The sequence below is a fragment of the Flavobacterium ardleyense genome (assembly GCF_042686085.1).
Classification (GTDB): Bacteria; Bacteroidota; Bacteroidia; order Flavobacteriales; family Flavobacteriaceae; genus Flavobacterium; species Flavobacterium ardleyense.
Map to the genome: position 1 here is coordinate 1 of NZ_JBHUOL010000011.1, position 57,671 is coordinate 57,671.

Sequence of the window (57,671 nt, forward strand, 5' to 3'; positions counted from 1 at the left end):
TTCATACTTTATTTTTAATCTTTTTTTAACCTTTGTCTTAACTCATTGATAACAAGAAGTTAATGTATGAAAGTTTTTTTGAAGTTTTTTTTAGCTTAACGAGTAAAGGCGGGATTATGATGTATTACTAGCGGTAGCATATGCGTCACCATAACGTCTCTCCTATTTAAATTTGTTGTTCAGATTTAAAAATAATTTGCTTTTTATTGAAATTAGCGCTTTTTTGATGGTTCTATCCCTTAAACAGACGCAAAGATTTTTGTTTATTTTATAAAATTAGGGTTTTAGATGGTGGAATTATTCTTTCAAAGTGGTTTGTAGGGTAATTTGCCACTTATATCATCTGGTGAATTCTACTATTTTTATAAAAGAAGGTTTTTTTATTTTTCACAACTAGTGGAAATTGGAATTAAATGTAAAACTTGGAACTGTTGACGCTTATCTGTCGGTGTAGTATTAAAATTTTTTTTTGAAGTATTGCTAAATCGATGGAATTGGTATTTAAATTGAGGGGTTTCAAAGTCGGGATATTTGCTCCTTGTATATAGGTGTATTAATTCAGATGCTGAAATGAATCCAGCATGACAAAGATTGTTATTAAGAATATAGGAAGTTTCTCCTTGTACATAGGTGTAAATAATGGAGATGCTAAAATGAGGACGTTTACTCCTTATATATAGGTGCGAAAATTATTGAGATGCTGAAACGAGTTCAACATGACAAATCTTGTGATTAGCAATCGAGAAAGTTTGCTCCTTATATTTATGTGTAATAATTTAGATGCTGAAACGAGTTCAGCATGACAAGACTGAGATAAAGATAAAGGAGAAGTCCGATGCAGCTCTCTCCCTATATAGGTGTAATAAATTCAGATGCTGAAACGAGTTCAGCATGACAAGAATCGTGATAAAGTTTGTGAGGAGGGATTTTGGAATCTGCTGCTTATATATAGGTGTACAAAATTGAGATGCTGAAACGAGTTCAACATGACAAATCTTGTGATTAGCAATCGAGAAAGTTTGCTCCTTATATTTATGTGTAATAATTTAGATGCTGAAACGAGTTTAGCATGACAAGAATCGTGAGAAAGTTTGTGAGAAGGGATTATTGATTCTGCTCCTTATATATAGGAGTAGAATATTGAGATGCTGAAACGAGTTCAGCATGATAAGACTGAGATAAAGATTAAGGAGAAGTCCGATGAAGTTCTCTCCCTATATAGGTGTAATAAATTCAGATGCTGAAACGAGTTCAGCATGACAAGAATCGTGATAAAGTTTGTGAGGAGGGATTTTGGAATCTGCTGCTTATATATAGGTGTACAAAATTGAGACGCTGAAACGAGTTCAGCATGACAAAGATTGAGAGAAAGTTTGCGAGAAGGGATTATGGAATCTGCACCTTATATATAGGTGTAGAAAATTGAGATGCCGAAACGAGTTCAGCATGACAAGAATAGTGAGAAAGTTTGATGAGAAGTATAAGGAAGTTCTCTACTTATATATAGGTATAGAAAATTGAGTTGCTGAAACGAGTTCGGCATGACAAATCTTACTTTCATTAATCCAGGAAGTTTACTCCTTATATATATGTGCGAAAATTATTGAGATGCTGAAACGAGTTCAGCATGACAAGATTGAGAGAAAGTTTGGAGGGAAAGTAAACTGGAAAGCTATACGTATTTTATAGCCCCGATGGGAGTGGCATCCTTTTTATAAACCCATCAGGTTTCATAAAACCTGGTGGGTTTGTAAAAAGATAGAACGGACAGCGGGACGAATAGTCTTATGAAATGATAAACGTGCGCTCCCAAAAAACTAATCGAAACGGATTGCTTTGACAGGCGAAATTTTTGTAATGATATACGAAGGAATCATTAGCACAAGCACACAAACGAAAATTGTACCTAAGTTCAATATAAGAATATGAAACAGGTTGATGCTTACTGGCGCTTGACTTACATAATAACTTTCGGGATTTAGTTGGATGACTCCCAAGGTTTGCTGAATTACCAATAAGGAAATGGCAATCAAGTTTCCCCAAAACAAACCTCGGGCAATTAAATGAAAGGCGTTGAACAAAAATATTTTTCTGATGTTCCAATTATTTGCACCCATTGCTTTTAGAATTCCAATCATTTGGGTACGTTCCAAAATTAAAACTAATAACGCCACGACCATATTGATGGTAGAAACGACAATCATTACGATTAAAATGACAAGGATATTAAAATCAAACAGTTTTAACCATTCGAAAATACTGTAATATTTCTCTTCAATGGTGATACTGTCATATGTAGACGGCACTTCCTTATAAACTTTAGCTCCTATTTCTTTAATTTTCGAGAAGTCATCTAAAAAAACCTCGAAGGAACCTACTTGATTCGGCTTCCACTTGTTGATTAATTGTACGTGACGAATATCACCGATAACATAAATGGCATCAAACTCTTGAAAACCTGAATTGTATATACCTGTGATCAGAAAGTTTCTTTTGTTTGGCATCTTCCCTTTTTCTTTCATAAAGAACGTAAGAAATTTATCACCTACTTTAAGCTCTAAGCGCTTTGCCAAATATTGTGAAATCAAAACTTCAGTATTTAGTTCTGATTTTAGATTTGGGATTTTGCCCTCTACTAAATATTCTTCGAGATTAGTGAAATCGTAATCTGTTCCAACACCTTTATATATAACACCTTCAAAGGCTTCTTCAGTACGAATGATTCCAGCTTTACTTGCGACAGCCTGAATGTGATTAATACCTTCAATGTTATTAAACTTGGGATAGAAATCTTGTTCCAGTGCAATAGGTTCAGTGGTTACTTGCGACTGATTGTCGTCAAAATTAGAAATAACAATATGTCCGTTGAAAGCAGATACTTTTTCCCTAATTTTATCTTGTAAACCTACACCTGTAGCAACGGCCATAATCATCATGACTATTCCGATAGCAATAGCAGTAATCGCAATTTTTATAATTGGCGAAGAAATACTACTTTTATAACTTTTAGCAGTAATTAGTCTTTTTGCTATGAAATATTCTAAATTCAAGTTTTTATGACGTCTAAATTATTTATCAAAAGTACATTTTTATTTTTTTCTTTGCTAATTGTTTATTGCGGAAGTAACAAAAAACAAAATCTGCAAACAACAGCTGAAAAAGACACGATTACCACAAAAGCTACTAGTGAGATTTTGGCGTTTAAAACCGGCGCTGAAAACTATGAAAGCTATTTGCCTTTATTGAAGAGCAAAAAAGTTGGTGTTGTGACGAATCAGACTGGTATTATATCGTTTCAAGAGTTTTTCGCAATAAAAAACAATACCAATACTGGAAGCGACAAAGGCGTTAGAGTTATACAAAAATCTATTGTTGACTTTTTTATAGAAAAAAATATTAATGTTCAGAAAATTTATGCTCCTGAGCATGGTTTTAGAGGAACAGCAGATGCAGGCGAATTAATCATTGACGGAAAAGACACAAAAACAGGTTTACCTATTATTTCACTGTACGGAAACAACAAAAAACCGAAAGTCGAACAATTGAAAGGTATTGAAGTTATGGTTTTTGATCTACAAGATGTGGGAGCACGTTTTTACACCTATATTTCTTCGTTGCATTACGTAATGGAAGCTTGTGCCGAAAACAATATTAAACTAATAGTTTTAGATAGACCAAATCCAAATGGTGAACTTGTTGATGGTCCTATTTTAGAAAAGGAACATAAAAGTTTTGTAGGAATGCACGAAATTCCGGTTTTACATGGAATGACAATTGGTGAATATGCAAAAATGATTAATGGTGAAAAATGGCTATCCAATGGAATCCAATGTGATTTGGCAGTGATTCCTTGCGGAAATTATACACACGAAATGAAGTATAACTTACCTGTAAAGCCTTCGCCAAACTTACCAAATGATCAATCGATTAATTTATATGCGAGTTTGTGCTTTTTTGAAGGAACAAATGTAAGTTTAGGAAGAGGAACTGAAAAGCAGTTTCAAATTTATGGTTCTCCTTTTTTATCGAAGACGGTATTTAATTTTAGTTTTACACCGCAACCTAATTTTGGTGCGAAAGATCCAGTTCATAATGGTAAATTTTGCTTTGGTGAAGATTTGACTAAAACTAAAAGAGTAAACCGTCTAGAATTGGAATGGCTGTTAAAAGCTTATCAAAATACTTCAGACAAAACAGTTTTCTTCAATGATTTCTTTACGAAATTAGCGGGAACTAAAAAATTACGCGAACAGATTGAGGCGGATTTAACCGAAGATGCCATTAGAAAAACTTGGACGATCGGTTTGGAAAAGTTTAAAGGTGTTAGAGCGAAGTATTTGATTTATGAGTAATTGGGACACAAATTTCACTAATTAGCACAAACCAATAAGTGAGATTCCTAACGGAATGACAAGATTACGGATAAGAACTGAACACTTACAACTGAACACTGAACACTTTCTAAAGAGGCATTTTCTCCTTCATTTTCTCCACTATATTAAAAGCAGCCGGACAAATAGCAACATTTTGCAATGTTAAATCTGTAATTTGGTTGAACTTTTTTCGATCAGTGTGTGGGAATTCTCTACACGCTTTTGGACGCACATCGTAAATAAAACATTTATTATCGTTGTCTAAAAACGTGCAAGGAACACTTTTTAATACGTAATCGTTGTCTTCATCGATTCGTAAATATTGCTCAACGAATTGTTGTGGTTTTTGGCGAAAGCTTTTTGAGATTCTTTCAATATCAGCGAAAGTAAATAATGGTCCGGTTGTTTTACAACAATTGGCACAATCTAAACAATCGGTCTTTTTAAATTCCGCGTTGTGCAAATCTTGCATTACATAATCCAAATTTTTAGGCGTCTTCTTTTTTAGCTTATCGAAATACTTTTTGGTTTCGATATGCGTATCTTTGGCAAGTTTCCCGAGTTCGTTTAAATTTGGCTTTAGCATTTTATTTAATTTCTGATGCAAAGTTAAACAACTTGAAACTTCAAACCTTAAAATTTTAAACAAAAAGTAATGAAAGACCTTTTCGGAAAAGCCATTTTTGACTATCAAACCAATAATTCACCTGAAGATATGGTGACTGAAACTTCTATTTCGGAAGCAGATGAGATGAGTGTTGCCTATTTGTTTCGCGATTTTAATGAAATGCCAGAATTGGAACAGAAAGCATTACAACTTTCGAAAGGAAAAATTTTAGATGTTGGTTGTGGTGCCGGAAGTCACGCTCTTTATTTGCAAGAAAATGGTTTTGATGTTACGGCGATCGATATTTCAGCAAACGCAATTAAAGCCTGTGAATTACGAGGTTTAAAAAATTGCAAAGTAGTTGATGTTTTGGAAATGGATACTTCTCAAAAGTTCGACACGATTCTATTGCTGATGAACGGAACGGGAATTTTTGGGAAATTAGATAAGATTTCAACATATCTTCAAAAACTGAAAGCTCTTTTAAATGAAGGCGGACAGATTTTAATCGATTCTTCTGACCTAATTTATATGTATGATCAAGATGAAGATGGTGCGTATGAAGTTCCAGCCGATGGCTATTACGGTGAATTAACTTTTACAGTTCAATATAAAAAGGAAACTGAAGACACTTTTGATTGGTTGTATTTGGATTACAATACCTTGCAAAACGCCAGCAATCACAGTGGATTAAATTGTGAATTAATTCTAGAAGGCGAACATTTCGATTATTTGGCAAGAATTACTAAGTAAATGTCAAAGGCATTTTAAAGTTAATACTAACCGTCTTTCCTCCTCTTTTTGCAGGTTGCCATTTCGGTGCTAATTTCAAAACACGAATCAATTCAAGGGCGGAATTAGTTCCCAAATCTCGCAGTATTTTAATATTTTTAACATCACCAAGTTCACTTACGCTGAATGTAAAGATAATCTGCCCTTTCTTTTCTACGGTTGACGTGTCAAAATTCTTTATGATAAAATCATAAAACTTCTCGACTCCTCCGCCTTGAAATTGGGCGTCAATTAAATCACCGCCTAAATAAACTTCATCTTCACCTCCTAGTTGGGAAAAGCCTAAAGTAGAAACGAAAATAAAAACCATCAAAAATAACTTTTTCATACTAAGGAATATTTAAATATTTATGAGTTTGCAAAGAAACTCTCCATTTTGGATTTTGCATAACATAATCTACAATTAAAGGCGTCATCTCAGCATTTTTACTCCATTCCGGTTGTAAAAACAAGATTGCGTTTGGATTTACTTTTGCTGCTTGTTCTTCTGCGAAAATAAAATCGTGCTTGTTGTAAATGATTACTTTTAATTCATTTGCAATATCATAAGCACTTTGAACAGGTAATTTATTTTTCTTTGGCGATAAGCAAAACCAATCCCAAGAACCCGTAACTTCATAAGCTCCCGAAGTTTCGATATGAACTTTCAGATTTTGTTCTTTTAATTTTGAAGTCAAAACGTGCATATCCCACATTAAAGGTTCCCCACCAGTTACTACAACTGTGTCTGCATATTTTTTTGCATTAGCAACAATAATGTCCGTTTCGGTTGGTGGATGCAAAGCAGCATTCCAACTTTCTTTAACGTCACACCAATGGCAACCCACATCACATCCACCAATTCGTATAAAATAAGCGGCAGTTCCCGTATGGAAACCTTCGCCTTGAATGGTATAAAACTCTTCCATTAAAGGTAACATATCACCTTTTTCAACCGCCAATTGTACTTCTTTGTTTAACATTTCAAATAAAAATAGTGTGCAAAGATACGACTTGGAAATTAGAATTCAGAAGTTAGAAGTTAGAAATTGTACTTCAATGGAATATTCAAATGTATTTTAGAAACGCAGATTTTAAAATTATTAAAATTGTACAAAATTCATTAGTATATGTTACTTTTTTTATTGCTATTGAAATTGGCATTGCAATTCACTTTTGTTACATTTGAAGTTCAAACTAAAATAATGAGTAAAACAGAAGAATTTAGCAAACATATAAACGAAGGTTATACTTGTAAAGGTGATTACATTACGCTTGGTGGTGGCATTTTTGAAGGAGAAGCCATTCCAAATACGCACGTAAATATTCCGTTGAAAACCTTAAACCGTCACGGATTAATTGCTGGAGCTACTGGAACTGGGAAAACAAAAACCATCCAAGTTTTATCTGAACAGCTATCGCTAAAGGGAATTCCTGTTTTAATGATGGATATTAAAGGTGACTTTTCGGGAATTGCAATGCCTGGAGAAGAAAAGTCGTTTATTTCGGAAAGACATCAGAAGATTTCGATTCCTTATGAAACGAAAGCTTTCCCGGTGGAACTAATGACGATTTCAGAGCAAAATGGTGTTCGATTGAGAGCTACTGTTTCTGAATTTGGACCCGTTTTGTTCTCTCGCATTTTAGATTTGAATGATACACAAAGTGGCGTTGTATCGGTAATTTTCAAATATTGTGATGACAACAGTTATCCTTTATTAGACCTAAAAGATTTTAAGAAGGTCTTAAATTACGCAACTAATGAAGGTAAACCCGAATTTGAGTCCGAATATGGAAGAATTTCAACCGCTTCCACGGGTTCGATCTTACGAAAGATCATCGAGCTAGAACAACAAGGAGCAACTTTTTTCTTTGGTGAAAAATCATTTGAGATTGAAGATTTAATGCGAATTGACGAAAACGGAAATGGTTACGTAAACATCATTCGATTAACCGATATTCAAGACCGACCGAAATTATTCTCTACTTTTATGTTGAGTTTATTGGCGGAGATTTATAATACAATGCCCGAACAAGGCGATTCTGGTCAGCCTGAATTAGTGATTTTTATTGATGAAGCCCATTTAATTTTTAAAGAAGCGAGTAAAACCTTATTAAATCAGATTGAAACGATTGTGAAATTAATTCGTTCAAAAGGAATTGGTGTTTTTTTCATCACCCAAAATCCGATGGATGTTCCTACAGGCGTTTTGGCACAATTGGGTTTGAAAATTCAGCACGCTTTAAGAGCTTTTACTGCTAACGATAGAAAAGCAATCAAAATGACGGCGGAGAATTATCCGGAAACTACTTTTTACAAAACGGCTGAAGCATTAACTTCCTTAGGAATCGGGGAAGCTTTAATAACTGCTTTGAGCGAAAAAGGAACACCAATGCCTTTAGTCGCCACAATGATGCGTGCACCAATGAGCCGAATGGATATTCTATCCGAAACTGAAATTGACACGGCTATTTCTAAATCGAAATTAGCTAAAAAATATAACGAAGTCATCGACAGAGAAAGTGCTTACGAATTACTAAACAAAAAAATTGCCGAAGCACAAGAAATGGTCGTTGCCAAAAAAGAAGTAAAACCAACAAGAAAAGCAAAAGAAGAACCTAGCACAACAGAAGTTTTAGGGAAATCTATTACTAAAGTAGTGACGAGTGCAAGTTTTATTCGTGGTGCTTTTGGCTTATTAACGAAAATGTTTAAGCGATAATGAAAAGAATAAAATTTACAGAATTAGGTTTTAAAAAGAATTTCAACACACTTATTGTTGTAATTGGAATTATATGTATGATAATAGGTTTGATTGCTGGATTTGGTTTTGGAAATGAAAGACTAATGAGTTTAGCAGGATTATCAGTAGTATTAACAACTTTTCCTCAGTTAAGAAATTCCTTTTACAAAAATTATTTCCTGTGGAACAAAAAAGGGGGAAACATCAAGATAAATTCAAAAAGTAAAAATATCGTGTTTTCTGAATTAGATTTTTATGAATTTAATGAAAATAAATTGTCAATTATAAAGAAAAATAAAACAAATCTTGAATTTTCTTTATTAGATATTCACCAAGAAGACATTTTAAAATTAAAAGAAATTTTAGAAAAACACATTAATAAACAATGAAAAACCATTTCATACAAAAAGCACCATTCTTTGTTCCTACAACTCATGGGAAACTAATTGAAGAACATCACGGATTAGCAACGACTAATAATAAAGATGTTTCAATTGCACATATGATTGCACCGCCGGGTTGGAGTGAACCTTTTCAAAAGCCAGAATTTGATGAATATACTTATATCATCAAAGGGAAAAAGCAATTTATTAACGAAAATGTTTAATCGATAATGAAAAGAATAAAATTTACGGAATTAGGTTTTAAAAAGAATTTCGATACGCTAATAGCTGTTTTAGGTTTTGTGCTTTTTATAATTGGAATGGTAGCCTCCTTAGGTTATAGTGATGAAAAATATGCAACTTTAGTGTCTTTGTCAGCAATATTTATCTTATTTCCACACATTAAAAACTTCTTTTACAAAAATTATTTTCTATGGAACAAAAAAGGTGGAAACATTAAGATAAATTCTAAAAGTAAAAACATCGTATTTTCTGAATTAGATTTTTATGAATTTAATGAAAATAAATTGTCAATGATAAAGAAAAATAAAACAAATCTTGAATTTTCTTTATTAGATATTCACCAAGAAGACATTTTAAAATTAAAAGAAATATTAGAAAAATACATTAAGAAACAATGAAAAACTATTTCATACAAAAAGCACGATTCGTAGTTCCTACAACTGATAGGAAACTAATTGAAGAACATCACGGATTAGCAACGACTAATAATAAAGATGTTTCAATTGCACATATGATAGCACGGCCGGGCTGGAGCGAATCATTTCAAACGCCAGAATTTGATGAATATACTTATATCATTAAAGGTAAAAAGCAGTTTATTAACGAAAATGTTTAAGCGATAATGAAGAGAATAAAATTTACAGAATTGGGTTTTAAAAAGAATTTAAATACCTTAATACCTGTTTTTGGTCTTGTGCTTTTTATACTTGGAATTATAGCCTTCTTAGGTTATATTGATGAAAAGTATTCAGCATTAGCGTATTTATCAATATTATTTACGTCGTTTCCACAAATGAGAACTAACTTTTACAAAAATTATTTCATCTGGAACAAAAGCGATGCACAAATTAAAGTCAATTCAAAAGCGAAACAAATACTATTCAAAGAAATTTCTTCTGTTCAATTTGAAAATAATAATTTAATACTACTGAAGAAAGACAATACCCAACTTGATTTTCCTTTAAAAAATATTAATCTAGAAGATATCAAAAAATTAGAAGAAATTTTAAAAGCACTAATTAAGAACTAATGAAAAAATATTTTATACAAAACGCACCGTTTATCGTTCCCACAACTGATGGGAAACTAATTGAAGAACATCACGGATTAGCTACGACTAATAATAAAGACATTTCTATAGCACATATGATTGCACCTCCGGGTTGGAGTGAACCTTTTCAAACGCCAGAATTTGATGAATATACTTATATCATTAAAGGTAAAAAACAATTTATTATTGCAGATGAAACCGTTATTTTAGAAACAGGCCAATCGATAAAAATTGAGAAAAATACAAGAGTGCAATATTCAAATCCCTTTGACGAACCTTGCCAATATATTGCAATTTGTACGCCTGCGTTTAGTATGGATTTAGTAAATAGAGAAGAATAAATTCGATTTATAAAAAAAGCTGAAAATAAATTCAGCTTTTTTATGTTTTAGTCTTGTAGTAATTCTAATATTTTATTCTCAACTTCTTTGGAATCCCAAAGCTGTTCTATATTTTCCATTTGCAAAACTTCTTGCATAATTTCGTTCTGGAAATCACCAATTGCCAATGCTTCCGAATAAGGTTGCAAGCTAAAAGTTACTCTACTATATAAAGGCATCCATTTTTCGGGATGTTTATCGGAGAACCATTTTTCGATTTTCTTTTGTAAGATGAAATTTGCATCGGCTGTTAAATCACTCATTTCGATGAAATTTCTCAACGATAATTCGGCAATTGCATCTGCGTTTGGTTTTCTTGAAATTTCGTATTCTTTAAAAATAGTCTTCCAATCGTCGCCATATTTTTGCATCATTTCGCTTAGGATCGTGATGTCTTCAAATCCTGCATTCATTCCTTGTCCATAAAACGGAACAATCGCGTGCGAAGAATCGCCAATTAAAGCAACTTTATCTTCATACGTCCACGGAAAACATTTCATTATTGCCAAATAACTAGTCGGATTTTTAAAGAAATCACGTACTAGATCCGGAATAACTTCTTTTGTATCTGGAAAATATTTATCGAAGAAAGTGACTAGAGAAGCTTCGTCTTTTATTTTTGCAAATGAATTCTCGCCTTCAATTGGCATAAATAAAGTACACGTAAATGAATTATCTAAATTCGCTAATCCCATCAACATAAAATTACCTCTTGGCCAAATATGTAAGGAGTTGATATCGATTTTAGCCGAACCATCCGCGTTAGCCGGAATATACAATTCCTTATAACCAATTTTCATAAATTCTTGCGAATAATCAAACATTGACTGGCGTTGCATTCTGTGTCTAATTCTGGAAAAAGCTCCATCGGCACCAAAAACTTTATCGTATTTTAATTCCGTCCAATTGCCTTGTTCCGAATCGCCTTCAAATAAAGTAGCTGTTGCTAAATTTACATCCCAAATTTTATGCTCAAAAAAGAAATTTACGCCTTCTTTTTCAGCTAAATCAACCATTTTACGATTTAAAATCCCTCTTGACAAAGAAAAAATAGCTTCACCTTCTTTTCCGTAGGCTTGATAATTCAGCGTTCCATCTTGCAAATGGATGCCTCTTTTGTCAACAGGAATTCCAATTTTTCGAATTTCTTCAGCTAAACCAACATCTTCTAAAGCTTTCCAACCTCTGTTTGACATGACTAAATTAATAGAACGACCCGAAAATTCGACTGTTCTAATATCAGGACTTCTGTCGTAAACATCAACGGTGTGTCCGGCTCTTTTTAAATAGATTGCTAATAATGTTCCAACTAATCCAGAACCTACAACAGCAATTTTATGGGGCGTTTGCATCAAGTTTGATTAAAAATTTGAAAAGCAAAAGTACTGAATTAATACGCTTTACCGCCCAAATTTCAAGATAATTTCAGTTGAAATTGTAATTTTGTTTAATTTATATTGATTTTAGTTAAACAAAATGTATCTTTGAAATAAAAAATAGCGATGCGGAAATTTACCAAAGACGAATTGTTTTATATGTCGAAAGTGCCTCGGTTAAATTTATTAAATTGTATTACCGGCTATAAATCGGCAAACTTAATAGCTACCACTTCAAAGGAAGGCGTTCTGAATGTGGCCGTTTTCAGTAGCGTTACGCATTTAGGTAGCGAACCGCCATTGATTGGTTTTATCCTAAGACCTAATACTGTGCCAAGAGATACTTATAAAAACATAAAAGAAACTGGATACTTTACGGTTAACCATATTACAAGTGACATGATTGCTGATGCTCATCATACTTCTTCAAGCTATGAAGACTCGGTTTCAGAATTTGATAAAACCAATTTAGAGCCTGAATTTATTGCAGAGCACCAAATCCCATTCGTAAAGGGAAGTCCGGTCAAATTATATTGTAAATATCTGAATGAATATAAAATTGAAGAAAATGGCTGTCTTCACATTATTGCTTCGGTTGAAGAATTATTTGTGGATGACAATTTATTGCACGAAGACAATTGGATTCAATTAGACCGTGGAAATGTAGTAGCAATAAATGGTTTAGATGGTTACGCTGTTCCGAAAATTAAAGACCGTTTTCATTACGCAAGACCCGATCAACCCACGAAATCAATGTTATAAATGGCACATAAAAAAGTGAACCTTCCCGAAAAAATTTGTAAAACTTGCAATCGACCTTTTGCTTGGCGAAAGAAATGGGAGAAAAATTGGGAGGAAGTTTTGTACTGCAGTGATAAATGTAGAATGAATAAAACGAAATAAGATGAACGGATTAGTATGGTTTCGAAATGATTTACGCATAACAGACAATCATTCTTTATATAATGCTTGTGCCCATAATGAGCGAGTAATTGGGATTTATTGTATTGACCCACGGCAGTTTGAAACTACAATTTATGGTTTCAAAAAGACTGAAAAATATAGAGCTACGTTTTTATTGGAAACTTTGACGGAATTGCAAGAGAATCTGGCCGAAAAAAACATTACGCTGTTAGTGTATTACGGTTATCCCGAAAAAATACTCCCAGCGGTTTGTGCGGAACATCAAATTGTTGCGATTTATTCTCAAAAAGAATGGACTACTGAAGAATTAGCAGTTGAAACCGATATTAAGCAAGTGATTCCAGCATTAAAGTGGAAAACCACCTACGACCAATTTTTATTTCATCCGGATGATGTTCCTTTTGAAAGTTGGGAGAAACTTCCGGAAGTATTTACAGAGTTTCGAAAGCTTTTGGAAAAGAAAGTTCGGGTGCGACCAACGGTTTTCATCAATGCAAAACCAATTGCTAATAAAATTGAAGAATTCACACCGATTCCAACTTTAGAAGATTTGGGATTTGAAGCTTTTGAGCAGCCTACCAAAACCGCTTTTCCATTTAAGGGTGGCGAAAATCAGGCGAGCAATCGAATTGATGAATATTTCTGGGAAACCAAGAAGCTTTCGGTTTATAAAAAGACAAGAAATGGTTTGCTCGGAAAAAATTACAGTTCGAAATTATCCGCTTGGCTTGCAAATGGTAGTATTTCCGCAAAGACGATTTATTGGGAAGTCCAACAATATGAGAAAAAAGTCGTGAAAAACGAAGACACTTATTGGTTGATTTTCGAATTGATATGGCGAGATTATTTCAAATACATTTCTTTAAAGCACGGTAATAAGATATTTCAACTTGGTGGTATTTTACAAAAAGAGTATAATTGGAATCAAACTCCAAAAGCTTTCGCGCAATGGACAAATGGCACAACGCCTGAACATTTTGTAAATGCGAATATGATTGAATTGCAAAAAACAGGCTGGATGAGCAATCGCGGTCGTCAAAATGTGGCGAGTTATTGGGCAAAAGAATGGGAACAAGATTGGCGAATTGGTGCTTCTTACTTTGAAAGTATACTAATTGATTACGATGTGCACAGCAATTATGGGAATTGGATTTACAATGCTGGTGTTGGAAATGATCCTCGCGATCGAAAATTCAATATCAAACGCCAAGCTGAAATGTATGATGCTGATGGGAAATTTCAAAAAACGTGGTTAACTCCTGAATTATTTTAAGATGAAAACTTTACGATTAATTCTTGGTGATCAATTAAACAGCGAACATTCTTGGTATGAAGAAGTTGATGAAAATATTATTTATTTAATGGCAGAAATGCGTCAAGAAACGGATTATGTGAAACATCACATTCAGAAAGTCGTGGCTTTTTTCTTTGCGATGCGAACTTTCGCTGACGAACTTACCGAAAAAGGATATCAGGTAATTTATTTTAAGATTTCAGACAACGAAAACCCACAAGAACTTGAAGAATTGATACTTCAAACAATTGCCAAATATAAAATAGACAGTTTTGAATATCAGCTTCCGGATGAATATCGATTGGATGAAAAATTGAAAGCTATTTGTTCCAACTTAGGAATTCCTTCAAAAAGTTATGATTCGGAACATTTTTATACGTCACGTTATGAATTAAAAGATTTTTTTGAAGGTAAAAAGCAATTGCTGATGGAAAGCTTTTACAGAATGATGCGAAAAAAGCATAACGTTTTAATGTTTGGTTCACAACCTCTAGATGGAAAATGGAATTTTGATCAGAGCAACCGCAATAAATATAAAAATGAAGTGCCGATTCCGTTTCCTTTGGAATTTCATAAAGATGTAAAGGAATTAGTTTCAGAAATTGAAAACCACGGTATTGAAACAATGGGTTCGATTGATGCTTCAAATTTCAACTGGCCGACTTCAAGAAGTGAAAGCTTGCAATTAATTGCTTATTTCTGTGAGAATCTCTTGCCTTATTTCGGAACTTACCAAGATTCATTATTTACCGGACACAAATTTCTATTTCATTCGCGTTTGTCTTTTGCGATGAACTCAAAAATCATAAGTCCGAAGGAAGTAATTGATTGTGTAATTAACTATTATTTCGAAAATCAGGACGAAATTGAATTGGCCCAAGTGGAAGGATTTGTCAGACAAATTATAGGTTGGCGTGAATATGTCCGAGGAATTTATTGGAAAGAAATGCCAAATTACTCCAAGATGAACGCTTTGGAAAACTACAACAAACTTCCAGAATTTTATTGGACCGGAAAAACGAAGATGAAATGCATGCAACATTCCATTTCACAAAGTTTAACCGAAGCTTATGCCCATCACATCCAACGTTTAATGGTAATTGGTAATTTTTCTTTGTTGGCACAATTGCATCCTGATGCTGTTGACCAATGGTATTTAGGTGTTTACATCGATGCAATTGAATGGGTAGAACTACCAAATACTCGTGGAATGAGTCAATATGCCGATGGCGGAATCGTAGCTACAAAACCATATGTTTCTTCTGGAAGTTACATCAATAAAATGAGTGATTATTGTGGGAATTGCCACTATAATGTAAAAGACAAATTTGGAGAAAAGGCTTGTCCTTTCAATAGTTTGTACTGGAATTTTTTAGATGAGAAAAAACAACATTTTGCCAAAAATCAGCGAATGAGTATGATGCTTGCTTTACTTAACAAAATCAAGCCCGAAGAAATTGTCAAGATTAAAGAAAAGGCCCAAAATATATTGGAAAATATAAATAGTTATTAAAAAACAAAAGGAGTTGAATATACTATTCAACTCCTTTTTTGCTAACCAAAATTAGCGCTATTTTTTATTCTTTTTATCGTCAATTATAGCTCCAGTTCCAGCACCTACAGCAGCGCCAGATAATCCACCGATAATTGCACCAGTTCCTTTTTTCTTGCTTACTACTGCACCTGTGGCTGCACCGACACCAGCGCCTATTAAAGCTCCTTTAGCCGTATTGCTCATTCCTTTGCGTTTCTCCACTACAGGTTGAGCAGTGTTATTATTTACATAGATAACTTCTTTTTCTACTTTTGTAACTGTAATAGCTTGCATAGAATCAATTACTCTTTGCTTTTCTTGAACAATTTGAATAGAATCTATCGTGTTTTGTTTTGCTACTTCCATTTCAGCAGCTTGATCTTTACAAGACGCTAACGACGCTAATACTGCAAAAATTAATATCTTTTTCATAATCAAATTATTTATAAAATTTATAGAACAAATATATTTTAGTATTACACTGCATGTATTATATAATTACATCATTTCATTATATAAATTCAACTTTTAGTGTTTAAACCTAACATTATTGTGGAATTACAAACTACACAACGATATGTCCCCAGTTTTCTCCCCATTTAATACGATAAATCTGCATTTCGGTTACATTAAATTCTTTGGCAGTTTTTCGCACATTGAATTTTTCGCCTAAACGCTTCATTTTTAACTTAATACGTATTACTTGGGTTGAAGTAAGTTTCAAACCGTCTCGTTTGATGTTGTATTCTTGTAATTTTTTAAAGGCTTCTTTCACTGCAGGACTTTTATGTCCGTGCGCACGCATTTCGGCGTAAGTGGCCCATTTTAAATTATATAGTTGGTTGTTTAATTTATCATAGTCTAGATGCAACACATATTCTTGATCTTCAGCATCTTTTGGAATAAAGAGTTCGGCAATCATTTTATGTACTGAGACATGATAATTTTTTGCTACGCCATTTGTAAAGCGTTTGTATCGCAAAAATAAAAAACCTTCGGTCAGCGCTCCTTTTAAGATGCGACCTGTTTTGATGTCGTCACCAAAACTTTTTAATCTTCCGTGGTTTGACACGGCATAACGAACTTTGCCTGGTATTTCAAGCGGATATTCTCTCCATTCTTCTACACTGAAATGAGTCATAGGTAATTTGTCTTAAATTGATATTGGGGTTTATGTCAATAGACAGCGGGGTATACTTAAAGCATAAAGTTACAAAATTATTTTGGAAATAAAAAAAATACTCCAAATCTTATTATGTAACTTTAACGTCTGACTGCTGCGGCAGACTTTTTAAAAATAATTGTGTTAGTTTTTCTTCATATTATTATTTTATTTTGATTAATAATTAAATCGCAAAATTTAAGCGATTACTTGATTTGATACTATATTTACTCTTAATTTAAAGTTTTATTTAGATATTCAATTGCCTTCTCTAGAACTTCATCTTTACCTTGACTAATACCTTCAATAGTAGGTTTTACTTCAATATCAATAGCGACTCCTTTTCGTTGCACTTCACGTCCATCTGGATAAAAGAAGCCTTTGCCGGTAAAAGTAGTATAAAAATGTGTAGAAACGACATCAATATGATTATTAACACCGTCTGCACCAGCAGTTTGGCTTCCTATAACAGTTACGTCATCCGCAAGCTGAGCTATCATTACTAATGTCTCAGCCCAACTCAAAGTTTCTGCATTTGCTAACACAACCACTTTCCCTTTGTAGTAATTGGGATTATCTTCTCCACATAAAGCAAGATCATTGTCCCAAATATAACGACCTGGATAGGTTAAATCTGGATAAGTTTGTCTCGCAAATTCTTTTTCTTTTGAAAGTAGAAATCTTTCTAAATAATTCCCATTTGGATAATTACGAATATCAACAATCAATGCTTTAGTTTTTTCAACTTGTGAATAAACAAACTCTTCTTCCTTTTTTAAAATATTTCCTATATTTAAATACCCAACATTTCCTTCAAGTATTTTAAATTTTTCTCTGTCTTTTGATTTTTCTAAACTTTCAAAGTGTTCTCTGATTGTATACAGTTCAATTTTCTTTGAACCTTTTACATTTCCTCTTTCATATTCAATTTTAATTTGTTCTGATTTTCCGCCTACATGCCATTTCACAACTTCATTTAAAAACCGATCTTCATTAGATGCACTTATTATGTTTCTATTTTCTACTAGGAAATCATTTACTGATTTATTATCCAATAAAGTAATAACATCTCCCACTTGAAGATCATTCTTAGAAGCTAAAGTTGCTTCCGCTATTTTCGCTACTACAAACTTATTATCAATTATAGTTAGAACTACAGGTAAATAGAAAAGAGTTGGCAACCGCTTTAAATGCCTATTATGACTTTCGATATGGTAACTTGCATGACTATCATTTAACTTAGTTACTAACTCTAAAAGTGCATTAAGATATGACCTCTCATCTTTAGGTTTAGTTATCTTGGGTAAGATATCATGTAAACATGTAGTCCAATTGGTTTCCGTCAAATACTTATTAGGCGCGAAATATTCAATTACATTCCAATATCTAAAAAGTGTTAACAAGCGATACTTTTTCTCGCTCCACGTAAAATCATCCGATTTGCGATTGTTTGAAAGCCCTATCCAACCAGATTTTCCTTCTTTTACTTCATCATCAGCATGACCTAATCGACCATTTGAAAGATAAGCGTAATATTGTTTTCCTTGGTGTCTGTTTTGTTCAATCCATTTCAATTTATCAGCTACTGCTTTTGAAAAAAAAGCTTTGTCCTGAGTCCAAGCTAGATCAAGGTTTTTATAGAAATATAGCTCTTCTGGTAATTTATTTATTATTTCAACTTTTGGGACATCTCCTAAGCGTGAAATCCAATTTTCTATAACTAATGAAAAATCCTCTTTTGTTTTTGCCTCGTCAACTTTCAGTAAAACTGCATATAATTCCTCATCCCAATCAAATTTTCCACTAGCAACTTCCGGATGATAATATTTTAGAAAACCCCAAACTTTACAGGTTGAGGCCAATTTATCGGTTTCCGACAACTTAACTTGTGAAAATGTAAATTGAGAAGTAACAAAGACAAATACAAAAAAGATTTTTTTCATATAAATTTATTTTGGAAATGAAATTTTTTCTCCTACTTCCAATTTTTGTGATTTGGCGAAAATTCCGCACATTTGGAACAACATTCTTGCTCCTACGTTTCCATCCCAGTCATCTTCACCTGGCGCAACTTCTACTAAATCAAATCCAATGATTTCTTTGCCAAATTCCGATAATCGGTTTAATAAGTATACAGCTTGCTCATAACTGAAACCACCTGGCACCGGAGTTCCAGTACTTGGACAATACAAAGCGTTCATTCCATCAATATCAAAAGAAATTGTTACTTTTTTAGGTAACGACATTACGATATTGTCGCAAATGTGTTGCCAAGTATTCCCTTCAAACAATTGCTTATTTAAATCTAAGTCGGTGTGTACTAAAACACGTCCCTTTTGTTCGTCTACAACGTCTACTTCTTGCTTGCAAAAATCGCGTATTCCTACTTGAACAATTTTAGAGATTTGTGGAATTTGCAGGGCGTTATACATAATAGATGCATGTGAATAGGTAAAGCCTTCATAAGCTTTTCTCAAATCCATGTGAGCGTCTAAATGCAGAATTCCGAAGTTCTCGTGTTTAGTTGCTAATGCTTGATAATAACCAAGTGGTGTAGAATGATCGCCACCAACAAGCGCTACTAATTTACCTTTATTCATCCAATCTAACACTCTGTTTTTCACTTCTTCATTTAGGTCCTTACAAGCTTTATTGATTTTATCTAAATCAGCTTGCAAAGCTGGAAAAGTCGCAACATCTTCTCCCGCTTCAAGCGCTTCGATAATTGGTTGCGCTAAACCCTTATATTTTTCTGAATTCTTTGCCCAATGTGCTGGCGCTTCGTCCATATAAATACCTCTTTTCCATAATTCCGGAAATTCCTGATGGTGTAAATCCACCTGAAAAGATGCGTCTAAAATAGCATCTGGTCCCTCTGAAGCACCTGCTCCGTAACTAACCGTAACTTCCCATGGCACCGGAACGATAATAATATCACTTTGTTCTGCCGAAAAAGGCAAACCAAATATAGTAGCATCAGCCAATCCTGGTTGTGATGGGTCGAAATTTTCTATGATTTGTTCTTTAGTCATTGTTTATTGGATTTTCGGATGTCTGATTTTTAGATTTTCGAATAGTCTTAATATAAAAAATCTGAACATCTTATTTTGTTATTCCTTGTTTTAATATTTGTCCGAATTCGTACATGTCTTCAAAAGAACAGTAGAATGGGGCTGGCGCCAAACGAATTACATTTGGTTCACGCCAATCTGTAATTACACCGTTTTGCATTAGATAATCAAATAATTCTCTTCCTTGTCCGTGTAAATAAACCGATAATTGACAAGCTCTTTCTGCAGGATCGGAAGGTGTGATGATTTCAAATTTAGTTCCTTCAATTGCTTCATCAATATCGTGCAATATAAATTCTAAATAAGAAGTAATCAAATCTCTTTTAGCAATTAACTTGTCCATTCCTACCTCAGCAAACATTTCAACTGAAGCTAAATAAGGTGCTAATGATAAAATAGGTAAGTTACTTATTTGCCATCCATCTGCTCCTCTAACGGGGTCAAACTTAGGCTCCATTTTAAAACGACGTTCTTTGTTATGTCCCCACCAACCTGCGAATCTCGGTAAATCCGTATCATTATGATGCATTTCATGTATAAAGCATCCCGAAGCATTTCCTGGTCCAGAATTCATATATTTATAACTGCACCAAGCTGCGAAATCTACTTTCCAATCGTTCAATTGCAATTTGATATTTCCGGCAGCGTGTGCTAAATCCCACCCCACATAAGCACCTTGTTTATGTCCGGCTTCTGTGATGGTTTTCATATCAAACACTTGTCCCGTATAATAATTTACACCGCCAATTAATACTAAAGCCAATTCCTCCCCTACTTCTTCAATCTTAGCCAACACATCTTCTAAACGAATATTGTGTTCACCTTCTCTGCGTTTGATTTCCACTAAAGCGTCCTTTGGGTCAAACCCAACGGTTTTAGAATGAAAATCTACTTGCGTTTGAAACATATATTGATCACTGGGAAAAGCTTTTTCTTCACAAATAATTTTATATTTTTTTACGGATGGACGATAAAATGAAACCATCAACAAATGTAAATTCACGGTAAGTGTATTCATTACAGTAACTTCTGTAGGCTTTGCGCCCACTACATCACTTAATGGACCAGCGAAACGTTCGTGGTAATCCCACCAAGGTTTATCTGCATAAAAATGGCCTTCTACTGCTAAGTTTGCCCAATCTGTCATTACCTCATCCACATAAGACTTGGCTCTTTTAGGTTGCAATCCTAAAGAATTTCCGGTAAAATAAATAACTTGTTTGCCGTTTACTGTAGGGAAAATAAATTCATCTCGGTATTTACTCAGTACATCTTGAGCATCTAAACTTTGTGCAAATTCGCGTGTGTTTTCAAATATCATTCGTAAGGTAATTATTTGGGGTGTAAAAGTAGGGAAAAGTTACTAACATTCAATATGTCAGCTAAATAAAAAATCTCACCATTGCTGATGAGATTTATTTATAGCAATTGCTTTTAACTAGATGATCAACATAGCATCTCCATAAGAATAGAAACGGTATTTTTCTTCGATTGCAATTTTGTAAGCTTTCATCATTAAATCATGACCACAGAACGCTGCTGCCATCATTAATAAAGTTGATTTTGGCGTATGAAAATTTGTAACCATAGCGTCCGCTAAATTAAATTCAAAAGGAGGAAAAATAAATTTATTTGTCCAACCTTCATAAGGATTCAATGTTCTTTTTGAAGAAACTGAACTTTCCATAGCGCGCATAGCTGTTGTTCCAATACAACACACTTTTTTCTTTTTCTCTCTTGCACCGTTAATGATATCACACGTTTCTTGAGTGATTTTCATTTCTTCCGAATCCATTTTATGTTTCGATAAATCTTCTACCTCAACTGGATTAAAAGTCCCTAAACCAACGTGCAAAGTTACTTCTGCAAAATTAATTCCTTTAATTTCTAAACGTTTTAATAAGTGTTTAGAAAAGTGCAAACCTGCCGTTGGCGCCGCTACAGCACCTTCTTCTTTTGCATAAATTGTTTGATAACGCTCAGCATCTTCTGGAGTTACTTCACGGTTTAAGAATTTAGGAATTGGTGTTTCTCCTAATTCTAATAATTTTTCTCTAAATTCTTCATACGAACCATCATATAGGAAACGTAAAGTTCTACCTCTAGAAGTTGTGTTATCAATCACTTCAGCTACCAGTGAATCGTCATCACCAAAGTAAAGTTTATTTCCAATACGAATTTTACGAGCAGGATCTACTAAAACATCCCACAAACGTTGCTCTGCATTTAATTCTCTCAATAAGAAAACTTCAATACGTGCGCCAGTTTTTTCTTTATTTCCATACAAACGAGCAGGAAATACTTTTGTGTTATTCAACACCATTACATCGCCATCATCGAAATAGTCAATAATATCTTTAAACAATTTGTGCTCGATGGTTCCTGTTTTTCTATTTACGACCATCAAACGAGATTCGTCACGGTTTTCTGTAGGAAACTCAGCCAATAATTCCTCTGGAAGAGTGAATTGAAAATGAGATAATTTCATTTAAAAATGTTTAAGTGATTAAGAATTTTAGTATTTGCGTATTGTATTACGTAACCTACTGAAATTCCGAGTGCAAATATACGATTATGAAGTAGGCGTTGTCAAGTAAAACGGGGTTTATTTTTTAAATCCCATTGTTTACTGAGCAATAACGAAGTCAAAACGCCAAATAAAAAAATATAATGCAACTTAAATCGTATTATTACTTGAAAACTCGAATCCAATCTGTTTCAAATCATCCCAAAAAGTAGGATATGATTTCGAAACTACCTCAGCATTTTCAATAATAATTGAAGTTTTCAAAGCTAAAGGCGCAAAAGCCATTGCCATCCTGTGATCTTGATATGTTGAGATGCTAACATTTTCAATGATTTCAGAAGAGGCTTTCAGATGCAACGAATCGTTTGTAACTAAAATTTCAGCTCCTAACTTAGTCAGTTCAATCTTCAAAGCTTCCAATCGATCGGTTTCTTTGATTTTCAAGGTATGCAAACCTGATAAATCACACGCGATTCCTAATCCAAAACAAGTAACAGCTATTGTTTGCGCAATGTCAGGACAGTTATTAAGTTTCAGGCTTAAAGTTTCAGGTTTAAAGTTTTCAGCTTTATGTAAAAATAACTCGCAATCCTTAAAAATCGTTTTTACTCCAAAATTTGAATAAATTTCTGCTAAAGCTGAATCGCCTTGTAAACTATTTTGTTTGTAGGATGAAAGTGTAATTTCTGTACCAATTTCTGACAAAGCAATGATCGAATACCAATAAGAAGCCGAACTCCAATCACTTTCGATTGTTATACTATTTGACAAAACGTTTTCAGCGGGATAAACAATGATTTTATTATCAGAGAAAGAAGTTTTCACTCCAATTTCGTTCAACAATGCTAATGTCATTTTAATGTAAGGAACAGAGGTAATTTCACCTTCCAATGTCAATTCTAAACCATTTTGTAATTTTGGTGCAATTAATAATAATGCTGAAATATATTGACTACTAACATCAGCTTTTAATATGACTTTGTTTTTTGTTATTTTTTGACCTTTAATTCTGATTGGAGGAAATCCTTCGTTTTCTTTATAAGTTATTTCAGCTCCCAATTGCTGCAAAGCTTCAACCAAAATTTTTATCGGACGTTCTTTCATTCTTGAAGAACCCGTTAAAACAACTTCTTTTCCTTCTTGCATCGAGAAAAAAGCGGTTAGAAATCGCATTGCGGTTCCAGCGTGATGAATATCTATAATTGTAGATTGGGACGTTTGAGATAATGCTTTTGTCATTGCCTCAGAATCATCTGAATTTGAATTGTTTTCTATTTTAATTTGAGGATATAAAGCTTTAAGCAATAACAATCTATTGGTTTCCGATTTAGAACCTGTTATTTTGATTGCTGAGCGCTTCTTACTGAATGCTGATTTTTGAAGTGAAATATTCATCTAATTAGATACGAATTTTAATCCTACAATTGATAAAATTAATGTGGTTAAGAAAAATACACGCCAAAAAGTTGCGGGTTCTTTGAATATTAAAATCCCGACGATTACACTTCCTACAGCACCAATTCCCGTCCAAACTGCGTAAGCCGTTCCAATTGGTAATTCTTTAGTGACTTTGACTAACAAAACCATACTGATTGTTAAGCAAACTAAAAACCCTGCATACCAAGAAAAGGCTATTTTACCAGAAGTTTCATTTGCTTTTCCTAAACACGTTGCAAAACCTACCTCAAACAATCCTGCTATAATTAATAAAATCCAATTCATTTTTTTATTGTATACTGTATTTTGTAAATTGTAAAATGTACTTTCAAAAATACATTATACAGATTACATTATACCTTTTATTTAAGTTTCTCGTTATTTTGATGACGGTCGTGATCACGATTGGTTTTTAAGTCCAATTTTTTATCGAAAGCTTCTTGTAAATTTATTCCGGTTTGATTCGCCAAACACAAAACCACAAAAACAACATCCGCTAATTCTTCGCCTAAGTCTTTATTTTTATCACTTTCTTTTTCAGATTGTTCGCCATAACGACGGGCAATAATTCGGGCAACTTCACCTACTTCTTCTGTAAGTTGTGCCATATTTGTTAACTCATTGAAATAACGAACGCCGTGTTCTTTAATCCAAGTATCAACTTCTTGCTGTGCGTTTTTTATATTCATTGTTGTTTCCTTTTTAAACTAATTATTCTTATTATATCGTCACATTAAAAAGCAGTAGAAGTAAAACATTTTACTTCCGTAAAAAAAATACTTTTTAATGCTTTTTTTTACAAACTTATTCTATTTTATTTTATTTAAAACTATTTTTTCATTTTGTTTATCAATCATCATTTTGTAAAATTGCTTTAAATTTTTATACTGAATAGAAGGAATTAGTGAGGCATTAATTGTATAAGTCGACGAAATTTGGATTGTATTTAAACTATTACTTATAACGAACGAATAATGACCATAATTACCATCCATAATCAAGTTCATATTTTCTGGTAAAGATTCAACTTCATATCCTTTTGGAATATTTATTACAATACTAAAGGAATCACTATAAGGAATTGTGATATCAACGGGGAATTTACGCTCCTCTTGTTTAAATGGATTTTCTTTTTTCTCAAAGAATAACATTGCTGATAAATACATTTTACCTCCGATTCTCTCAACTAGGTCATTATGTTCAAATGAATAATTTTCAATTATCGGACTCTCAAGATTTTTTACATTTTCTAAACTATAATTGCTAATTTCTATTCCCTGAAATTTCTTTTCTAATTTTACAACACACGCTTGGTTATTTAAATTATCATTATTTTCTCTAAACAAAAAAGCTGCATAATCATAGTACTGCTCTCGTAGTTTACCAGAAACACCGCCTGATTCATCAATAGAAGCTAAAACACTTACCTTATCTATAGAGACTTTTGTAGGCATTAAATCTATATCTTCGGAGCGACCATTATCTCTAATTAATCTGCCTGCCCAATTGAGCGTTCTTGTTGGCAAAATATTAAAAAAAGAATTATGATTTGTTGCGTCTAAAAGAATAAATTCTTGTTTATCTTCTACCGCAGCGACAACATAATTAAAAACTGTCCTATTTGGAAAAGATGGAATTCCATTAGATTTGGTACTTAATAAAACGGGATTTGCTTTAATACCTGCATATTTTAACATAGCGATTAACATTAAATTAATTTCAGCTACATTACCCGTTTTTTCCGTATAAGCTTTCTTCACTCCTTTGTCACAAAATATTCCAAATTTTCCATCCCAAGTCATTTTAGTTTTTACGAATTGCAATATTGCTTTAATTCTTTCGTCGGGAGAATTTTTATTACCTAATGCTTGTTTTAACTCTTCCTCAAAATAAGAACCTAATTTCATTTGTTTACCAAAATTATCATCGTCATAAATTTGCTTGGTAACACCGCTCCAGTCTTGTGATAAGTTTTCAATTAATCCATTTTGTTTAGAAACCGAAGCTAACTCATACTTTAAAATCGAAGTATAGTTTTTAATATTATTAACAAATGATTCTTCCCTAATTGCACCAATATTTGAACCTGAATAAGTAGTTTTCAATTCCGCATATTGCGCTCCATTTACAATATCGGTTTTTTTATCAATTGCTTCATATCCCGTAATAATTGTTCGATACTGAAAATATTGCGGTATTAACGCCGTATAAACAGCAGAATTAACAGGAATATCTCCCTGAAAATACCAATCATTAATCCTTGTGATATGGGGAGAAATCAATTCGTAGCTGAACTCAATTATTGAACCTTCTTTAACTGCAGGCAGTACAATTTTTTTTATTTTCCATTCGTCGTTTACATTTTCTATAAATTCTCCTTCTGTCTTTAGTTTTGTTTTTTCGATCTTACCGTCTACTAAATTATAGGTTACAGCATCCGAAAAAAAAGCTTTTTCAACAGTTCCACCTCCTACATAATAAGCAATCCCTTGATTAGCTTTTTCAAAACCGTTTTTATTATATATTTTAATTTTCACCTTAACGGTCGTTGTCACTAACCACTTATCTTTAGAATACACGAAAGAAGTATGACCTGTTTTAAAAACAAAAGCCGCGCCTGCTGAAGGGTCTAAACCATGCGATTTTTCCTTAAGTTCCTCGACTGTTACCTTACCTAACTGAAGTTTTTGGGAAACAGCAGTTTGTAGAAATAAAAGAAAAGCGACTACTAAAATTTTTCTCATAAACCTGTTATTTAATCATTGCACTTTACTATATCTTACAGAGACCTAATGAAAGTAGGAGAAAAGCTTATATATAATAGAATACAAAGTAGACTACTAAACACAGCTACTTTCAACGAACTATCCTATAAAATTAGTTCTTCTAAAATAATTTAGATGTTCGATATATTATTTCTTCTTCAAAATTATTTTATCTGATTGTTTTTCAACCTTTTTTTGAAAATATTCTTTCAAATTTTGATAATTATCCGCAGACAAAATAGACACATTTACTTCATCTTGAAGCATTAGCTTAACACTCTTACCGTCACTTTTAAAGATATATTTATGCGCAAGAAGATTGTCATTAAAGGAAAGACTCTCGGATTCGGGAATAAATTCAATTTCGTAACCATCTGGAATCGCAATAGCAACTGCATACCTGTCTGACGAAGGGAATGGAAACTCTATTGGGAATGCTCTATTTTCACTTTTAAAAGGATTAGATTCACTACCAAGAAATAACAAAGGTGAAAAGTAAATTTTATTACCAATGACTTCAATATGCTTATCATCCACAAAATCAAAACTCTCGATTACAGGCAAATTTAAAGCGTTCATATTTTCTGAAATGTAATTCTCGATCTCTATATTCTTAAAATGATTTTCTCTATTCTCTACGAGCGCTTCCTTCGTTGACTGCCCATACTTGTTTCTGTATGAATAGGCGTTATGGTCTGTCAATTGTCTTTTTAGACTTCCCAATGCTTTACCATCCGTAGTAATTGAATAACTTAAAATCACATTGTCCTTTGAGATAGTTGATGGCTCTAAATCTACTTCTTGTGAGCCACCATTTTGGTATATTATTCGACCAATCCAGTTGATTGCTCTTGCAGGCAAGACATTTGGCACAGCATATTTATCTGTTGCATCTAGCAAGATTGTTTTTCCGTTTAATTCAACTCCAGCTATAACATAATTAAAGGCGTTTATAGAAGGAAAAGTAGGTATACCGTTAGAAACAGAGCTAATTAGAACTGGATGTGCATTTAGACCAGCATGTCTCAAAAAAGCAACTAAGGATAAATTAATATCTGCTACGTTACCAGTTTTATTTTTATAAATGCTTCTTAAACCTTCATCAGACCAGATACCATAATAGCCATTCCATTTGTAAGTGTTTTTTACATAATCGTAAACAGCATTTAACTTATCCTCGCTTGAAGTTTTTCCTGATACAACAGTATTTATTTGCTCTTCATAATAACCTTTTTTATTTAATTCTCCACCAAAATCCGCAGAAGAATTAATGGTTTTAGCAACCTCTTCCCATGTAGATGAGAACAGTTTAATGGTTTCATTTGGATACTTAACCGCCACTAGCTCATGTGAAATACCCGTAACATAATTAGAAATATTTTTAACATAGAATTCTTCTTTTACAGACGGTACATTAAAGATTTCGTAATTAATTATCTGCTCATTATAGGTAAATTTAGATTCTGAAAAATTTGTTTCAACTCGATGACGACCAGTCTCTACACGTTCTTTGTTTAAACGCGTTACGGTCTTAGACTCACTTCGTTTTGTTGTTTTTACATTTAGCTCCCCTTTATAAAACGGATTATAACTGTAATACTCTGGGTACGAAAATTGATACTGAGAAAAGTTTACAGGTATAAGCTCTTGAAACTCCCATGCATTAGGCGCTGATAAAAAAGGTGATTTTAAAGTGTATTTATACTCTATAACTGAACCTACTTTTACATTTGGCATTGCTATTTTTTTCAAAGTATAAAATTTATTTACTTTTTCTATAAATTCGCCGTCAGATTTTAATTTTGTTTTTTCAATTTTATTATTTACTAAATTGTAAGTATTTGCTTCAGAAAAGGAGATGGTTTCCTTATCTGAATTTTGATTACGGATATTTACAGCAAAATCTGCATATTTTAAACCCTCAGTTTTATAAATTTTAATTTTATTCTCCACCTCAGTTACTAACTCAAATCCCTTCTCGTCATTATATACTATACTAGTCTTACTTTTACTGAAAATTTTGCAAGCAGTCGCTTCTTTTTCAATTTTATGTTCTGTTTCTTTTAACTCTTCAATAGTTACTTTACCTAACTTGTACTCTTGAGCAAAAGATGTATTGAACATTATAAACATTGTTAACAATAATATTTTTTTCATTTTACTTTTATATTAATTTGTTGCTTTTTTGGACGATTTTTAATTACCTCCTACTTTACTACTTGCTCACTTATCATTATATAAGAAGCATTGTTGCAAATTAAGAATAGAACGACTGGTAAATTACATATTGATTCAAGTTCAAATTATAGTTACATAGTTGAACTGGAAAAATTCAATTTTGTTTGTCATTATTTCTTCTTTAAAACAATTTTTTCTGATTGTTTATCAACCATCTTTTGAAAATATCCTTTAAGGTTTTGATAATTCTGAGGAACTAAAATGGTTGTATTGACTTCATATTGAAGCATCAACTTCAAATTCTTCCCCTCTTCTGTAAAGATAAACTTATGAACAAGTTCTTTGTCGCCAAACACTAGACTTTCATCTTTAGGGATAGATTCCACCTCATAACCTTCCGGAATAGCAATAGTAACAATATATCTATCCAAATACGGAAAAGGAAACTCTATGGGATACGCTCTTGTTTCTAATTTGAAAGGATTAGACTCTAAACCATAAAACAATAAGGGAGAAAAATAAATTTTATCGCCAATTATTTCAATATGTTTATCATCGACAAAATCAAAATTTTCAACTACAGCTAAATTCAAGTCATTAAGGTTTTCAGATGTATAATTGTCAATTTCTATATTATCAAAACTTTTTTCTCTTTTTTCTGTGGCTACTTCTTTTTTTAATTGACCATAGCTTAACCTGTAATTATAGGCATTATAATCTGTCGCTTGCCTTTTTACATTACCAGTTGCTTTTCCATCTTGTGTAATTGAATAATTTAAAATCATATTATCTTTAGATATAAGAGACGGGTTTAAATCAATTACTTTTGAACCTCCATTTTGAAAAATCATTCTTCCAAACCAGTTTAAGGCTCTTGCAGGAATTACATTTGGCACTGCAAATTTGTCTGTTGCATCTAATAGAACAGTTTTGCCATTTAATTCAACTCCTGCTATAACATAATTAAATCCTGTGCGCGATGGAAATAAAGGAACACCGTTAGATACAGAGCTTATTAAAATGGGATGCGCATCTAAGCCTGCATGCCTTAAAAACACAACTAATAATAAATTGAGGTCTGCAACATTTCCAGTTTTGTTTTTATAAATACTTTTTAAACCTTCCTCTGTATAAATTCCATAAAAACCATTCCACTTATAGTTATCTTTCACAAAAGTATAGATGGCATTTAACTTTTCATCATTGGTAGCTTTTCCTAAAATCACTTTATTAATTTGTTCTTCGAAATAACCTTTCTTATTTAATTCTCCTCCAAAATCAGGTGAAGCGCTAATAGTGTTCGAAACTTCTTCCCATGTTGTTGAAATCAATTTAAAAACCTCGTTAGGGAATTGTTTAGAGGCTAATTCATGTTTAACGGCAGTTACGTAGTTATTTATATTTTTAACAAATGCTTCTTCTTTAACAGAAGGAACATTATACAATTCGTAAAGAGAAGTATTTTCATTAAAAGAAATCTTATTCTGCTTAAATTCTGTAGAAACTCCACCCCAGCTTTGATCCCGTGAACGCTCTTTACTTGAAATAGTTATACCTGATATAATTGATTTTTTAGTCGTTTTCACATTTAAACTTCCTTTGAAAAAAGTATTGTAGGTGTAATATTCTGGAAATCTAACTTCAAACTGCGAATAATTAACTGGTATAAAATCTTGAAAATCCCAATCCCTAACCTGCGCGATAAAGGGTGATTTTATAATATATTTATACTCAATGATTGAACCCACCTTAACATTAGGCATAGTGATTTTTTTCATTTGATAGTATTTACTAGTCTTTTCTGTAAATTCTCCATCGCTTTTCAATTTCGTTTTTTCAATTTTACCATCTACTAAATTATAGGTTGTTGCATCTGAAAATGATACTGTTTCTCTATCTGAACCCCCTTGATAAATACTAATGGCAAAATCTGCATAACTAAATCCTTCTTTTTTATATATTTTTATCTTATTTTCCACCTCGGTAACTAATTCAAAACCTTTATCATCACTGTAAGCCATATAGGTTTTACCCTTGCTAAAAAGCCTGCAAGCAATAGCTTCTTTTTCAACGTTATGCTCTGTTTCTTTTAATTCTTCAATAGTTACTTTACCTAACTTGTACTCTTGAGCAAAAGATGTATTGAAGATTATAAATATTGTTAACAATAATAATTTTTTCATTTTACTTTTATATTAATTTGTTGCTTTTTTTATAATAATTTTCGAATTGTCTAGTCGATTAATTTGCTCTTTAAATTTTCTAAATTCTTCATATTCTTCTTTCCCGTAAACTCCGTCATTTAGCAAATAACTTCGTTTAAACTTAAGTAAAGTTGAACTAATTAAGGAAATTTCCATTTTATAAGTGCCGAATTTTGAACTGAACATAATATCATCTGGCTTGGAATCCACAACGAAGCCTCTAGGTATACTTATATCAACATCATCTTCATCATAAAATCCTCTAGAAATTTCGAAAGAATTTTCTCTGGTTCTGTAGCGTTGTGGTACGGATAAACTTCTAGTAAACACATTTATAGGAATTAATAACATCTCGCTACTAATTGACGCATAATTAATAGCATCAATTGACAGTTTTTCGGAAAACTCAATCTTCTCTCTATTATTGATAAGTTCTAAACTATTTATTTTCAAATTATTAATCCAACCAAAACGATCCTTGTAGTGACTCTCTTTTTCATCTGAAGATTTACTTTCGATCATATAAATATCGTCATACTGAACTCCTTCTGACCTAATTAAAACAGATCCTCTCAAATTACCTTTTTCACTAATTTCGTAATTACCTATTGTGAATTGCCCACTTTTTACTGTGTTATAATTAGCTGTTCTAATGATCTCTCCTCCTTCTGGCTTTACTATTAAAGCATATCTGTCGTCTGTAAAATCTCCATTAAACCCGAAAGGACTTGTTTGACTAGTACATTCTAAGAAAACATATTTATTATTTACCGGTATTGATAGTATTGCATGGTTTCCTTGCATCGAAACAAAGTCTTCATTCAAATCAGTCTTATCATTTCCTGCATAAATTATTGTATAAAAAGACTCAACGCCAACTTCTCTCAATAAAATTCTTGTATAATTTGACAGGGCTTTACAATCGCCGTAACCTAATTTATCTACATCAGAAACCAACATAGGTTTCCAGCCACCAATCCCTAATTGAATGCTAACATATCGCGATTTACCTTGCACATATTTATAGATAATTTGCGCTTTTTTAATCGGATCTTTTTCCTCTCCTACTAACACTTTAATTTTTTGAATAGTGCTTTGTGGAAGTTGCTCCGTATCTTTTAATAAATTAACATACATCCATTTACCAAATTCATCCCATGATTTAGCATTACCTTCAACTCCTTCTAAAGAAAACGAATCCAAACCAAATAATACAGAAGGATTAATTTTCCTAAATGACGGAGAAAATTCTTCAAATTTTGTTGCCTTCAAATTTATTGCTGTGAAACTAATTTCATTCGCGCTTTCTTGTTTTGAAATATTTTCTGTGTTAAAATTTAATTCTTTGTATTTAAAGCCTAAGTCAGAAGGGAATTTTATATGAACCGAAGATTTCTGAACACTTTCATAAAAGTCATCGATCGGATACCAAGCAGGGATAAAAGCAGTATTTGAAGTTTCCACTTCACTTGTATAAACGATTGTAAAAGGATATTGAGTAGGTGTGTACTTTAAAAATAATTTTCTAGCATCATTTTGAATTGAAAAGCCATCAAAAACACTTTGATCAATAAAATCACCACGCCTAATTTTCTTTATTTCTTTTCCAAAAGAGCTGTAAACAGTAGCTTCGATTGACTTGACTTTAGTTGACTTGTTGTAAAATTCATAAGCATCAATATTAGATAAGCCACTTTTATTAAATACGGTAATAATTTTACTTTTTTTAATATTCATTTGCTTTCGCGAACCAATATTTATATGAATTTTTTGATCTCGAATAATACTATTTGAATTTTCTACTAATTCTTTTGGTATTAATAATGATGATAAATTTGTTTCTTGCGAAAAGGTCAGAAAACTAATAAATAAGGAAAAGGCTAATAAAATTGTTCTCATTAGTGTTACTCTTTGTTTTTTGTGTCAATAATAATGGTTACAGGTCCGTCATTTATCAATGCGACTTTCATATCCGCACCAAATTGACCCGTTTGTACTTTTTTGCCTAATTCTACCTCCATTTGTTTTACGAAATTTCCATACAATGGAATAGCGGTTTCAGGCTTTGATGCTTTGATATAACTAGGGCGATTTCCTTTTTTGGTCGAAGCCTGAAGGGTAAACTGACTTACAATAATCATTTCACCACCGATTTCTTTTAAAGAGCGGTTCATAACTTGGTTTTCATCTTCAAAAATGCGAAGATTACCTATTTTTGATGTTAACCAACTGATATCATCTTGATTATCAGCATCTTCAATTCCAACTAAAACTAACAGCCCTACTTGAATTTCGGCTACGATTCTATTATCTATCATTACGGAAGATTGAGAAACTCTTTGAATAACTGCTTTCATAAACTAATTTGATTGGACAATTCTTTTATGAGATTCCTACGGAATGACAAACTGTGTGCAACTGAACACTAATTTTTCCTAGTGTCGTCACTTGCTTTTCTTTCGGCATCATAAATATCTGCTCGATATTGCTCGTCGTCCCCTTCTATCATTTGTGTGTAGCTTTTATATCTAGACCAAGATAATTCATCTTTTTCTAATGCTTCTTTAATCGCACATTTTGGCTCGTCAATATGCAAACAGTTATTGAATTTACACTGTTCTTTCATAGCAAAAAATTCAGGAAAATAGTCACCCATTTCCTGTTTTTCCATATCTACAATTCCAAAACCACGAATTCCAGGTGTGTCGATAATCTGCGCTCCAAAAGCCAAATCAAACATTTCTGCAAATGTTGTAGTATGTCTTCCTTGAGAATGTGATGCTGAAATTTGTTTTGTTTTTAGATTTAATGAAGGTTCTAACGTATTTACTAAAGTTGATTTTCCAACACCTGAATGTCCCGAAAACATAGAAACTCTGTCTTTCATTAATGCTTTTAATTCTTCAACTCCCGTTCCATCTTGAGCAGAAACGCGCAAACATTTATAGCCAATCGTCTCGTAAATGTGTTGCAGATATAATTGTTCATGCGAAGTATCTTCATCAAACGTATCAATTTTATTAAAAACGATTACTGCTTCAATTCCATAAGCCTCGGCAGTAACCAAAAATCTATCTATAAAACTAGTAGTGGTTGGTGGATTATTAATTGTCACCAATAAAAAAACAACATCAATATTAGATGCAATAATGTGCATGTGATGTGATAAATTTACTGATTTTCTTACAATGTAATTCTTACGCTCGTGAATGTCCGTGATTACACCCGTAGTTTTATCACTCGTGTTTTCAAGATTATAATCAACCAAATCGCCTACCGCAATTGGATTGGTACTTTTAATCCCTTGCATTCTAAACTTACCTTTTATACGGCATTCCAAAAAGTTACCATCTTCTGTTTTAATGGTATACCAACTTCCGGTAGATTTATAAACGATTCCTATCATTCAACTTTAGAATTTAGAAGTTATAAATTAAATGTGTAATAACTCCAATTAATAATAGCAAAGATAGTGTTTATAGTTAAAATTTATAAATAAAAAAGGCTACTTAAATAGTAGCCTTTAAAATATATTTAAACAAATATTAATATTTGTAAGCTATACCTTTTTTAATTGCTTGAGAACCTCCTAAACCATTAGAAGATGCTCCAACAGTAGACTTATCTGCAGTTTGCAAAATAAAAGGACATCCCATTTTTGCTGCTTCCATTTTAAGTTTTTTCTCTGCTTTTTTATCTCCTGTATTACCTGTATGGTAATTGATCATTCCTGTTTTTCCTCTTACTTCACCATCTTTTTTTAAACCTGCGATATATCCTTTATCTTCCAAGATAACAACTTTTTCCCAGTCAGCTTCTCCGCTGATAGTGATTTTTTCAGTTACATCTTCTACTCTTCCTGATTTTCCGTAAACAACTTTCTCAACAGCATATTTGCTTATAGTGTTTTCAGCGTCTTCACCATCATACTTGAAGATAATTGTGTACTCCTCTAATTTAATTACTTTTCCATCAACAATTTCTCCGTTGTGTTTGTAAATCTTGTCAACTTGAGCATTCATAGCCATTCCTACGAAGAAAATAGCTAATAGTAAAATTTTTTTCATTGTTAGTTTTTGTTTATTGTTTTTAACAGCGGCGAATTTATAAAATTTTTTATCTATTTCGCGTAAAAATGTTAAAATTTTCATCTATTTATTACCTTCTCTTGATGCGAGATACTTTCTTGATGAATAGCCTTAAATAAAAGCATGACAAAATCACTGCTCAACCCTTTTTCCTCTCCCTCCAAAATCATTTTACCTAAAATTTCATTCCAACGCTGATTTTGTAAAATAGCAACGTTCTTTTCTTTTTTCAACAAGCCTATTTTGTCTGCAACTTTCATTCGGTTGCCCAAAATTTCTAACAATTTACCATCAAACTCGTCAATTTGAATTCGCAATTTAGCCATGTTTTGATTGTATTCACTTTCATCATCACTCACTTTTCTCACTCTTAAATTAATAAACATTTGTTTCAAAGTTGCCGGCGTTACTTGTTGCGCAGCATCGCTCCAAGCATTATCTGGATCAATATGAGTTTCAATTATTAAACCATCATAGTTCAAATCTAAAGCTTGTTGCGAAACTTCTTGAATCATTTCACGCTTTCCTGTAATGTGAGAAGGGTCGCAAATCAAAGGTAAATCTGGAAAACGATTTTGTAAATCAATCGCAATTTGCCATTCTGGATTATTTCTATATTTTGTTTTTTCGTAAGTTGAAAATCCTCTATGAATAACGCCTAATTTCTTAATGTCGGCATTATACAACCGCTCTAAACCACCAATCCATAAAGACAAATCTGGATTTACAGGATTTTTTAATAATACTATTTTATCAGTTCCTTGCAGCGCATCCGCGATTTCTTGAACAGCAAACGGATTTGCCGTAGTTCGCGCACCAATCCACAACACATCAATATCGTGTGCTAATGCTAACTTAACGTGCGCAGCAGTTGCAACTTCTGTTGCAATTAATAATCCAGTTTCAGCTTTAGCTTTTTGCAACCATTTCAAACCAATTTCTCCCACACCCTCAAATCCTCCAGGACGCGTTCTTGGTTTCCAAATTCCTGCACGAAAAATTGTAACATCTGAATTTTTCAATTCGTGCGCTATTTTTAAAACTTGATCTTCCGTTTCAGCACTACAAGGTCCGGCAATAACCAAAGGATGATTTAATTTGAAATCATCTAACCAAGTGCGCAATATTGTATTATTTTCCATAACTTATTTAATAATGTAAAATTACTTTCTTTTATTCTATTCTTCTAATCGCTTCATTAATATTTTTTTCTGATACACATAATGAAAAACGGATGTATCCGTTCCCATTACTGCCAAAAATAGTGCCCGGGGTTATAAAAACGTCATTTTTATATAAAATATCATCTATGAATTTCTCAGCATCTTCACCATCATCAGGTAGTTTTGCCCATACAAACATCCCGACTGCTTTTCTGTCATAAGTGCATTTTAACAAATCAGCCAGTTGGTAAATTAAATCTCTTCTTTTGCTATAAATTGAATTTAAGTTATCGAACCATGCCTTATCACTTTTTAGTGCTGCTATTGCACCTTTTTGAATTCCATAAAACATACCACTATCCATATTGCTCTTTATTTTCAAAACCGCAGCTATATTTCTTGAATTACCTGTCAGCATGCCAACTCTCCATCCCGACATATTATAGGTTTTCGAAAGTGAATTTAATTCTAACGCAATTTCTCGTGCTCCATTTGCTTCAAAAATAGAAGTTGGACTTTCGTTTAGCACGAAGCTATACGGATTATCATTTATAATTAAAATAGCGTGTTTATTTCCAAAATCAACAATTTTCTGAAAAAGCGCTAAACTTCCCACAGCACCAGTTGGCATATGCGGATAATTTACCCACATTATTTTTACTGCCTTTAAATCTAAAGTTTCTAGATACTCGAAATCGGGTTCCCAGTTATTGGACGCCAACAGATCATAAAAAACAGATTTTGCTCCTACCAATTTTGTAACAGAATCATAAGTGGGATAACCCGGATTAGGAATTAAAACATGATCGCCTTCATTTAAAAAAGCCATCGAAACATGCATGATTCCTTCTTTTGATCCCATTAAAGGAAGCACTTCCGCATTCGAATCTAATTTGACATTAAAATTGCGTTGATAAAAATGAGCAATCTCTTCTCTTAGCTCAGTAATACCTTGATAACTTTGATATTGATGTGCTATATTATCCTGCATCGCATCTTGCATCGCCTGAATTACTTCAGGAGAAGGCTTTAGATCAGGACTACCTATTCCCATATTGATAATTGGCTTTCCTAATGAAATTAAATGGTTAACTTCTCTCAATTTGCTTGAAAAATAGTACTCTTTAATTGTATTTAATCTGTTTGCTGTTGTTATCATACATTGCCATTTTTATATACTCCTAATAACTTCAGCTCCCAAGTCATTGTCTCTAAAATTGATTTTACCTCGAGAAAACTGTCATACTCTTTAAAAATAAAATCAACAAAAAAAGCATACTCAAAAGGCTTTTGTATAATGGGAACCGATTGTATTTTTGTAACATTCAGCCCAAAATCATTTAAAACATTTAAAATTGAAGCTAAATTTCCAGGCGTATCCAATAAGCTAAACTTAACCGATGCTTTATTCACATTATCTAATGTTATTTCTGAATTCTTTTTCACAATCACAAATCTCGTTTTATTGGTTTTTATAGTGTGAATGTTTTTTTCTAAAATCTCTAAATCATACATTTCAGCCGCTACACTACTTGCTACTGCAGCAATTCCTTTCAAGTTATTATTCTTAATGCGCTGGGCTGTTTCAGCAGTATCAACACTTTCTATTATCTTGATGTGCGGATGTTTGTTGAAAAATACAGCACATTGTAACAGCGCTATTGGATGTGAATGCACTTCGCTAATATCTTCAATTTTCTGGTCCTTTAAAGCCATCAGATTCATATCAATATCTAAATAATGCTCGCCTATTATTTGCAAATCATTTTCATCTATCAAGTTGTAGTTTGGCAAAATCGAACCAGCAATCGAATTTTCTAGCGCCATAATTCCAATAGCAGCATCACCCCCTAAAATACTATTTACTAAGCTATTAAAAGTCATGCATTCTTGAATCGATACACTTTTAGGGTATAATTTTTCAGCCACCTGATGATGAAACGAACCTAGAATCCCCTGAATTGCAACTTTGATTTCCATAATTTTGAGCAAAAAAAAATCCTGATTTGCATCAGGATTGTATGTTTATAAAATAAATTTCTACGATTTATATAATAGCACAACAATCCCTCATCTGTCTCCAGAAGAAATAAAAAGAACTGTTATAAAAAAATGTGCTGTGTACTAACATTATATTTTTAGTTGTTATATTTGGCTAAAGTAATAAAAAAATGGAAACTAAAATAGTTTTTTAAATAAAATTAAGTTCCTGTAAAAAATGTTATTTTTGCTAAAATTCAAACGACATGTCAATAGAGGTTCAAAATATTTCAAAAAACTACGGAGAACAAAAAGCATTAGACAATATTAGTTTCTCTGTTAAAAGAGGAGAAATTGTAGGTTTTCTGGGTCCGAATGGTGCTGGAAAATCCACATTGATGAAAATATTGACAACCTATTTATCGGCAGATTCAGGAACTGCAATCGTAAACGAACACAATGTAACTTCAGATCAAAAAGCGGTGCAACAATCTGTTGGCTATTTACCAGAACACAATCCATTATATTTGGATTTATATGTTAGAGAATATTTAGCGTTTAATGCTGATTTACACAAAGCACCAAAATCTCGAATTGAAGAAGTAATTATACTAACTGGATTAACTCCTGAAAGTCATAAAAAAATTGGCGCACTTTCTAAAGGATATCGTCAACGTGTAGGATTAGCAACAGCATTATTACACAATCCAGATGTTTTGATTTTGGATGAACCAACTACAGGATTAGACCCTAATCAATTGGTTGAGATTCGTGATTTGATTAAAAACATCGGAAAAGATAAAACGGTTTTTCTTTCTACTCATATTATGCAAGAAGTTGAAGCGATTTGTGATCGAATAATCATCATCAATAAAGGAAAAATTGTAACTGATAAAAAATTGAACAATTTAGTTGCTGAAGAAACGGAACAGATAATCGAAGTAGAATTTGATAAAAAAGTTAGTGAAGCTGATTTCGTAACTTTAATTGATTTGAAATCGGCAAAAAACACACACGATTTCGTTTGGGAACTTACTTTCAACACGGCAACAGATATGCGTCCTGTTTTATTTGATTTTGCTCACGACAACGGATTGAAAACTTTACAAATCGCCTTAAAAAGTAAGAATTTAGAACAAATTTTCAGAGAAAAAACAGCTAAAAAATAAGCTAAATAATCATAAGAAAAATCTCCTCCATATATAATTTGGTAAGGAGATTTTTTATTAAAATTAGAAAATATCTCGAGCGATTGCTTTCACATTTTCTGCTTTTCCCATCGAATAATAATGCAATAATGGAATTCCGGCTTTTACCAATTCTTTACTTTGTTGCGTACACCATTCGATACCAATTTGCTTAACTGCATCATTATCTTTTGCTTTAACAACTTCCATAATTAGAGCATCGGGTAAATCTACTTTGAATCGGTGCGGAATTAAATTCAGTTGTTTTTTTGTCGCGATAGGTTTCAGTCCAGGAATAATTGGAACTGTAATTCCCGAAGCTCTGCATTTAGCTACAAAATCGAAGAATTTTTGATTATCAAAAAACATTTGCGTGATAATGTAATCGGCTCCATTTTTTATTTTTTGCTTCAAGAAATGAATATCGCTGTCCATGCTTGGGGCTTCCATATGTTTTTCAGGATAACCCGCAACTCCGATGCAAAAATTGGTTTTATTGGTGTTCTGTAAATCTTCATCCAAATAAATTCCTTTGTTTAAATTACTGATTTGTGTGACTAATTCGGAAGCGTAATTATGTCCTTCTTTTTCAGCCTTGAAATAGGTTTCACTTTTGACCGCATCACCTCGAAGTGCTACAAGATTATCGATTCCTAAAAAATCTAAATCGATTAATAAATTCTCAGTATCTTCTTTTGAAAAACCGCCACATAAAACGTGTGGAATGGCATCGACTTGGTATTTATTTTGAATTCCAGCACAAATACCAACCGTTCCTGGTCGCTTTTTTACGATTTTCTTCTGTAGTAATCCGTTGGCCAATTCTTTATATTCGTATTCTTCTCGATGATAAGTAACATCAATAAACGGTGGATTAAATTCCATCAACGGATCAATTCCATCAAAAATAGATTGAATGTTTTGTCCTTTTAACGGCGGTAAAATCTCGAAAGAAAACAAAGGCTTTCCGTTTGCTTTTTCTATATGTTGGGTTACTTTCATTTTTAAAAATTGTATAATGTATTGTCGTATATTGTATAATCTGATTTTAATTGAATTATCTTCAATATTCAGTATATAAAAAAACTACTCTGATATATTTGGCGAAAGCCATTTCGTAGCTTCTTCAGTGGTGATATTTCTTCTTTTAGCGTAATCGGCAACTTGGTCTGCTTTTATTTTTCCTAATCCGAAATATTTACTTTCAGGATTTGCGAAATAATAACCCGAAACCGATGAAGCTGGCCACATTGCCATACTTTCGGTTAGTTTTACTCCGATTTTTTCTTCTACTTGTAATAATTTCCAAATGGTAGGTTTTTCTAAATGATCGGGACAAGCTGGATATCCAGGAGCTGGACGAATTCCTCTATAACTTTCTTTAATTAAATCGGCATTTGAAAGCTCCTCATCTGCATCATAACACCAGATTTCTTTTCTCACTTTTAAGTGTAAATATTCCGCGAAAGCTTCCGCAAAACGATCACCTAATGCTTTTACCAAAATAGAATTGTAGTCGTCCAATTGTTCGGCATATTCGTTTGCTTTTTCTTCCACTCCAAAACCTGTTGAAACACAAAAACATCCCATATAATCTTGAATGTTGGTTTCTTTTGGTGCAATAAAATCTGATAAAGCTATGTTTGGAGCTCCAGCAGTTTTTGCACTCTGTTGTCTTAAAGTTAAAAAAAGCCCCCTAGCCCCCGAAGGGGGAACTTCCAAGATTGTGTTTAATTCTTTACGAATACTTTCAATCGTATTTAAGGAATCTAATAAAACTTGTTTATTTGTGAATCTCACAACTTTAAACCCTTTAGATTCCAACCATTCGGTTCTTAATTGGTCGTGTTCGATTTGTTCTTGAACATTATGAACAGAACCATCAACTTCAATTATTAATCTTTTTTCTAAACATACAAAATCGACAATATACTGACCAATAATATGTTGTCTTCGAAACTTATAACCTTCAAGCCCTTTATTAGCTAAAATATTCCAAAACATTTTTTCAGCTTCTGTTGGTTGATTCCTCATTTGTTTTGCTTTCTCTTTTAATAAATCATATAAAGCTGGATTTGCTGTTTCCCAAGTTTGCTTTTCCACAATATTGGCAACTCCCCTTTCGGGGGCTGGGGGGCTGATTTCAATATCATCATCATTTATTGTATTTGCTGGAAAAATTCCTAGAATTCCTTTTGCAGTGAACCAGTTTTCTGTGATTATTTTATCCAGCATTAATTGGGCATCTTTAAACAAATCAGTTGCTTGTTCGCCTACAACCTCATCTGTTAAAATCGCTGGATATTTTCCAAACAATTGCCAAGATTGAAAAAAAGGCGTCCAATCGATAAAAGGCACCAATTCAGAAAAGGATACGTCAATTGTTTTTGTTCCAATAAAATTTGGTTTGCTTGGCGAATAATTATCCCAGTCAATTTTGAATTTATTTTTACGAGCATCGGCAATTGACAAATAGTTTTTCTCTCTGCTTCTGCTTAAATATTGTTCACGAAGTGCATTATATTCTTCTTTGATATTTTTTGAATAAGTTTCTTTAGTTTCCTCTTTAAGCAAACTGCTCGCCACCGTTACGGCTCTTGAAGCATCATTTACGTGGACAATTGTTTCTTTATATTCGGGTGCAATTTTCACAGCAGTGTGAGCTCTCGAAGTTGTAGCACCACCAATCATCAATGGAATTTTGATGTTTAGCTTATCCATTTCCTTCGCTAAATAAACCATTTCATCTAGCGACGGCGTAATTAAACCACTTAATCCGATAATATCTACATTTTCTTTAATGGCAATTTCAATGATTTTTTCAGGCGGAACCATTACTCCTAAATCAATGATTTCGAAATTATTGCAAGCCAAAACAACGGCTACAATATTTTTACCAATATCGTGCACATCGCCTTTAACCGTTGCCATTAATACTTTTCCAGCCGAGGAAGATTTTCCGTCTTTTGAAGCTTCAATATAAGGTAAAAGATAAGCAACCGCTTTTTTCATAACTCGAGCTGATTTTACTACTTGAGGTAAAAACATCTTTCCGCTTCCGAATAAATCGCCGACAACATTCATTCCGGCCATTAGATTAATTTCGATGACTTCAATTGGTTTTTCAGCTAATTCACGAGCTTCTTCTACATCAATTTCTATAAATTCATCAATTCCTTTTACTAATGAATGTGTAATTCGTTCTTGAAATGAGCCATTTCGCCATTCTTGAATCGCTTTTTCATTGACTTTGAAATCACCTTTAAAACTCTCGGCTAAATCCAAAAGACGTTCGGTTGCATCATCACGACGGTTTAATAAAACATCTTCAACGTGTTCTAGTAAATTTTTATCAATTTCGTCATAAATCTCCAGCATTTCTGGATTTACAATTCCCATCGTCATTCCGTGTTGAATGGCATGATATAAAAACGCTGTATGCATTGCTTCACGTACTTTATCATTTCCACGAAAAGAAAACGACACATTACTTACTCCGCCCGAAACTCCAGCATAAGGTAAGTTTTCACGAATCCACTTTGTTGCTCTAAAGAAATCCAAAGCATTCAATTTGTGTTCGTCCATCCCTGTGGCAACTGGGAAAATATTAGGATCGAAAATAATATCTGCCGCAAGAAAACCAACTTCATCTACTAAAATATCATAACTTCTTTTGCAAATTTCAATACGACGTTCGAAAGAATCGGCTTGACCTTTTTCATCAAAAGCCATTACAATTACAGCACAACCATAGCGTTTTATTAATTTTGCGTGATGCTTAAAAGTAGTTTCTCCCTCTTTCAAAGAAATTGAATTTACGATTCCTTTTCCTTGAATTACTTTTAATCCGGCTTCGATAATTTCCCATTTCGAAGAATCTATCATAACCGGAACTCTAGCAATATCAGGTTCGGATGCAATTAGATTTAGGAATTTTGTCATTGCGTAAACGCCGTCTAACATTCCTTCGTCCATATTGATGTCGATGATTTGAGCTCCACCTTCTACTTGTTCTCTGGCTACAGAAAGTGCTTCGTTGTATTTTTCTTCTTTTATTAAACGAAGAAATTTTCGTGAACCCGTAACATTGGTTCGTTCGCCAACATTAATAAAGTTAGATTCTGGGGTAACAATCAAAGGTTCTAAACCCGAAAGTTTTAAATATTTATTTGAATTAGAACTCATCACTTATTCTTTTATTTCTGAAATTCTTGGTTGGAATTCTTGTGCTACTTCAGCGATTAATTTGATGTGTTCTGGCGTAGTTCCACAACAACCACCGATTATATTTACTAAATTATCTTGTAAATATTCTTTAATTAAATCACGCATTTCTTCTGGCGTTTGATCGTATTGTCCGAACGCATTTGGCAGACCAGCATTTGGATGTGCTGAAATATTTAATTGCGTATTGTGTGCCAAACGTTTTAAATAAGGTTTCAATTGATCTGCTCCTAAAGCACAATTAAAGCCAACACTCAACAAAGGAATGTGCGTAATTGAAATCAGAAATGCTTCAACGGTTTGACCAGAAAGCGTTCGGCCGGAAGCATCTGTTATTGTGCCGGAAACCATTACAGGAATATCGATATTGCGTTCTTCTTTTACTTCTTCAATGGCGAATAATGCTGATTTTGCATTTAAAGTATCGAAAATCGTTTCTACTAAAAGCAAATCACAACCGCCGTCAATTAATGCTTCAATTTGTTGTTTGTAAGCTGTTTTTAAATCGTCAAAAGTTACCGCACGAAAACCTGGATCATTCACATCTGGACTCATTGATGCTGTTCTGTTGGTTGGTCCGATGGAACCTGCTACAAAACGAGGTTTATCAGTAAACTCATCCGCGACTTCTCTTGCAATTTTAGCCGAGTGAAAGTTTAATTCGTAAACCAAATCTTCTAAATGGTAATCCGCCATTCCGATGGTTGTTCCTGAAAAGGTGTTGGTTTCAACGATATCTGCTCCGGCTTCGAAATAGGCTCGATGCACGGCTTTTACGGCTTCGGGTTGTGTTAGCGTTAATAAATCGTTGTTCCCTTTTAGTGGATGTGGAAAATCTTTGAAACGCTCGCCTCTGAAATCTTGTTCTTCAAATTTATAGCGTTGCAACATTGTTCCCATAGCTCCATCGAGTACGAGAATTCGTTTTTTTATTTCTTCTTGAATAAGACTTGTATTCCCAAAAACGGGAGCAACAACAGCACTTTTACTCTTATTTGACATCTTTCTTTTTACTTTTAATCTGATTGTAATTAGTACAAATCGGAATTTCTTATGAAATCTAAATTTTACAAAAATGGATTACTGACTAGCCCCGATTGAAGTGGAAATCCTTTTCTTTTTATTTAAAAAAAAGAAAAGATTACAACGCAAAGCGGGAAAATGGTTAGCCAAAAAACGCAAGCCATTCGCTCCAAAAAAAATTGATGTTATCAAGAAAGAGAAAGAAATTTCTCGGGGTTATCTTTTCCCAAAATTTTGAGATAGAATGTAGCACCTTCTACGAGTGTAGGGTTGCTAAGCTTTCGACGGGTCTATTCCCTCCAGCTTTCGTGATAACAGCAGTAATTGTAAGAACAGTGCAAATGTACTGCGAATTTTGCAGTAATGAAAATATATCTAAATTATGCTTTAAATTAGCTTTAAATCAGTTTTGCAATCTATTTATTACTAATTATTAAGAATTAAATTCTAATTTTTGTTAGTTAATCTTAAAATATCGCCAAAGACGCCACGAGCTGTAACCGAGGCTCCGGCTCCGGCTCCTTGAATTACGATGGGTTGTTCGCCATAAGATTCGGTGTAAATTTCGAAAATAGAGTCCGAACCACGCAAAGATCCTAGGGAAGAAGTGGCCGGAACGGAGATTAATTTTACCTCTAAATTTCCTTTTTCTTGTTGTAAATCGCCCGATAATTCTCCTATGTAACGCAAAACGTGATTGGGTTCTTGTTTGTCTTTTATGTTTTGATAAACTTCATCTAATTCGGCTAATTTCTGAATAAAATCAGAAGCATTTCCGTCTCTTAAATTGGTAGGAATTAAATTTTGGATTTGTACTTCTTCAAACTCATTTTGCAAATCTAATTCGCGTGCTAAGATTAATAATTTTCTTCCGACATCGTTGCCGTTTAAATCTTCTCTTGGATCGGGTTCGGTGAAACCTTTGTCGATGGCTTCTTGCAAAACTTCACTAAATTTTTTGTCTTGAGATGAAAATTGGTTGAATAAATAACTCAAAGTTCCTGAGAAAACGCCTTTGATTTTAGTGATGTTTTCGCCTGATAAATGCAATAATTTAATGGTATCGATTAATGGTAAACCCGCTCCAACATTGGTTTCATACAAATATTCTTTTTGATTTTGTTCTAATACATTTCGCAATTTCTTATAAGACTCAAAATCAATTGTATTGGCAACTTTATTAGACGAAATTAAATCGAATCCATTTTCTGCTAAGGGAATATAATTGCTTACAAAAACCTTGCTTGCGGTATTATCAATTGCAATTAAATTCTCCAAATGATGTTCTTTTGCATAAGAAATAACCTCATCAATGGAATAATTTTGAACTTCATTTTCTAAAGCAATTTTCCAATCGTGATTTATTCCGGACTTATTTAACAACACTTTTTTAGAATTTGCAATGGCGAAAATATTCAATCTGATGCCTTTTTTAGTCTCAATATTTTTTGCAGAAGCTAAAATTTGTTCGATTAATGTTCCACCTACAGTTCCGTGTCCGAAAATAGCAATATTTACTTTTTTTGCTACTCCGAAAATTTCTCCGTGAATTACATTTAAAGCTCTTTTAAACTCGTCTTGATGAATTACCAAACTGATATTTCTTCCGGTAATTGTATTATTGACAAGGATTGGCGTGATTTTATTTCGAATTAAAGCATTGTACGATTTGTGGAAATTCGTTAAATCTTGTCCAATAATTGAAATCACAGCGATTGTATCGTTAACCGAAATGTTATGCACGTCTTTCGTATAAAAATCAGTTTCAAATTCCTTTTTTAAACCGGCTAAAGCTTTTGCCGATTTATCAGAATTCACAACCAAACCGATTCCTCTTTCTGATGAACCTTGCGAAATAATACTCACACTAATATCGTTTTCGGCCAACACTCTAAAAATTCTTGCATCAACTCCCGTTTTACCTAGCAAACCTCTTCCTTCTAAATTTATCAGCGAAACATTTGTTAGCACTGAAAGCGACTTAATACCTTCATTAGTTTGTTCGGAAGTGATTAACGTTCCATTACTTTCAGTGTTGAACGTGTTTAGAATTCGCAAAGGGATATTTTTTTCCACCAACGGAATAATCGTTTTAGCGTGCAGAATCTGTGTTCCGAAAGTAGCTAATTCATTCGCTTCATTAAAAGATAGTCGCTCGATTTTTTTCGCATCGGCAACTAAATCTGGATTGGCGGTAAAAATTCCGTCAACGTTTGTGTAATTCTGAAATTCTTCGGCATCCAAATAATTCGCTAGTAATGAAGCCGTATAATTACTTCCATTTCTTCCTAAAGTCGTGGTTTCATTATGCAAATTTGAACCAATAAAACCAGTAACAATATTGATTTTATCTTGATTATTCTCAAAATATGTGATTACATTTTGTTTAGAAATTCCTTCGAGTGGTTGTGCATCTCCGAAATTATCATCGGTTTTGATTAATTGACGTGTATCGGTAAATTGAGCTTTTATGCTGTTTTCGTTTAAAAAGTGTGCGATGTATTTTGCAGATAGAATTTCACCAAAAGCAATTACTTGGTCACTTATTTTCTCGCTATAATCGCCTAAAAGCGAGACGCCTTCAAATAATTTATGTAAAATTAAAAATTCTTCTTCGAAAATATTAGCTTTCAAACCTTCCAACTGGTATGTTTTGAATTGTTCAAAATCTGATTTAAATTCGATATTTGCTTGTGCTTTTTTTAATAGAATCAATAATTCATCGGTTGCATTTCCTCTTGCCGAAACCACAACTGTAATGGCTTCGTTGTTAAAATATTTCTGAGCAATCGTTTGAATTACTTTTTGTAATCCTTCGCCGTTTGCTAGCGATTTTCCGCCAAATTTTAGTATTTTCATTTGTTGTAATTTTATTTTTTAGAGGTAAAAAATGGTATCGCTTTTTTATTGGATTTTGCTTCCGCAAATAGTCTCGTGAGCGATTTCATTTTTTTAGATTTTATTTTTTAATTAAATATTGGAGTAAGAATGGTGTTCAATTGTTCGTATTCCATTAGAAAAGCATCGTGTCCGTGAATGGATTTAATTTCGTGATAAAACACATTATTCTTTTCCGTTTTTATTTCAAGAAAAGCCGTTTTTATTTCGTTAGCCGTAAAAAAATAATCGCTATCAACGCTAACGAGATGAATGTTTGAAGTAAGACTTCGTAAAACGTCCGACTGATTTAATGGCTTGAAGCAATTCGTGGTTTTCAACAAATGATTCATCAATTTATAGCCTGAAAGTTGAAATCGATTTTGCAATTTTTCGCCGTGATGCAACAACCAACTTTCGACTTGAAACATTCCGTTTTCATTTTGTAATTTTGAATTGAATTTTTTTTGAAAAGATTCGGGCGTTCGGTATAAAAGCATTGCGTGGATTCGGGCATCGTGAATTGGGTTTTTGGAATTATTAAGGATTAAATCTTGAATTAATACATTTCCAATCAACCAATCGGAAGCTTTCCAACTTGTAGCAACCGGAATTAAATTCTCAATAGTATTTGGTCGGATGAATGCCATTTCCCAAGCTATTGATCCGCCTAAACTTCCGCCAATAACTGCGAAAACTTGAATAATTTTTAACGAATCGATTCCTTTCCAAAATAAATTTGCAATATCATACGTTGTGAAATCCTTGTAATTTTCAACTTGATTTTCTTCGTCTTGATACCCGTTTCCTGGAATATTAAAAGCTAAAATTGTACATTTATTGGTATCGATGGTTTTATTTTCGCCAATTAATGATTTCCACCAACCGTTTTCACCTGTCACTTGCGAATTTCCCGTTAAAGCGTGGTTTACCAAAACCAAAGGAGCAGTTCCAATCGGCTGACCAAACAATTGATAAGACAACATAATGTTGGATTGCACTACTCCATTTCGTAATGGAAAATCTTCGAATATTATTTTTTGAATCGCACTCATACTTCTTTTTTAAAAAACACTGCCTTTAGAAAAACTAACGGCAGTCTTCAAACCAAAAAACTAAACTATATTTTGAACCGCAATTTTTGCGAAAACTGCTTTTAAATCGGCTTTTAAATCTTCCACATCTTCCAATCCAACTGATAAACGAATTAAATCTTTAGAAACACCTGTTGAAATTTGTTGAGCTTCCGATAATTGTTGGTGCGTTGTACTTGCCGGATGAATAATCAAAGATTTGGTATCGCCAATATTAGCTACAAGAGCGAATAATTTTGTGCCATCTGCTACTTTTTTCGCACCTTCAAAACCACTTTTTAAACCAAATGTTACTACACCACTTTGTCCTTCTGGTAAATAGTGTTGGGCCAAATCATAATATTTCGAAGAAGTTAATCCGGGATAATTCACCCAAGCGACTTCACTTTGGTTTTGCAACCATTTTGCTAATTCCAACGCATTTTCACTGTGTTTTTTAATTCGAATGGCTAAAGTTTCTAAACCTTGGATAATTTGGAAAGCATTAAAAGGACTTAATGATGCTCCTAAATCGCGTAAACCTTCGATTCTAACTTTTGCAATGAAAGAAGAAGCTCCTAAAACTTCGTAATATTTTAAACCGTGATATCCTGCGGAAGGTTCTGTAAATTCAGGAAATTTTCCGTTACTCCAATCGAAATTTCCAGCATCGATAATAGCTCCTCCAAGCGAAGTTCCATTTCCACTAATATATTTTGTTAAGGAGTGAATTACGATATCTGCTCCGTGTTCAATTGGATTTAATAAATAAGGAGTCGCAACCGTATTATCTACAATAAATGGCACTTTATAAGTTTGTGCTATTTTTGAAATCGCTTTTAAATCCAATACATCTAATTTTGGATTTCCTAGACTTTCTGCAAAGAAGACTCTTGTGTTTTCTTTCGAAGCTTTTAAGAAATTTTCAGCGTCTGACGGATCAACGAATGTTGTAGTAATTCCTAATCTTGGTAACGTTACATTTAGTAAATTGTAAGTTCCGCCATATAAACTATTCGAAGCCACAATGTGATCGCCCGCTTTTAATAAGGTTAACAAAGTGGTTGCAATTGCCGAAGATCCTGAAGCGGTAACTACAGCTCCGATTCCACCTTCTAACTTGGCTAATCGTTGTTCAAGAACATCATTTGTTGGGTTATTTAATCTTGTATAAATATAACCCGGTTCTGAAAGGCTGAAAAGATTTGAAGCGTGATCTGAATTATTAAATACATACGATGACGTTTGATAAATTGGAACGGCTCTTGTTCCACCATTATTAGTAACATCGTGTCCTGCGTGTAATGCGTTTGTTGCAAATTTATTTGTGCTCATTTTATTTAATTTTTAAGATTTTTGTAATTTTTTTAATTTTTTTTGAATGTATTCTTACTGGCTACACATTCGACAACTTCGTCTTGGATTATAAATTGCTACTTTCATATTTTACATTTTTTAGAAATAAAAAAACCCCTGCTTTTGGCAGAGGTTAAAGTGTATGTTTATAATTAGAAATTACACAATAGGTTTCCTCTGCGGTTGCTTCCACATCATCATACACATATTGCACATTGTAAATTTCATAATCTCTTTGTTTTTATTTGATGGGTCAAAATTAGATTTATTTTCTGTTATAAAAAAATAAATAGATCAATTTTCTAAATTTTACTAATTTTAAACAAAAATATAGAGTAAAAAACTGAATTAAAGGATTTTAAATGAAAATAAAACATTGGTTTACAATTACTAATACAAACCCTCAACAGATAAATAACGTTCTCCTGTATCGTAGTTAAACGTCAGAATTACAGCATCATCCGGCAAAGATTGTACTTTTTTTGCCACAGCCGCTAATGAAGCTCCAGTAGAAACGCCAACAAAAATTCCTTCTTTTAAAGCGCTATTCTTAGCAAATGCATAAGAATCGTCTTTCGAAACCGTTATGACTTCGTCAATTAAACTAGAATGATAATTTTTTGGCACAAAACCAGCACCAATACCTTGTAATGGATGTGGTCCAGGCGCTCCACCACTCAAAACAGAAGATAATTCTGGCTCAACTGCAATTACTTTTAGGTTTGGAAATTTCTTTTTGACAATTTCTGCAACTCCTGTAATATGACCACCAGTTCCAACACCCGTGATTATATAATCTATCCCTTCCGGAAAATCTTCAATAATTTCGAGTGCAGTTGTTTTCTTATGCGCTTCAATATTTGCAGGATTATCAAACTGGGAAGGCGACCATGCATTTGGAATTTCGCTTACTAATTCAGCTGCTTTCTCAATAGCTCCTTTCATTCCTTTTTCACGAGGTGTTAGCTCAAACTTAGCTCCATAAACTTCCATTAATTTTCTTCGCTCAACGCTCATTGATTCCGGCATAACCAAAATTACTTTATACCCTTTTACAGCAGCAACTAAAGCCAGACCTATTCCAGTATTACCGGAAGTCGGCTCAATTATAACACTGTCTTTATTTAAAATCCCTCGTGCTTCGGCATCTTCAATCATCTCTAATGCGATACGATCTTTAATACTTCCTCCTGGATTTGTTTTTTCAAGCTTAATCCAAACATTTTTATTTGGACCAAACATTCGATTGATCTTAACGACTGGCGTTTTACCGATTGTTTCTAAAATATTATGTGCTTTCATATCAATTTATTTTTATCAATTATATACTAAAATTTATAGGTTCTGGAAAATTATTTTTTGATCTTACACTTATTTCACTCTTGTGATACACTAATGTTTGCGCGGGAATAGAATCCGTTAACCAAACGTTTCCACCAATTACCGAATCTCTTCCGATAACTGTATTTCCACCTAAAATAGTTGCATTCGCATAAATTATAACGTTGTTTTCTATTGTAGGATGTCTTTTTACTTCTGCTTTGTCTTTGCTTACACTTAATGCACCTAATGTTACTCCTTGATAAATTTTTACCTCATCACCGATTATTGCCGTTTCGCCAATCACGATTCCTGTTCCATGATCTATGAAAAATCGTTTCCCAATAGTTGCGCCAGGATGAATATCAACACCTGTTTTTCCATGTGCATATTCTGAAATAACTCGTGGTAAAATCGCTATTTTTTTATTCCAAAGATTATTAGCAATTCGATAAACTGTGATAGCAAAAAAACCAGGATAGGCCAACATAACTTCATCTTTTGATTTTGCCGCTGGATCAAACTCCAAAATAGCATCTAAATCTGCTAATAAATCATTGTAGATAGCTAACAAATCCTCAAAGAATGAGTTAGCTAATTCTAAGTCGTTTTCAATACCAACTTGAGTTATGAAAAACTGTAAATCTGAGTTCAGTTTTTGCTCTTTTTGTTCAAACAACTCAATTGATTCGCATTGTCCATGTCCATAAAACAACCAAGAAAACAAATCTTCTATCCAAATTTCAACTTTCGCTTTTATAAGTGGCGCTCCTTTATCTAACCTATTTCTATTAAACAAAACTTGACTTATAGCGTTTTTACTTTTCATAGTATTCATATTAATCTAAAACAAAAAAACCTCTACAAAAAGCAGAGGTTTCATTCATATTTTTTAAAATTTAAAAATTATGCAATAGAAGTCCTCCGTGGAAATTTCCACAGCTTACAACAAATATTACATACTATTAAATTCATGTCATTTCATTTTTAGTAAAACAAAGATAAAACCTAATCTTACTTAAAGTACTATTTTCTGGAATTTTAACTTAATTTTTTTAATTTCAGAAATTCGCTCATCGCTTGCACACTTAAAAAGATTTTATCCAATCTTACACTCTTGACGCCGCAAACAATAAATAAAAGTTAACAACTAATTGGAATTCAAATTCATTTCATACATTTGCAAAGAATTTAGAGGAAAAATTTGAACTGATTGCAACCTCGTTAAAAAAATGCTAAAGCAGGAACACTTCCTTTTAGTACTTTTTCGCGACTTTTATCTTTTTGACTTTTCCATATTTATAATTATTTAATTTTATAAAAAATGGCATACTTATTTACGTCTGAATCTGTAAGTGAAGGACATCCAGACAAAATAGCTGATCAAATCAGTGACGCATTAATTGACAACTTTTTAGCTTTCGACCCTGAATCAAAAGTAGCTTGTGAAACATTAGTTACGACAGGACAAGTGATTTTAGCAGGAGAAGTAAAATCAAAAACTTATTTAGATGTACAAACTATTGCTCGTGATGTAATCAAGAAAATTGGTTATACAAAGAGTGAATATATGTTTGAAGCAAATTCGTGTGGTGTTTTATCTGCAATCCACGAACAATCTGCAGACATCAATCAAGGTGTTGACAAAGTAAACAAAGAAGAACAAGGAGCGGGTGACCAAGGAATGATGTTTGGTTACGCTACGAATGAAACGGCAGAATTTATGCCTTTGGCTTTGAAACTTTCGCACCAATTATTACAAGATTTAGCAGATTTAAGAAGAGAAAATAAGGAAATCACTTATTTACGTCCGGATGCTAAATCGCAAGTGACTTTAGAATATTCGGATGATAACAAACCAGTTCGTATTGATGCTATTGTAGTTTCAACGCAACATGATGATTTTGCTGACGAACCAACGATGTTAGCTAAAATTAAAAAAGATATTATTTCTATTTTGATTCCAAGAGTAATTGCTAAAAATCCTCAGTATGCCCATTTGTTTAATGACGCTATTAAATACCACATTAATCCAACAGGGAAATTCGTGATTGGAGGACCTCATGGTGATACTGGTTTAACAGGAAGAAAGATTATCGTAGATACTTATGGCGGAAAAGGAGCTCATGGTGGCGGTGCTTTCTCAGGAAAAGACCCATCGAAAGTGGACCGTTCTGCAGCTTACGCAACACGTCATATTGCTAAAAACTTGGTAGCTGCTGGTGTAGCTGAAGAAATTTTAGTACAAGTTTCTTATGCAATTGGTGTAGCTGAACCAACATCAATCAACGTTAATACTTATGGAACTTCTAAAGTAAATATGACTGACGGCGAAATTAGTAAAGTAGTAGAAAGCATTTTTGATATGCGCCCTTACTTTATTGAACAACGTTTAAAGTTAAGAAATCCTATTTACAGCGAAACTGCTGCTTACGGACACATGGGAAGAACTCCAGAAACCGTGACAAAAACTTTTAGAACACCAAATGGTGAAGAAAAAACATTAACAGTTGAATTGTTTACTTGGGAAAAGCTAGATTATGTAGATCAAGTAAAAGCTGCTTTTAAAATCTAATACTTCGGGAATTATTTCTTGTATAAAGAAACTGAAATCGAATAAAAACAACTTTTTAGAAAACCGTAATTCATTTGGATTGAGGTTTTTTTTCAAATAGCAAATTGTTACAAACAAAAAAAGGAGTCATTTCAAGATAGAAATGACTCCTTTTTATATTAGATAAAATTAGAATTTATAAGTAATTCCTAGTTTTGCACCGCTAGTAACATTACCTCCACCTAATTGTAAGTTAATACCGAAATTATCAGTAAAGAAGTAACGACCTCCAATTTGTAATCCTAATCCGAAATCGTCAGAATCACTATAGTTAGTTACTTTAACACCATCATACTTTGTAGTCCAGCTGTAATAATTTATGTTAGCTCCTCCATAAACATCCCATTTACTTGGAATATTTAACAATTCGTTGAAATGGTAATTTCCGTTTACCTGAATTCCGTAAATTGTACTTTTATAATCATACGGACCGCCGTTTTGGTTGTAAGATTGATAAGACAACTCAGCACCAAGAGTAAAATTCTCCACTACACCAAAGTCAAGTCCCACATATACTGGAGTTCCCCAGTTTGAAGATCCGAATCCAGCATTTAATTGAATTCCTCCTGTTTCTAAAGGAGCTTGTGCGTTTGCAAAACTAAAAGCAAAAATTGCCAACCCAAGAATGATTTTTTTCATGATTAAATATTTAAAATAAGATTATATAATTCTCACTTATGTGAAAACTTTTGCAAAAGTACTACTTTCATTTAAAGCATTAAAACAGAAACGGAAATAAGTTTCTTTATAGACTATATTTTAAACCAATTATAATATATCTTGGTTGTACTATATAACTTGAGAAGTTACTTGTTCCTCCTAATTGACTAAAACTACTTGTATCTAACGATTTCGTATTCAACAAATTAGTCCCTGATAATTTCCATTCCCACTTACTACTCTTCTTTTTATACATTAAATTAGCCGTCAAGAAATCATACTCACTATTGATAGTTTTTGATTTGTTGTAATTGCGATAAAAATTATATTCCGAAGTAAACGAAAATGCTTCTAAAAAATAGTATTCTAAAGTTAACGCCGGACTATCAGTATATATTGTGTCTGAGAAATTATCGCTGATCGAATATGTATAAGATAATCCAAGATTTGGTATTGTTTTATAATTGGTAGAAAATCCAACATTATAACTTTGATTAAATGATTCTGTAGTTTGATTTTTTGTTGGATTGTTATTTGGATCTAAATCGCCGTCAGGATAAACTCGAATATTATTGTATTTATTCCAGTTAAAACTCGCTCTTACATTTGCTTTGTAATATTTTGCAAACGAACGACCATAATTTCCACTTCCAGAAAGCGATTCATCAGCAAAATTAGAATTCATATTCACCGCTGTCGAAACTTGATTTACACCTGTTAATAACGATTTATTTTTAATTCCATCGACTTGTTTTGAATACGAAATATTTGCAAATATATTTTCAAAATTAAACATATTATATTTGAAGAAACGTAATGAATGCACTTGAGAAGTTGAATTTTCTAAGTTACGATTCCCGCTAAATAAACTGTTGTAATTCGAAAATACGTAACCTTCAGCTAATTTATTAATATCTGTAAAATTATTTGTTAACGAATAATTATAAGTCAAGGTTTGTGATTTTTTAATTTGCCACAACGCATAAACATCTGGTAAAATTCGTGTAAACGATTTTTTGTTCGAAGTCCCCAGTTGTCCATCAATCATATTGTATTGATGCACACTAAATCCAGGATTGAAGGTGAATTTACCTTTCAAAAACTTATAATGAACTCCAAGGAATACATCATTAAAAGCATAATCTACATTATTTGAATTTTCGACCGAAGTTAAATCATTTTGTGTTCCGTTATCTAACATTTGAAAAATAGAAGAATCAAAATTTTGGTACGAATACGTATTTCCTAAAGTCAAATTAATGTTGCTTTTTGGCGTTACCATATAATAATAATCGATTTTAGCGTCTAATTTATTCGTTTTCACGAAACGTTGCTGATTCACATCATCACGCAATTGCGAACCATCATATCCCGATAAAACGAAAGGTTGAGTTTCTAAATTTGCATTATAAAACGGATCTTCTTCTTGATAAATATGTTGAAACTCCGCAGAAAAAACATTTTTATCATTTAAAGTATAATAGTAATTTAAGTTCTGATTAATCGAAAATGGATTTTGCTTTTTGTTCGTATAAATATCATCTAACAAAGTAGAATAAACGCTTGAATTTTCTTTTTGGTCAGATAACTTTATCAAAGCATCGTAGTCAAAATGGACTTTTGCAGAAGGAACATAACTTGAACTCAATTTCAACAAAGCCAATTTATTTTTTTGTCTTGTGAAATCTTCTCTTTTTTCTGTAATCGTTTGCGTAGTTCCATCAGGCAAATTATCCGTACGATTTGAAGTGTTAGTAGTTTCAATTTCTGTTTTGTTTCCTAGCAGAATTCCAAAACCACTCAATGTCCAAGCTTTTGAAGGATTAAAACTGAAGTTTGCCGCTCCAAAATCGGATTCAATATTAGCGGCTTGATTGTTACGAAGTCCTAAAATTCCAAGATCATTTGAAACAACATTAAAGGAAGAACCGCCTTTTCGCATCATGTTTTTAAAACCACCCGTAAATTTGAAATAATCTTGAGCCGTCAGAGGTAATTCGCCAATATTATTTTTATTTGCTATAATATTCAAACTGTATTTCGGGCTATAAAAGAACAATTTCGGATTGATAATGTAACGTTCTTCTTTGTGTCCAACACCAACTCCTGCTGTTAAGTCTCCAAACCAAAAGTTCTTTTTACCTTCTTTTAATTTGATATTTATTGCAATGTTTTCTTCGTTATTGTCCAATCCTTTTAGATTAGAAACTTCATTATAATTTCGTAAAATCTGAATTTTATCTAAAGCATCTGCTGGAATGTTTTTTGTAGCTAATTTGGTGTCCCCATCAAAAAAATCTTTTCCTTCAATCATTACTTTTTGAACTCGTTTCCCTTCAATTTCAATTTCACCATCTTTATTCACTTCAACACCTGGCAATTTTTTCAAAACATCTTCTAATTTTCGCTCTGTTCCATTTGTAAACGAATCCGAATTATAAATTATGGTATCACCTGAAATTGTAACCGGCATTTCATAAACCACTTCAACATTTTTCAATTGCGTTCCTTCCTTTAAAACAATCGGAAAATTCATATTTGAAGTCGTTGTAGTGACCGATTTCTCATACGATTGAAATCCGATGTAACTCGCTTTAATCGTATAAGCTGTATTTGCTTTTAAATTTAGTACGAATTTTCCCGCTTCATTTGTAATAGCATAAGCGTCCATAGCTTTGGTTTGTTGATTCACCGCCATTACGTTTGCCATATCTAACCCGGTACCCGTAGAATCTTTAATTGCTCCTTCAAAACGAATATTTTGAGAAAAGGCACTCGATGAAATTGCCAGTATCAATAGTAAAAGTATTTTCTTCATTATAATTTCAAAAATTAACGATTGAATCTAATAGAGCGTTGGCCATTTGGCCCTGAATTCATTTCCATCATCTCTTCCGTTTTCTTTTTCACAATCTCATCGTATTCTTTTTGAGTCACTTGTTTTCCTTTTCCAACAGGTTTAATCGCCACTTTTTCTTTCGAATTCATAACAACTTTTGTACACAACATCACTGTTTTACCATCGTTTACTTCTAAAATTAAACCCGGTAAACCCCAGTAATTTTCTGGCCCTTGATTAATT

At 32.9% G+C, this 57,671-nt stretch carries 48 protein-coding genes, 2 pseudogenes and 1 riboswitch (1 of these 51 running past the window's edge); of the genes and pseudogenes, 15 read left to right on the plus strand and 35 right to left on the minus strand.

Going from position 1 to position 57,671, the window contains the following annotated elements:
* Positions 1–1,817: 1,817 nt before the first annotated feature.
* On the minus strand, positions 1,818–3,050 hold the full coding sequence (locus ACFSX9_RS05380; protein ID WP_379805406.1) for an ABC transporter permease: 1,233 nt from the start codon (positions 3,048–3,050) through the stop codon (positions 1,818–1,820).
* A gap of 6 nt (positions 3,051–3,056) precedes the next feature.
* On the opposite strand from ACFSX9_RS05380, the gene ACFSX9_RS05385 reads away from it, so the two are divergent.
* Positions 3,057–4,352 (plus strand): exo-beta-N-acetylmuramidase NamZ family protein, encoded by a 1,296-nt coding sequence (locus ACFSX9_RS05385; protein WP_379805409.1) that lies wholly within the window; start codon positions 3,057–3,059, stop codon positions 4,350–4,352.
* 109 nt (positions 4,353–4,461) lie between these two features.
* Here ACFSX9_RS05385 and ACFSX9_RS05390 read toward each other — a convergent pair whose 3' ends face one another.
* Positions 4,462–4,959, minus strand: coding sequence for a YkgJ family cysteine cluster protein (locus tag ACFSX9_RS05390; RefSeq protein ID WP_379805411.1), 498 nt, complete (start codon positions 4,957–4,959; stop codon positions 4,462–4,464).
* A 69-nt stretch (positions 4,960–5,028) separates the two neighbouring features.
* On the opposite strand from ACFSX9_RS05390, the gene ACFSX9_RS05395 reads away from it, so the two are divergent.
* Entirely contained in the window at positions 5,029–5,733 is a 705-nt protein-coding gene (locus ACFSX9_RS05395; protein WP_379805413.1) for a class I SAM-dependent methyltransferase, read from the plus strand.
* Here ACFSX9_RS05395 and ACFSX9_RS05400 read toward each other — a convergent pair.
* Both ACFSX9_RS05400 and ACFSX9_RS05405 read right to left on the minus strand, forming a co-directional pair.
* Positions 5,726–6,100 carry an energy transducer TonB gene (locus ACFSX9_RS05400; RefSeq protein WP_379805416.1) on the minus strand — a complete coding sequence of 125 codons (375 nt, stop codon included), beginning with the start codon at positions 6,098–6,100 and terminating at the stop codon, positions 5,726–5,728. The two genes, ACFSX9_RS05395 and ACFSX9_RS05400, sit on opposite strands and share 8 nt — an antisense overlap.
* A gap of 1 nt (position 6,101) precedes the next feature.
* Positions 6,102–6,734, minus strand: a complete 633-nt coding sequence (locus ACFSX9_RS05405) for a 7-carboxy-7-deazaguanine synthase QueE (RefSeq protein ID WP_379805418.1) — start codon at positions 6,732–6,734, stop codon at positions 6,102–6,104.
* Positions 6,735–6,956: 222 nt separating this feature from the next.
* Here ACFSX9_RS05405 and ACFSX9_RS05410 point away from each other — a divergent pair, with 222 nt between their 5' ends.
* From ACFSX9_RS05410 to ACFSX9_RS05440, 7 genes and pseudogenes are all read left to right on the plus strand, one after another.
* Positions 6,957–8,474: a helicase HerA-like domain-containing protein gene (locus ACFSX9_RS05410; protein WP_379805421.1), complete on the plus strand. Its 1,518-nt coding sequence runs from the start codon at positions 6,957–6,959 to the stop codon at positions 8,472–8,474.
* A complete protein-coding gene (locus ACFSX9_RS05415; protein WP_379805423.1) occupies positions 8,474–8,884 on the plus strand; it encodes a hypothetical protein in 411 nt (136 codons plus the stop codon). Before ACFSX9_RS05410 ends, ACFSX9_RS05415 begins: the two co-directional genes overlap by 1 nt.
* Positions 8,881–9,093: pseudogene (locus tag ACFSX9_RS05420) on the plus strand (cupin domain-containing protein); the annotation flags it as partial. The gene ACFSX9_RS05415 and the pseudogene ACFSX9_RS05420, both read left to right, overlap by 4 nt.
* Before the next feature lie 15 nt (positions 9,094–9,108).
* Complete coding sequence (locus ACFSX9_RS05425) at positions 9,109–9,519, plus strand: hypothetical protein (RefSeq protein ID WP_379805426.1); 411 nt, start codon at positions 9,109–9,111, stop codon at positions 9,517–9,519.
* Positions 9,516–9,731: pseudogene (locus tag ACFSX9_RS05430) on the plus strand (cupin domain-containing protein); the annotation flags it as partial. The gene ACFSX9_RS05425 and the pseudogene ACFSX9_RS05430, both read left to right, overlap by 4 nt.
* Positions 9,732–9,743: 12 nt before the next feature.
* Entirely contained in the window at positions 9,744–10,151 is a 408-nt protein-coding gene (locus ACFSX9_RS05435) for a hypothetical protein (protein ID WP_379805428.1), read from the plus strand.
* The gene (locus ACFSX9_RS05440) at positions 10,151–10,513 is read left to right on the plus strand and encodes a cupin domain-containing protein (RefSeq protein WP_379805430.1); all 363 of its coding nucleotides are present in this window, start codon (positions 10,151–10,153) and stop codon (positions 10,511–10,513) included. Before ACFSX9_RS05435 ends, ACFSX9_RS05440 begins: the two co-directional genes overlap by 1 nt.
* A 47-nt stretch (positions 10,514–10,560) precedes the next feature.
* Here the strand turns inward: ACFSX9_RS05440 and ACFSX9_RS05445 are convergent, their stop codons facing one another.
* Positions 10,561–11,904, minus strand: coding sequence for an FAD-dependent oxidoreductase (locus tag ACFSX9_RS05445; protein ID WP_379805432.1), 1,344 nt, complete (start codon positions 11,902–11,904; stop codon positions 10,561–10,563).
* Between the two features lie 150 nt (positions 11,905–12,054).
* On the opposite strand from ACFSX9_RS05445, the gene ACFSX9_RS05450 reads away from it, so the two are divergent.
* The 4 genes from ACFSX9_RS05450 to ACFSX9_RS05465 are packed head-to-tail and all read left to right on the plus strand — an operon-like array spanning position 12,055 to position 15,659.
* Positions 12,055–12,690 (plus strand): flavin reductase family protein, encoded by a 636-nt coding sequence (locus ACFSX9_RS05450; RefSeq protein WP_379805434.1) that lies wholly within the window; start codon positions 12,055–12,057, stop codon positions 12,688–12,690.
* Positions 12,691–12,831, plus strand: coding sequence for a DUF2256 domain-containing protein (locus ACFSX9_RS05455; protein WP_379805436.1), 141 nt, complete (start codon positions 12,691–12,693; stop codon positions 12,829–12,831). It begins immediately after the preceding gene.
* 1 nt (position 12,832) lies between these two features.
* Positions 12,833–14,125, plus strand: a complete 1,293-nt coding sequence (locus ACFSX9_RS05460) for a DASH family cryptochrome (RefSeq protein ID WP_379805438.1) — start codon at positions 12,833–12,835, stop codon at positions 14,123–14,125.
* A 1-nt stretch (position 14,126) separates the two neighbouring features.
* The gene (locus tag ACFSX9_RS05465) at positions 14,127–15,659 is read left to right on the plus strand and encodes a cryptochrome/photolyase family protein (RefSeq protein WP_379805441.1); all 1,533 of its coding nucleotides are present in this window, start codon (positions 14,127–14,129) and stop codon (positions 15,657–15,659) included.
* 57 nt (positions 15,660–15,716) lie between these two features.
* Here the strand turns inward: ACFSX9_RS05465 and ACFSX9_RS05470 are convergent, their stop codons facing one another.
* From ACFSX9_RS05470 to ACFSX9_RS05560, 19 genes are all read right to left on the minus strand, one after another.
* Positions 15,717–16,112 carry a YMGG-like glycine zipper-containing protein gene (locus ACFSX9_RS05470; RefSeq protein WP_379805445.1) on the minus strand — a complete coding sequence of 132 codons (396 nt, stop codon included), beginning with the start codon at positions 16,110–16,112 and terminating at the stop codon, positions 15,717–15,719.
* A 133-nt stretch (positions 16,113–16,245) separates the two neighbouring features.
* Positions 16,246–16,821 (minus strand): hypothetical protein, encoded by a 576-nt coding sequence (locus tag ACFSX9_RS05475; RefSeq protein ID WP_379805451.1) that lies wholly within the window; start codon positions 16,819–16,821, stop codon positions 16,246–16,248.
* Positions 16,822–17,075: 254 nt separating this feature from the next.
* Entirely contained in the window at positions 17,076–18,785 is a 1,710-nt protein-coding gene (locus tag ACFSX9_RS05480; RefSeq protein ID WP_379805454.1) for a S41 family peptidase, read from the minus strand.
* Between the two features lie 6 nt (positions 18,786–18,791).
* Positions 18,792–19,874 carry an agmatinase family protein gene (locus ACFSX9_RS05485; RefSeq protein WP_379805456.1) on the minus strand — a complete coding sequence of 361 codons (1,083 nt, stop codon included), beginning with the start codon at positions 19,872–19,874 and terminating at the stop codon, positions 18,792–18,794.
* A 70-nt stretch (positions 19,875–19,944) separates the two neighbouring features.
* On the minus strand, positions 19,945–21,234 hold the full coding sequence (gene kynU / locus ACFSX9_RS05490) for a kynureninase (RefSeq protein WP_379805458.1): 1,290 nt from the start codon (positions 21,232–21,234) through the stop codon (positions 19,945–19,947).
* 117 nt (positions 21,235–21,351) lie between these two features.
* Positions 21,352–22,401: a tRNA preQ1(34) S-adenosylmethionine ribosyltransferase-isomerase QueA gene (gene queA / locus ACFSX9_RS05495; protein WP_379805460.1), complete on the minus strand. Its 1,050-nt coding sequence runs from the start codon at positions 22,399–22,401 to the stop codon at positions 21,352–21,354.
* Positions 22,402–22,590: 189 nt separating this feature from the next.
* A complete protein-coding gene (locus ACFSX9_RS05500; RefSeq protein WP_379805462.1) occupies positions 22,591–23,835 on the minus strand; it encodes a 3-phosphoshikimate 1-carboxyvinyltransferase in 1,245 nt (414 codons plus the stop codon).
* A complete protein-coding gene (locus ACFSX9_RS05505) occupies positions 23,836–24,162 on the minus strand; it encodes a DMT family transporter (protein WP_379805464.1) in 327 nt (108 codons plus the stop codon). It abuts the gene before it with no gap.
* Positions 24,163–24,239: 77 nt separating this feature from the next.
* Positions 24,240–24,566: a nucleotide pyrophosphohydrolase gene (locus ACFSX9_RS05510; RefSeq protein WP_322550810.1), complete on the minus strand. Its 327-nt coding sequence runs from the start codon at positions 24,564–24,566 to the stop codon at positions 24,240–24,242.
* Between the two features lie 120 nt (positions 24,567–24,686).
* Complete coding sequence (locus ACFSX9_RS05515) at positions 24,687–26,621, minus strand: DUF3857 domain-containing protein (RefSeq protein WP_379805467.1); 1,935 nt, start codon at positions 26,619–26,621, stop codon at positions 24,687–24,689.
* 168 nt (positions 26,622–26,789) lie between these two features.
* Positions 26,790–28,799: a DUF3857 domain-containing protein gene (locus ACFSX9_RS05520; RefSeq protein ID WP_379805470.1), complete on the minus strand. Its 2,010-nt coding sequence runs from the start codon at positions 28,797–28,799 to the stop codon at positions 26,790–26,792.
* A gap of 191 nt (positions 28,800–28,990) precedes the next feature.
* Complete coding sequence (locus ACFSX9_RS05525) at positions 28,991–31,003, minus strand: DUF3857 domain-containing protein (RefSeq protein WP_379805472.1); 2,013 nt, start codon at positions 31,001–31,003, stop codon at positions 28,991–28,993.
* 12 nt (positions 31,004–31,015) lie between these two features.
* Positions 31,016–32,923: a DUF3857 domain-containing protein gene (locus tag ACFSX9_RS05530; protein WP_379805474.1), complete on the minus strand. Its 1,908-nt coding sequence runs from the start codon at positions 32,921–32,923 to the stop codon at positions 31,016–31,018.
* 5 nt (positions 32,924–32,928) lie between these two features.
* Positions 32,929–33,381: a D-aminoacyl-tRNA deacylase gene (gene dtd, locus ACFSX9_RS05535; RefSeq protein WP_379805477.1), complete on the minus strand. Its 453-nt coding sequence runs from the start codon at positions 33,379–33,381 to the stop codon at positions 32,929–32,931.
* A 68-nt stretch (positions 33,382–33,449) separates the two neighbouring features.
* The gene (gene rsgA / locus ACFSX9_RS05540) at positions 33,450–34,430 is read right to left on the minus strand and encodes a ribosome small subunit-dependent GTPase A (RefSeq protein ID WP_379805480.1); all 981 of its coding nucleotides are present in this window, start codon (positions 34,428–34,430) and stop codon (positions 33,450–33,452) included.
* 139 nt (positions 34,431–34,569) lie between these two features.
* Positions 34,570–35,091, minus strand: coding sequence for a hypothetical protein (locus ACFSX9_RS05545; RefSeq protein WP_379805482.1), 522 nt, complete (start codon positions 35,089–35,091; stop codon positions 34,570–34,572).
* A gap of 80 nt (positions 35,092–35,171) precedes the next feature.
* On the minus strand, positions 35,172–36,254 hold the full coding sequence (locus ACFSX9_RS05550; RefSeq protein WP_379805485.1) for a chorismate mutase: 1,083 nt from the start codon (positions 36,252–36,254) through the stop codon (positions 35,172–35,174).
* 31 nt (positions 36,255–36,285) lie between these two features.
* A complete protein-coding gene (locus ACFSX9_RS05555) occupies positions 36,286–37,434 on the minus strand; it encodes a pyridoxal phosphate-dependent aminotransferase (protein ID WP_379805487.1) in 1,149 nt (382 codons plus the stop codon).
* The gene (locus tag ACFSX9_RS05560; protein WP_379805490.1) at positions 37,431–38,255 is read right to left on the minus strand and encodes a prephenate dehydratase; all 825 of its coding nucleotides are present in this window, start codon (positions 38,253–38,255) and stop codon (positions 37,431–37,433) included. Before ACFSX9_RS05560 ends, ACFSX9_RS05555 begins: the two co-directional genes overlap by 4 nt.
* A gap of 266 nt (positions 38,256–38,521) precedes the next feature.
* On the opposite strand from ACFSX9_RS05560, the gene gldA reads away from it, so the two are divergent.
* Positions 38,522–39,424 (plus strand): gliding motility-associated ABC transporter ATP-binding subunit GldA, encoded by a 903-nt coding sequence (gldA, locus tag ACFSX9_RS05565; RefSeq protein ID WP_379805492.1) that lies wholly within the window; start codon positions 38,522–38,524, stop codon positions 39,422–39,424.
* Between the two features lie 63 nt (positions 39,425–39,487).
* Here the strand turns inward: gldA and metF are convergent, their stop codons facing one another.
* The 8 genes from metF to epsC all read right to left on the minus strand — a co-directional run bounded on the left by metF (position 39,488) and on the right by epsC (position 52,153).
* Positions 39,488–40,444, minus strand: coding sequence for a methylenetetrahydrofolate reductase [NAD(P)H] (gene metF, locus ACFSX9_RS05570; protein WP_379805494.1), 957 nt, complete (start codon positions 40,442–40,444; stop codon positions 39,488–39,490).
* A gap of 84 nt (positions 40,445–40,528) precedes the next feature.
* Positions 40,529–43,627 (minus strand): vitamin B12 dependent-methionine synthase activation domain-containing protein, encoded by a 3,099-nt coding sequence (locus ACFSX9_RS05575; protein WP_379805496.1) that lies wholly within the window; start codon positions 43,625–43,627, stop codon positions 40,529–40,531.
* 3 nt (positions 43,628–43,630) lie between these two features.
* Entirely contained in the window at positions 43,631–44,668 is a 1,038-nt protein-coding gene (locus ACFSX9_RS05580; protein ID WP_379805499.1) for a homocysteine S-methyltransferase family protein, read from the minus strand.
* A gap of 234 nt (positions 44,669–44,902) precedes the next feature.
* A riboswitch (SAM riboswitch) is annotated at positions 44,903–45,007 on the minus strand.
* Between the two features lie 129 nt (positions 45,008–45,136).
* On the minus strand, positions 45,137–47,548 hold the full coding sequence (gene thrA / locus ACFSX9_RS05585; protein WP_379805502.1) for a bifunctional aspartate kinase/homoserine dehydrogenase I: 2,412 nt from the start codon (positions 47,546–47,548) through the stop codon (positions 45,137–45,139).
* A 107-nt stretch (positions 47,549–47,655) separates the two neighbouring features.
* A complete protein-coding gene (locus ACFSX9_RS05590) occupies positions 47,656–48,621 on the minus strand; it encodes an alpha/beta fold hydrolase (RefSeq protein WP_379805504.1) in 966 nt (321 codons plus the stop codon).
* Between the two features lie 60 nt (positions 48,622–48,681).
* Complete coding sequence (locus tag ACFSX9_RS05595) at positions 48,682–49,974, minus strand: O-acetylhomoserine aminocarboxypropyltransferase/cysteine synthase family protein (RefSeq protein ID WP_379805506.1); 1,293 nt, start codon at positions 49,972–49,974, stop codon at positions 48,682–48,684.
* Positions 49,975–50,385: 411 nt separating this feature from the next.
* Positions 50,386–51,297, minus strand: coding sequence for a cysteine synthase A (cysK, locus tag ACFSX9_RS05600; protein ID WP_379805508.1), 912 nt, complete (start codon positions 51,295–51,297; stop codon positions 50,386–50,388).
* A 19-nt stretch (positions 51,298–51,316) separates the two neighbouring features.
* A complete protein-coding gene (epsC, locus tag ACFSX9_RS05605; protein ID WP_379805510.1) occupies positions 51,317–52,153 on the minus strand; it encodes a serine O-acetyltransferase EpsC in 837 nt (278 codons plus the stop codon).
* Between the two features lie 486 nt (positions 52,154–52,639).
* Between epsC and metK the strand changes: the two genes are divergently transcribed.
* Positions 52,640–53,890 (plus strand): methionine adenosyltransferase, encoded by a 1,251-nt coding sequence (gene metK, locus ACFSX9_RS05610; protein WP_379805512.1) that lies wholly within the window; start codon positions 52,640–52,642, stop codon positions 53,888–53,890.
* A gap of 168 nt (positions 53,891–54,058) precedes the next feature.
* Here metK and ACFSX9_RS05615 read toward each other — a convergent pair whose 3' ends face one another.
* From ACFSX9_RS05615 to ACFSX9_RS05625, 3 genes are all read right to left on the minus strand, one after another.
* On the minus strand, positions 54,059–54,568 hold the full coding sequence (locus ACFSX9_RS05615; RefSeq protein WP_379805514.1) for an outer membrane beta-barrel protein: 510 nt from the start codon (positions 54,566–54,568) through the stop codon (positions 54,059–54,061).
* Between the two features lie 106 nt (positions 54,569–54,674).
* Positions 54,675–57,407 carry a carboxypeptidase regulatory-like domain-containing protein gene (locus ACFSX9_RS05620; protein WP_379805516.1) on the minus strand — a complete coding sequence of 911 codons (2,733 nt, stop codon included), beginning with the start codon at positions 57,405–57,407 and terminating at the stop codon, positions 54,675–54,677.
* Positions 57,408–57,421: 14 nt separating this feature from the next.
* Positions 57,422–57,671, minus strand: the 3' portion of a protein-coding gene (locus ACFSX9_RS05625) for a GLPGLI family protein (RefSeq protein WP_379805518.1). 647 nt of this gene lie beyond the right edge of the window; the window shows 250 of its 897 coding nt (coding positions 648–897); its start codon lies off the right edge, out of view — the gene reads right to left on this strand; the stop codon is at positions 57,422–57,424.

Excerpts from the sequence above, each read along its gene's own strand:
- ACFSX9_RS05385 (WP_379805409.1), top strand. The coding sequence starts at position 3,057 with ATGACGTCTAAATTATTTATCAAAAGTACATTTTTATTTTTTTCTTTG.
- ACFSX9_RS05390 (WP_379805411.1), bottom strand. The coding sequence starts at position 4,959 with ATGCTAAAGCCAAATTTAAACGAACTCGGGAAACTTGCCAAAGATACG.
- ACFSX9_RS05395 (WP_379805413.1), top strand. The coding sequence starts at position 5,029 with ATGAAAGACCTTTTCGGAAAAGCCATTTTTGACTATCAAACCAATAAT.
- ACFSX9_RS05400 (WP_379805416.1), bottom strand. The coding sequence starts at position 6,100 with ATGAAAAAGTTATTTTTGATGGTTTTTATTTTCGTTTCTACTTTAGGC.
- ACFSX9_RS05405 (WP_379805418.1), bottom strand. The coding sequence starts at position 6,734 with ATGTTAAACAAAGAAGTACAATTGGCGGTTGAAAAAGGTGATATGTTA.
- ACFSX9_RS05410 (WP_379805421.1), top strand. The coding sequence starts at position 6,957 with ATGAGTAAAACAGAAGAATTTAGCAAACATATAAACGAAGGTTATACT.
- ACFSX9_RS05415 (WP_379805423.1), top strand. The coding sequence starts at position 8,474 with ATGAAAAGAATAAAATTTACAGAATTAGGTTTTAAAAAGAATTTCAAC.
- ACFSX9_RS05425 (WP_379805426.1), top strand. The coding sequence starts at position 9,109 with ATGAAAAGAATAAAATTTACGGAATTAGGTTTTAAAAAGAATTTCGAT.
- ACFSX9_RS05435 (WP_379805428.1), top strand. The coding sequence starts at position 9,744 with ATGAAGAGAATAAAATTTACAGAATTGGGTTTTAAAAAGAATTTAAAT.
- ACFSX9_RS05440 (WP_379805430.1), top strand. The coding sequence starts at position 10,151 with ATGAAAAAATATTTTATACAAAACGCACCGTTTATCGTTCCCACAACT.
- ACFSX9_RS05445 (WP_379805432.1), bottom strand. The coding sequence starts at position 11,904 with ATGCAAACGCCCCATAAAATTGCTGTTGTAGGTTCTGGATTAGTTGGA.
- ACFSX9_RS05450 (WP_379805434.1), top strand. The coding sequence starts at position 12,055 with ATGCGGAAATTTACCAAAGACGAATTGTTTTATATGTCGAAAGTGCCT.
- ACFSX9_RS05455 (WP_379805436.1), top strand. The coding sequence starts at position 12,691 with ATGGCACATAAAAAAGTGAACCTTCCCGAAAAAATTTGTAAAACTTGC.
- ACFSX9_RS05460 (WP_379805438.1), top strand. The coding sequence starts at position 12,833 with ATGAACGGATTAGTATGGTTTCGAAATGATTTACGCATAACAGACAAT.
- ACFSX9_RS05465 (WP_379805441.1), top strand. The coding sequence starts at position 14,127 with ATGAAAACTTTACGATTAATTCTTGGTGATCAATTAAACAGCGAACAT.
- ACFSX9_RS05470 (WP_379805445.1), bottom strand. The coding sequence starts at position 16,112 with ATGAAAAAGATATTAATTTTTGCAGTATTAGCGTCGTTAGCGTCTTGT.
- ACFSX9_RS05475 (WP_379805451.1), bottom strand. The coding sequence starts at position 16,821 with ATGACTCATTTCAGTGTAGAAGAATGGAGAGAATATCCGCTTGAAATA.
- ACFSX9_RS05480 (WP_379805454.1), bottom strand. The coding sequence starts at position 18,785 with ATGAAAAAAATCTTTTTTGTATTTGTCTTTGTTACTTCTCAATTTACA.
- ACFSX9_RS05485 (WP_379805456.1), bottom strand. The coding sequence starts at position 19,874 with ATGACTAAAGAACAAATCATAGAAAATTTCGACCCATCACAACCAGGA.
- kynU (WP_379805458.1), bottom strand. The coding sequence starts at position 21,234 with ATGATATTTGAAAACACACGCGAATTTGCACAAAGTTTAGATGCTCAA.
- queA (WP_379805460.1), bottom strand. The coding sequence starts at position 22,401 with ATGAAATTATCTCATTTTCAATTCACTCTTCCAGAGGAATTATTGGCT.
- ACFSX9_RS05500 (WP_379805462.1), bottom strand. The coding sequence starts at position 23,835 with ATGAATATTTCACTTCAAAAATCAGCATTCAGTAAGAAGCGCTCAGCA.
- ACFSX9_RS05505 (WP_379805464.1), bottom strand. The coding sequence starts at position 24,162 with ATGAATTGGATTTTATTAATTATAGCAGGATTGTTTGAGGTAGGTTTT.
- ACFSX9_RS05510 (WP_322550810.1), bottom strand. The coding sequence starts at position 24,566 with ATGAATATAAAAAACGCACAGCAAGAAGTTGATACTTGGATTAAAGAA.
- ACFSX9_RS05515 (WP_379805467.1), bottom strand. The coding sequence starts at position 26,621 with ATGAGAAAAATTTTAGTAGTCGCTTTTCTTTTATTTCTACAAACTGCT.
- ACFSX9_RS05520 (WP_379805470.1), bottom strand. The coding sequence starts at position 28,799 with ATGAAAAAAATATTATTGTTAACAATGTTTATAATGTTCAATACATCT.
- ACFSX9_RS05525 (WP_379805472.1), bottom strand. The coding sequence starts at position 31,003 with ATGAAAAAATTATTATTGTTAACAATATTTATAATCTTCAATACATCT.
- ACFSX9_RS05530 (WP_379805474.1), bottom strand. The coding sequence starts at position 32,923 with ATGAGAACAATTTTATTAGCCTTTTCCTTATTTATTAGTTTTCTGACC.
- dtd (WP_379805477.1), bottom strand. The coding sequence starts at position 33,381 with ATGAAAGCAGTTATTCAAAGAGTTTCTCAATCTTCCGTAATGATAGAT.
- rsgA (WP_379805480.1), bottom strand. The coding sequence starts at position 34,430 with ATGATAGGAATCGTTTATAAATCTACCGGAAGTTGGTATACCATTAAA.
- ACFSX9_RS05545 (WP_379805482.1), bottom strand. The coding sequence starts at position 35,091 with ATGAAAAAAATTTTACTATTAGCTATTTTCTTCGTAGGAATGGCTATG.
- ACFSX9_RS05550 (WP_379805485.1), bottom strand. The coding sequence starts at position 36,254 with ATGGAAAATAATACAATATTGCGCACTTGGTTAGATGATTTCAAATTA.
- ACFSX9_RS05555 (WP_379805487.1), bottom strand. The coding sequence starts at position 37,434 with ATGATAACAACAGCAAACAGATTAAATACAATTAAAGAGTACTATTTT.
- ACFSX9_RS05560 (WP_379805490.1), bottom strand. The coding sequence starts at position 38,255 with ATGGAAATCAAAGTTGCAATTCAGGGGATTCTAGGTTCGTTTCATCAT.
- gldA (WP_379805492.1), top strand. The coding sequence starts at position 38,522 with ATGTCAATAGAGGTTCAAAATATTTCAAAAAACTACGGAGAACAAAAA.
- metF (WP_379805494.1), bottom strand. The coding sequence starts at position 40,444 with ATGAAAGTAACCCAACATATAGAAAAAGCAAACGGAAAGCCTTTGTTT.
- ACFSX9_RS05575 (WP_379805496.1), bottom strand. The coding sequence starts at position 43,627 with ATGAGTTCTAATTCAAATAAATATTTAAAACTTTCGGGTTTAGAACCT.
- ACFSX9_RS05580 (WP_379805499.1), bottom strand. The coding sequence starts at position 44,668 with ATGTCAAATAAGAGTAAAAGTGCTGTTGTTGCTCCCGTTTTTGGGAAT.
- thrA (WP_379805502.1), bottom strand. The coding sequence starts at position 47,548 with ATGAAAATACTAAAATTTGGCGGAAAATCGCTAGCAAACGGCGAAGGA.
- ACFSX9_RS05590 (WP_379805504.1), bottom strand. The coding sequence starts at position 48,621 with ATGAGTGCGATTCAAAAAATAATATTCGAAGATTTTCCATTACGAAAT.
- ACFSX9_RS05595 (WP_379805506.1), bottom strand. The coding sequence starts at position 49,974 with ATGAGCACAAATAAATTTGCAACAAACGCATTACACGCAGGACACGAT.
- cysK (WP_379805508.1), bottom strand. The coding sequence starts at position 51,297 with ATGAAAGCACATAATATTTTAGAAACAATCGGTAAAACGCCAGTCGTT.
- epsC (WP_379805510.1), bottom strand. The coding sequence starts at position 52,153 with ATGAATACTATGAAAAGTAAAAACGCTATAAGTCAAGTTTTGTTTAAT.
- metK (WP_379805512.1), top strand. The coding sequence starts at position 52,640 with ATGGCATACTTATTTACGTCTGAATCTGTAAGTGAAGGACATCCAGAC.
- ACFSX9_RS05615 (WP_379805514.1), bottom strand. The coding sequence starts at position 54,568 with ATGAAAAAAATCATTCTTGGGTTGGCAATTTTTGCTTTTAGTTTTGCA.
- ACFSX9_RS05620 (WP_379805516.1), bottom strand. The coding sequence starts at position 57,407 with ATGAAGAAAATACTTTTACTATTGATACTGGCAATTTCATCGAGTGCC.